This window comes from Rhodococcus sp. 05-339-2 (assembly GCF_002258965.1).
Classification (GTDB): Bacteria; Actinomycetota; Actinomycetes; order Mycobacteriales; family Mycobacteriaceae; genus Rhodococcoides.
In genome coordinates, this window is record NZ_NOYW01000018.1 from 57,672 (window position 1) to 115,342 (window position 57,671).

Sequence of the window (57,671 nt, forward strand, 5' to 3'; positions counted from 1 at the left end):
AACATGAACGCGCAGGTGGCCGCGAGCGCTACCGGGACGGTCAGAACCAGAATGTCGATGTTCATGCCCATCGCGACGCCACCTGCCACCGGAAGGAACGTCGCGGCCGTCGCGGTGTTGCTGGTGATCTCGGTCAGGAAGATGATCGCGGCCGTGGCGACGACGACCAGCAGGACCACCGGAATGGTGTCGAGGCCACCTGCGACGCTGCCGATCCAGTCCGTCAGGCCGCTCGACTCGAACTGGGCCGACAGGGCGAGCCCGCCGCCGAACAGCAGCAACACGCCCCAGGGCAGCTTGACAGCGGTCTCCCAGTCGATCAGGCGGACGCCCTTCTTGCTTCCGCTGGGTAGCAGGAACAGCAGCAGTGCTGCTGTCATGGCGATCCCGGTGTCGGAGATCGGGGCATCGTCGAAGATCAGCGGAACGGCCACCCACGACACTGCCGCCAGGGAGAAGACGATCGCGACCCGGATCTCACCCTGCGACATCCTGCCCAGGGCGTCGAGTTCGCCTCTGATCAGCTGCTTGCCGCCGGGTATGTCGTCGATCTCCGGCTTGAACATCACGTGGGTCAACAGGAACCAGGCGATCACGAGCAGGATCACGGCGAGCGGAACACCGGCGATCATCCATTGCAGGAACCCGATGGTGATTCCCTGCCCCTCCAGGTAACCCACCAGCAGGGTGTTGGGTGGAGTGCCGATGATGGTTCCGAGCGAGCCGATCGAGGCCGCGTAGGCGATGCCGAGCATCAGAGCGGTCCCGAAGTTGCTCTTGATGACGGCCTGGGTGATGGTGTCGTCGTCGGGGGCGGAGTCAGCGCCGGTGCCGGGTACCGCTCCGGACTTCTTGCCGATGTCGAGAACCAGAACCAGCACCGATACACCGATCGGAATCATCATGACGGCGGTGGCCGTGTTGGACACCCACATCGACAGAAAGCCCGTCGCGATCATGAACCCGGCGATCACCATCGTCGGTTTGGTGCCCATCGCGTCGACGGTCAACAGGGCTATGCGTCGGTGCAGGTTCCACCGCTGCATGGCCAGCGCCAGGAGGAATCCGCCCATGAACAGGAAGATGATGTTGTTGCCGTAGGAGGCTCCGACATCGTTGACGGCGACATCGGAATCGAAGACCGGAAAGATGACGAGGGGTAGCAGCGCGGTTGCCGGGATGGGCACCGCCTCCGTCATCCACCAGATACCCATCAAGACGGCGGTGCCTGCGGTCAACCGCGCTGGATGCGCTACGTCATCGGGGAGAATCAGGTACACGAGAATGGCCAACAGGATGCCTGCGCCGAGGCCGACCCATTGACGCTTGCGGCGACCGGGCTGCACTTCGGCTTCTCGTTCTCCGGCCGATCTCTGATCCACCTCGTCGAAGTCGTGGCCTTCGGATGAGCGCCCGGCCTTCTCCTCGTCGCCGACCTGCGTCATGGATCCTCCTCGGTGTGGACGTTCCATCACCCTAACGCGTGAAATGTCCGAAAGGTCCGAGTTGGTTTGGGGCCGGTGTCGACGCTTACTTCGCGACGTCGGGCTTGTTCATCGTCGGGTCGTTGTCGAGCACCGGATCCCACACGTCGCCGGGAAGGTCGCCCGGCAGATGACTGTTGCCGCGTCCGACGAATTTGTCGTCGCGACCCGCGCGCCGCATGGCCTCGAAGTCCGCCAGCGCACCGAAGGCCCATTTACCCTAGGCCGGGCCACCACGAAAGCTGCCATCGGGATTGCGCACCTTGTACATCTGCGCCGGAGTCGCCTCGACGAACGCAGTCGCCATGCCCACCTCCGCGACCAGCCACATCCAGAAGATCGCGCCCGGTCCACCGAGAGTGATGGCGATGGCTACGCCGGCGATGTTTCCCCTACCCACCCGAGATGCCAGACCGACGCAGATTGCCTGGAACGCGGAGATTCCGCCGTCGGCGTTCGATCGAGATCCGCCGATCGACTCGAACATCGACGGCAGCAACCGGACCTGGACGAGCGTGGTGCGGACGGTGAAGTACAGGCCGACGCCGATCAACAGCTATATGAGAAAAACGCTGTAGAGACGGTCTGCCGAGAAATCCAACCGAACTGACGGTATCCACGGTGCCATCCGTCACTCCTCGGTTGCACCCCAGATATCTCGGTAGGGAATCGGACGCCCCAGAATCCGTTCTGCTGCACGATGTCCCGACTTCAACGCCGCGGTGACCGTTGCCGGATCATCGGTCCACGTCGCTTCACCGGCGAGGTGAAGTACATCGCCGATCGGAGTGGCCAGGTCGTCGTGATCGCGCGTACGTGAACCCACCGTCATGTACGAGTACGAACCGTGGGAGAACGGATCGTCCTGCCATCGAGTGACATACACGCTGTCCGGCGTAGCGACACGGTCACCGTACAGGCCACGTAGTGCCTTGAGGACCGAGTCCGCGATGCGCTCGTCCGACCAGTGCCGGATCTGCTGAGCGCAGGCGCCCGCTGCGAACGTCAGAAGCGTCGGACGCCCTGGCGGCATGGTGACGTCGTACCAGGAGTGCCACCAGCGCCCGGCTTCGCCCTGCTGCCGCACGGCGTAGACGTTCTCGTCCCAGAACTTGGTGGGGAACCGGATGAACACCTTCTCGAAGGCATTCATCTCCAATCGTTCCAGGGCACCCGAAACGGATTCCGGCAGAGGAGGTTCCACCGTGAACGCCGGAGACTTCAGTACGCCGATCGGCACCGTCACCACAGCCCGCTCGGCCGAGAACCTCCCGGACCCGGTATCGACCAGAACTCCGTCTCGACCCCACCGGACCTGCGTCACAACATGTTCGAGTCGAACATCGAGCCCCTCGGCCAGCCGAACGGCCAATTCGTCGTAACCATCCGGGAACACGACTTCGTCGCCCTCGATGGCGTCGTCGTCCAAACCGTGCGCGTCGAGGAGATCCTTTCCTACCCCCAACTGTTCCTCGGCTCGATGTCCCAGGAACTCACGAACTCGTTCGAGTCGATCGTCGTCCCAATCCAGTTGCGTCAGAGTTGCTTCCACCGCGTCACCGAACGACGTTCCGGGGGGCGAATTCGCGATGGTCGTCGCGAACAGTTCGTCGAAGTGGTGAACGTCGGCACCGAACTGGGCGGCGGCCGCATCGCTCAACCTGGTCCCGGTAGGGGAGTAGTACGCGATGGGCCTGCCGTCCGGCTGGTAGCTACCGACGGTGAATTCGACGGTCCGCATTCCGAAAGCGTGTACTGCATCGGCGAGGGGGTTGTCGTCTGTTCCGTGAATCCAGGACGCTCCGACGTCGAGGGTGCCTTCGTCGGTGCGCAGTGTCCGGACGCGACCGCCTACGCGATCTCTGGCCTCGAGAACGACGACGCGCTGACCGGCGCGATGCAGGAGTGTCGCAGCGACCAAGCCGGAAATACCTGCTCCCACCACGAGGGTATCGACGTGTGTCACCGTCACTCCTGTCTGTCGACGGCCGCGGGGTCAGTTCCCTCGGCCGGAATTGCCGTTGCCGTTGCCACTGTTTCCGTTGCTGTTCCCGTTCGCGTTGCCGTTTCCCGAATTGCCGGGGCTCTTGTTGCCCTTCTCCGAGTTCCCGCTGCCGTTCCCCGAGCTTCCTTTGTCGTCACCCGGCGGTAGCGGGGCCGGCGCAGCGGGCTCGGTCGGAAGCGAATTCGTCGTGGGTCCGGGAGCAGGCTCAGGTGGGTTCGAGAGCACTGGAATCGGGCTCGCAGGTGCGGGCGCGGGCGTTGTGGGCGCCGCCGCGGGCGACTGCACAAGCGTCGGCGTCGGCGTCGGCGTCGACGGTGACAGGGGCTCCGGCTCCTCGCCCGTGCCGACTGCGACCCAGAGGATTGCTGCGCCCAGCGAGACGAACAGAGCCGCTGCTCCCGGAACGATCCATCGACGGCGTGGAGGTTCCGCTTCGGTCGACGCTGAAACTGCTGGGGGCGCAACCGTGTTCACAGTTTCCATTGGAATCGCGGCGGTGCGGGGAAGAGATGTCGTGCTTCGCGAGAGCCCACGCAACCGGTGGGCGACCGCAGCTGCGGCCGGTCGATCCTCCGGCCGTCTCGATGTCATCTCCGTCAACAACGCGTGCCAGTCCGATCCGAGCCCCTCGGGGACGGCGGGATCGCGGTGTAGACGCGCCACCGCCGCAGCCACCGCGCTTCCCTCGAATGCCATTGTGCCGGTCAGGCATTCGATGAGAACCAGCCCGAGCGTGTAGATGTCCGTCGGGGGACCTGCAGAGGTACCTGTCGCCTGCTCCGGGCTGAGGTAGTGCGCAGTACCGACTGTGGTGCCGTGCTCGGTGAGTCGTTCGGCGTCGACGATACGAGCGATGCCGAAGTCGGCAAGTTTGGCGCACTGTCCCATCGATACGTCCGGAGCATGCGCAAGGAGGATGTTGGCCGGTTTGATGTCGCGATGCACCACACCCTGACCGTGGATGTAGGCGAGAGCCTCCGCCAGCTCGTATCCGATCCGAGCGACGTGGGCGGTGTCCATCGTTCGGCTCCGGCGATACGCACTCAGAGTCGGACCGTCGACCAGCTCCATCACCAGGTACGGCACGGGCACCCCGCTCGGATCGAGCGCAGTGCCCGCGTCGTACAGCGTCACCAGACCCGGGTGCGACAGCGACGCGAGAGTCCGTATTTCTGCATCGATGCGTTGGGCGGTGTCGGGGGGCTCGCCGTGGCGGAATATCTTCACCGCTACGGATCGGCCGAGAACGTGGTCGTCGGCGTGCACGACGTCGGCCATTCCGCCGCGCCCCAGGATCGTGCCCAGTCGGTATCGACCCGCGAAGAGGCGGTCGTGAGGGGTACGAGGACGTGAGTCCGCTCCCACCATCGGTCACCGCCGTTCCTCGAGTCCTCGGAGCACCATATAACCAACGAACAGACGCGCAGACCGCAGTCGGGTGTCGACACCAGGGTGCGGTCGGGCATGATGATGCCCCGGGTGGGGACCGATCGATCAGTATCGAGGGAGGGTCCACCCATGCATCGATCCTCGGCGAGTGCGGAGATTTCGCCGATGTCGGTCCGGATCACGTCGGTCTACCAGCCGATCGTGACGCTGGACGGACGCGCCGTTGTGGGGTACGAAGCCTTGGTGCGGACCTGCGGAGGCGGTGCGCCCATTTCGCCGCCGGAACTGTTGGGCGTGGCGCGGGCACAGGGCGTCACTGCCGATTTCGATTGGCGCTGCCGAATCAGCGCGTTGCGCGGTGCCTTCGAGTCCGGCTATCCCGACCAGCTCGCACTGTTCGTCAATGCCGAACCCATCGCCCTCGATGCACCGCCTCCACGGGACTACCTACCGATTCTCGAGGATGCGTCGCGGCTGTCCATCATCGTCGAAATCACCGAGCGAGACCTGATGGGTGATCCGGCCGGTCTGCTGAGGGCGGCCGAACACGCTCGAAACCTGGGGTGGCGAGTCGCCATCGACGATGTGGGGGCAGATTCTTCCAGCCTCGCCCTGATCCCACTGCTGCGTCCCGACGTGATCAAGCTGGACATGGAACTCGTACAGGGGCGCTCGAGCAACGAGACCGCCGCCATCGTTGCCGCTGTCGCCGCCGAGGCCGAGCGCACCGGTGCCCTGGTTCTGGCCGAAGGGATCGAAACCGAGCATCACGAGAGTTGTGCGCTCGCCATGGGTGCCGTGCTGGGGCAGGGATATCTCTACGGGGCACCGGAGGCTCTTCCGGATTTCGGCGAGGTGCAGGGGCTGGTCCGATCGCTCGATCCGACCGGAACGCTGACCGTGCGTGCCCCCGTTGCGGTCACGCCCTACGGGCTCACCCATGCTCTCGGCGCCCGCAGGCACGCGGATTCGACACTGCTCGACGCCATCGAGAACAGCCTGTTGCACAGTGCGTACGGCACCGGTTCCTCGACCGTCGTACTGGCGACCGTCAGTGCGTCCACCGGTCTGACGCCTGCGCGCGAGGCGATCTTCGAGGACCTCGCCGCACGTACTGCGCTGATGGCCGTCTTCGACTCGAATGCCGCGTCGCCGGAATCAGGTTTCCGGAAAGTGTTCGTGGACGCGGACGAACCGTTGGCACTGGAACGTTCGATCGTGATCGTGGCTCCGATGTCGAGCGTGGCGCTCATCGCGGTCGAGCGAGGAGCGGCCGAGGACGGCACCCCGATGTACGACTACCGCCTCACCTACGACCGTCATGTCGTACTGGATGCTGCAACGGTGCTTCTGAGACGGATACCGGCCAGATCTGCGATGTGAGTCCGCGGGCTCCTCGTCAAGATCAAGTAAATTGTTGCCCGAAATTCGGTAAATCACGTCTTCGGCCGTCCCCGTGCTGTTCACTCGAAGCCATGAGCTCTCACCCCCTCGCAACCGATTTATTGGCCGCGGACGGAGGCACGATCAGCTCCATCGAGACGGCGATCAACAATGCCTTCGATCCGATCTCCGCTGCCGTGTCGAATGTCGTCTTCTTCACCGTCAATATCGGTGGAGCCGCTGTTCCACTGATCGTCCTGTGGCTCATCGTCGGAGCCGTCGTCTTCACGGTGGCGTTCAAGTTCATCCAGGTCCGCGGAATCAAGAGAGCGTTGATTCTGGTCAGCGGCAAGGAGGACGAGGCAGACGCGCCAGGAGAAGTCAGTCACTTCAGAGCCCTCACCGCCGCGGTGTCCGGAACCGTCGGGCTCGGCAACATCGCCGGTGTCGCCGTCGCAGTGACGCTCGGTGGCCCCGGCGCGACTCTGTGGATGATCCTCGCCGGCTTGCTGGGTATGGCATCGAAGTTCGTCGAGTGCACGCTCGGTGTGAAGTACCGAGACATCAACGAGGACGGCACCGTCTCCGGTGGGCCGATGAAATACCTGACCAAGGGTCTCGCGGAGCGGGGACTCGCCAAGGTCGGCAAGGTCATGGCCGTCTTCTACGCCATCGTCATCACGTTCTTCGCGATCAGCGGCGGCAACATGTTCCAGGCCAATCAGACCTACGCGCAGGTCCGTTCGGTCACCGGTGGTGAGGACGGATTCCTCGGCTCCGACGGAGCAAAAGCCGTATTCGGTATCGTCGTCGCACTGATCATCGGACTGGTCATCATCGGCGGCATGAAATCGATCTCGGCGGTGACCGCCAAGCTCGTACCGACCATGGCGCTGATCTACATCGTCGCGTGCGGCGTCGTCATCGCCGTCAACTTCCGTTCGGTCCCCACGGCATTCACCGCGATCTTCGAAGGTGCGTTCTCACCCGAGGGTGTGGCCGGCGGCGTACTCGGCGTCATGATCATCGGATTCCAGCGCGCCGCGTTCTCGAACGAGGCCGGACTGGGTTCGGCGGCCATCGCGCACTCGGCCGTCAAGACCAGGCATCCGGTCACCGAGGGCTTCGTGGCCATGCTCGAGCCCTTCATCGACACGGTCGTCATCTGTACCGCGACGGCATTGACCATCGTGATCGCCAACACCGTCACCTGGCAGGACCAGCGGGCGATCGTCGCCGAGACAGGTGAGCTTCCCGCCGGAGGCGTCACCCTCACCTCCGACGCTTTCGAGACGGTGCTGCCGTGGTTCCCGTACGTGCTGACTGTCGCGGTGGCACTGTTCGCTCTGTCCACCGCAATCACCTGGGCCTACTACGGACTGCAGGCATGGACGTCGTTGTTCGGACGGAGCCGCTTCTCGCGCACCTTCTTCAACGTGATGTTCTGCATGTTCACCGTCATCGGAACCGTGTTGTCCCTCGGTTCCGTGCTCGATTTCGCCGATGCGACGCTGTTCCTGCTGGCGCTGGTCAACATCACGGGCCTGTACCTGCTCTTGCCGGTGGTCAAGCGCGAACTCTCCGAGTACCTGGCGATGCGCCGAGGCGAGCCGGACAAGGTCGACGCCGGGGTGTGACAGATCGGACGAACCGACATCGACGAGACCGGGCGGTATCGGTCTCGTCGATGTCCGTTGTCGGGTATCTCTTGGAGATGTTTCGCAGTATTCGACAGTGGTGGTAACCGGGGGCCGCATGACGAAAGTCGATTTCAAGAAAACGTTCGACGCATACTCTGCGCAGCACAACATCTTTCGTACCCTTGTCGTTCCGCCAATGACGTACCTGATGATCGACGGACACGGCGATCCGAACACCGCTCCGCAGTACACCGAAGCAATCGGGGCGCTCTACCCCGTGGCCTATGCACTGAAGTTCGCCAGCAAGAACACCCTCGACCGCGACTATGTCGTTCCGCCGCTCGAGGCTCTGTGGTGGGCCGAGAACATGGCCTCGTTCACGACCGCCCGCAACAAGGCCGAGTGGAACTGGACGGCCATGATCATGGTGCCCGACTGGATCGACCGTCGGATGTTCGACGTGGCGAAGGCGTCCGCGGAAGCGAAGAGCACCTCGGATGCGTCGAGCAGAATTCGACTGGAGACTCTCGACGAGGGGCTGTGCGTGCAGACGCTGCATGTCGGGTCCTACGACGACGAGACGCCGGTACTCGACGAACTCCATCACCGATACATTCCCAGTTCTGGAATGACGATGACCGGCAAACATCACGAGATCTATCTCAGCGATCCGCGCAGGGTGGAGCCGACGAAGCTGCGCACCATCCTCCGCCAGCCGGTGGCGCGTTCGGCGGAGTCGGCGTCGCTCTGACACGATGACCGGCATGACCAATGCGGTGCGTCCGGCATCGTTCACCGCCGGGACTCTGACTCTCCTGGGTGCGCTCTACTTCGCACAGGGACTGCCGTTCGGATTCTTCACCCAGGCCCTACCTGTCGTCCTCCGGGAGTCGGGCTTCTCATTGGTGAAGATCAGCGCGACCGGTGTGCTGTTTCTCCCGTGGGCGCTGAAATTTCTCTGGGCTCCGTACGTCGATCGGTACGGATCGAGGCGACGGTGGCTGTTGTCGCTGCAGTGTTCGGCCGCGGCGGTGGCACTGGCGTTGTCGTTCCTCGATCTGTCCTCGACACTGCGCTGGCTGTTCGTCGGAATCTTCGTCATGAATGCTCTCTCGGCGACGCAGGACATCGCGACCGACGGTATCGCGGTGCGTACGCTCAGCGCGGCGCAGCGCGGGTTGGGCAACGGTCTGCAGGTCGGTGCCTACCGCATCGGGATGGTGTGCGGCGGCGGACTGCTGTTGTGGCTGTTCACCTTTGCCGGATGGCGGGTGCTGTTCGTCGCGATGGCACTGCTCATCGTGCTGACGACTGTTCCGGTGTGGTGGATGCGGACGCAACTGGACGCTGCAGACGCCGAATCCGACCGAGCGGCCGAGCCGGAAACGCCGGTGCGGCTGGCGGTTGCCTGGTGGTCCCGACTGCGTAGGCCCGGCATGGCTGCGTTCATCCTGCTGATCATCGGCTTCAAGTTCGGTAACTCGATGGGCTCGGCCCTCGTGGGTCCGTTCCTGTCGGACAGTGGACTGTCATTGCCCCAGATAGCGCTGGTCGAGGGCGGTCTGTCGTCGGTGGCTGCGCTCGGGGGAGCCGCACTGGGGGCATGGTTGTCATTTCGACACGGACGGCGTCGGGCGCTGCTGGTCGGCGGGGTGAGTCAAACGCTCAGCCTTGCCCTGTATGTCGTCGCCTCCCTGGGAGTCGGCGGCTTCCCACTTCTGGTCACCGCCAACATCACCGAACACGTCCTCGGTGGTGCGGCCACGGTGGCGGTGTTCGCCCTGATGATGGACGCGTCCGAGAAGCGTTTCGCGGGAAGCGATTACACGCTGATGGCGTGCGCAATCGTCTTCGCGCAGGGCGCAGCCGGGATCGCAGCCGGTGTGGTCGGCGACCTGTTCGGCTACACGGCGATGTTCGGCTCCGCGCTCGTCCTGTCCGGTATCGGCTGTGCATTGTTGTTGACGGCACTCGATCGAGGCTGGGGGCCCGACGGTCTCCGACAGGTGGTCCCGCCGAAGAACCTCGTCCGGTAGCGGCGGAAGCCGTACTCAGCTCTCGCTGGGGGATCCGGCGATGTTGACCATCCACTGCACACCGAACTTGTCGGTCAACATACCGAAGGTGTCGCCCCACGGGGCCTTGTCGAGACCCATCGTGAACTGCGCGTCGACGGCCAACGCGTTCCAGTAGCTCGTCAGTTCGTCCTCCTCGTCGCCGCTGAGCGAGACGCTCATGGTGTTCCCGGGCGTGTGCTCCATCGACGACGGCGTGTCGGCTCCCATCAGAGTGAACCCGTTCGGGGTGGTCAGCTGGCCGTGCATGATCTTGTCCCGGTCAGCGGGATCCTCGCTGGCGTTGGCCTCGCCGAGCGTGGTGACGGTCAGCTCGCCACCGAAGACCGACCGATAGAACTCCATCGCCTCGCGCGCGTTGTCTCGGAACGACAGATAGGGGTTGAGAATGGACATGATCGAAGTCTCCTTCTTCTGATGAACGAGCGGGCTGAACTACGACGGGATCCGTCGAATCAGTAGACCCGCACCGTGAGGGAAAGTCACCGCAGAAGATCAGATGGATGCGTCGGTGTCGGCAACAATGGCGCGCAGTGCGACCACGTGACGTCGATAGGCCGTTCTACCGTCCTTGGTCAACGACAACCACAGTCGCCGCGAGTCCGTCCGTGATCGCTGCTGCTCGACGTATCCCGCATCGACCAGAGCAGCGACCTGTTTGCTCAGCGCCGATGCGCTCAACCCGCTGTGTTCCTTGACGATCGCCAGTTCCACCGTTGTCGCCGCGGCCAGAAGGGCACAGATTCGGAGCCGGTGGGCCGGGTGAATGATCGGATCGAGATCGCTCATCGACGCGTACTGCGGTAGTGCAGAATCGATCCGATCGAGTAGATCGACGCGGCTGCTGCCGCCAGCAGAACAACCGGCCAGGCCGGTCCGCTGGGATCACCGACAGCCTGCGCCAGCGCGACGGAGAGCCCCGACAGCGCGACACAGGTGAGGAAGCCGCGGTCGGTGGGTAGGGCCCACGGCGTCCCCATCCGATATCCGGTGACGACGTTGACCGCGATGATCACCGCGGCGACACCCAGGAACGCGACCCGGCTGTCGAGAAGGGCGGTCAGTGCGAACATCGCGAGCAGCGCGGCGTTGACCGGATACAGCCATACCGGCCACGGAGTGTCTCGTACTGCGCGCTGAATTCGATCGATGTCGTCGAGAGCCGTTCGGGCTTCGGCAGGTGTGGGTTCTCCGATGCTTTCCATGGTGGAAACTGTATTGGATAGTTTCCACTATGGCAACCATCGGGCGGATGTCAGGTGTCGGACGGCCTCGCCACTTCCGATTCCCATCGGGCCCGTCGCTCGTCGTCCGACTGCTCCCACCACGGGGTTCCTCGCTCGCCGAGGGCGACTTTGGTGGCCTGCACGCCTGCGCGAGATTCCGGTGCACCCGACGTGCGTTTGACCTCCCTGCGCCACGCCATCAGAATCGACCGCAATTCGGCATTGCGATCCTCCGGGATATCAGGATCCGTTGCGCGCCAACGGCGACCCTTGATCACGATGTAGTGACCGTCCTCGGTGTGTTCCGGTTCTTCGGCCATGGGTCCACACTGCCATGCGTCAGCTGCTCAGATACTGCGGTACTGGACTTGCGTCGAGCCCGAGCGCCACGGCGGCGCGAGCGGTGACCGGTCCGACCAGATTGCCTGTGCCGTTGTAGCCACCGAATGCGATCACGGTGTCGTCGACCCATGTGCACAGCGGCCGACCGTCGGTGGTGAATCCGACGGACGCGGCCCACCGTGCATCGACCGAGACAGGTTCTCCTGCAAACGATGCCGCGACCGACTCGATGTAGTGCTGAACCTGAGCGGTCGGTTCGCCGGACGGTGTCCACTCGTGCTCGGCGAAGAGGTCACGACCGCCCCCGACATACAGCCGTCCAGACGCGTCCTGTTGCGCGTAGTCGTACCCCCATCGTCCGTACACGGGGCACGGCAGTCGTCCCGGGGTGACGGGCGAGGTCGCGAGCATCTGCAGACGGGCGGTCCGAACCCGTCCGTCGAGCTGGGGGAGTACCTGTTCGAGTCGACCGTCGACGGCTACGAGAACCAGGCCGCATCGAACCACTCCATTCGGCGTCGTGACCGCGCCCGGCTCGATGGCGATTGCGGGCGTGTATTCGTACAGTCGAGCGCGTCCCGCGAGAATCGATGCCAGCCCGAGCGCGCGACGCGCAGGATTCATCACCGCATCGTCCGGTAGGAAGATGCCGTTTCCCAACGCGCCGGAATAGTGCTCGACGGCAACGTCGTTCTCGCGCAAGCACTGTGCCAGCGCGTCGCAGTCCTCCGCATCGGCGAGCTCGCTCGGAGAACCGGGGACTCCCGCGAGCCTGATCGATCCGGTGCGTCGGACGACGTCGGGTCCGAGAAGCCCTTCCAGATTGTCGATCTCCGCCAGAGTCGCTCGATATAGATCCGCCGCGCACGGACCCCATGTCGCGAGTGCCGTGTGCAGAAAGGTCGCAGGACCACCGAGCAGGAAGCCGCCGTTCCGACCCGCAGCGCCGGCTGCGACTCGCCCTGCGTCGATTCCGACCACATCGACACCGCGGTCGAGGAGGTCGGCGACGGCGGCCAGACCCGAGCCTCCCAGGCCGACGACGCAGACGTCGGCGGTGCGGTCATGGTCGAGTGCGGGCAGTCCCGACCAGCCGGACACGATCGGATCGTCGTCCCACGCCGGGCGGGACATGTCGCTGGCGATCATCGGTCGATGGTATCGACGGATTCGGCGCGAGGATGGTTTACGATTCCGGCACCCACCCCAGCACCGGTAAGGACCGTCCATGCGCACTGTGATCGTGACCGCGTTCGTGTCGCTCGACGGCGTGATGGAGGGGCCGGGCGGCGAGGTGGGCTATCGCAACTCCGGGTGGACGTTTCAGGGCATCGACTTCGATCCGGCAGCGTACGAGATCAAAGGACGTGAGCAGGAAGAAGCCACTGCGCTGCTGTTGGGCCGCACCTCCTACGAAGCGTTTGCGCCGATCTGGCCCACCATGGACGATTTCGCGGGGTACAACGCCATGCCGAGGTATGTGGTGTCGACGACGCTCGAGCAGGACGACTCACGCTGGCCTGCAACCGTTCTGCGCAGTATCGACGACGTTGCCGAGCTCAGGAACTCCGAGGGTGGGCCGATCTCGATCCACGGCAGCGCCACCCTCGGCCGAAGTCTCGCCGACGCCGGGCTGGTCGATCGGTACCACCTGCTCGTCTTTCCACTCCTGCTCGGTGCGGGAAAGCGACTGTTCAGCGCGGCCGACAAGGACACCACGCATCTCGAACTGATCGAACACGAGGTCTACGGCAACGGAATTCAGAAGCAGGTGTTCGACGTACGTCGATGACCCGGCGGGGCGAGTGTTCAGATGTCGTCGCTTCGGATGGTGCGCCGCCGAACGGAGACGAGTTGCAGCTCGGGCCGCGAGGCCGCGACGCGCTCGATTCGGTCGAGAACATCGGTGACGTGGTCGCGATCGCCTGCTACGACGGACGCGCCTATACCTGCTCGCCTGTGCAACTCGCGATGATCGGTTTCCGCCGCCGATACCGCGAACTTGCGTTGCATTTCGGAGATCACCGGCCGGATCACGGAGCGCTTCTCTTTGAGTGAGTGAACATCTCCGAGAAGGAAGTCGAATTCTATCCATCCAATCCACATAGGCGTGCCAGTCTAACGCCGGGGTGGGCGAGCGGCCCCCGACTCGGCCCGGCAATACCGTGGATGCACGCCATTCGGCGCGCATGTTCGTACACTGGCGTCATGGCTGCACCGGCGGGACACGGTTCCTTGCCGCCGAGCCTTGTCGAAATGGCGACTCGCCAGGTCCGATCCGAGGTGCTCAGCGGTGCGCTCGAGCCCGGATCGCGCGTGGTCGAGGAAACACTGTGCGCGCGACTCGGGATCAGCCGAGCACCCGTGCGTGAGGCGTTGCGCCTGTTGGCTCAGCAGGGTCTGGTCGAGCATCTCCCACGTCGCGGGTTTCGAGTGACGGTGTGGTCGGCGGAGGACATTCTCGAACTTTTCGAGCTGCGTCAGGTTCTCGAACGACATGCGCTCGAGCGTGCGCTCCCACTCGCGTCGTCTCCCGACAGTGCTTTCGCGCCGGTGAGAGCGGCGCTCGACGAGATGCGCGACGCCGATGCGCGGGGGGACACTCTCGAGAAGGACGACGCTCACCGGCGTTTCCACGAGGCAATCGTGGCGTTGGCCGGAAGCCGCCAGCTCGATGTGGCCTATGCGCCGATCCTGTTGAAGTTACAGCTACCGATGGCCCGCAACCTCAGGGAAGAAGCCCGAGTCGCCAATCCGATCGATGGGATCAGGCGTCACGAGTGGTTGCTCGACGCCATCGAATCGAACGACCTCTCGGTCGCGCTCGCTGCGTTGAAGGAGCATGGCGAGCTGACCTACCTGCATCTCGAGAGTATTTCCTAACAGACTCGAAACAAGGCAACAACCTGCAGTAACAGAAAACTGTCGACAATCGACGGTATGACTTCAGACCTGGGACCGGCACTCGGCCCGACCGTCACCGAGATGCTCGCGTCGTACAGAAACGGCACATCGACTCCCGCTGCAACGGTGGAGGCGTTCTCGACCGCCGTGGCTGCACGCGGCGACGACGGAACATGGATCACCGTTGTCGGCCGTTCGGAATTGCTCGCGGCCGCCGCTGCACTCGAAGCGCGACCCGACGCAGTGTCGCTACCCCTGTACGGAATTCCCTTCGGAGTCAAGGACAGCATCGATGTGGCGGGATACCCGACCACGCTCGCCTGTCCCGACTACGCCTACACGCCGGATTCGACGGCCCCGGCAGTGCAGGCACTGGTCGACGCGGGCGCCATTTTCGTCGGCAAGACCAGCCTCGACCAGTTCGCGACCGGGCTGAACGGAACTCGCACGCCCCATGCGATTCCGCGGAGCGTCTACGGCAACGACATGATCTCCGGTGGCTCCAGTTCCGGATCGGCACTGGCCGTCGCCCTCGGGCAGGTGCCGTTCTGTGTGGCCACCGACACCGCAGGATCGGGTCGAGTGCCTGCCGCGCTCAACGGGATCGTCGGCTACAAGCCGTCGCGCGGCCTGATCAGCACCGTCGGCCTCGTCCCCGCGTGCAAGTCGCTGGACTGCATCACCCTGATGGCGTCCACTGTCGAGGACCTCGAACTCGTCTTCGACATCATGTGCGCCGAGGATCCAGCGGACGGTTGGTCACGTCCGCGCGGAGAAGAGTACGACGGGCGTGACATCACCGTCGGACTACCGGACCTGCAGCAGCTGGACTTCTTCGGCGACGCGGCCATGTTCGATGCGCATTCGGTGGCGCGCCTGTCGCTTCCCGATCATGGGTTACGGACCACCACAGTCGATCTCACACCCTTCCTCGACGCCGGCTCACTGCTGTATCAAGGACCGTGGGTCGCCGAGCGACTGGTCGAATTCGACGAATTCCTGAGCGAGAAGCCCGATTCCATCGTCCCGGTCGTCCGCGAGATCTTTCTGGGAGGGCGGAACTACACCGCTGTCGATGCCTTCCGGGCTCTGCAGAGATTGCAAGACCTTCGCGCTCGTGTCTCTCGGCTCTGGACGTCGATGGACGTGATGATCGTGCCGACCATCGGCACCACCTTCACCGTGCCGGAGGTACTCGCAGACCCCGTCGCGTGCAATACGAAGCTCGGTCACTACACCCACTTCGGAAACCTTCTCGACCTGACGGCCGTAGCGGTTCCCGTCGGGCTCACCCAGGACGGTCGACCGGTCAGCCTCATGGTGATCGGGCCTGCGCTGGCCGACGATACGATCCTCGCGGTCGCGGCCCGGTTGCTCGGAGAACGGCGTGCCGTTCCACCGCATCCCGCAGCAGCCGAAGGGTCGACCCTCGAGACCATCGACATCGTCGTTGCCGGGCACCACCTGTCGGGGGAGCGCGCCAACCCGCAGCTGCTCGAGCTCGGTGGGGCCCTGGTCGAGGCGACGTCCACCGCGCCGACGTACACACTGCTTCGGATCGGAACCACCGACCCGACACCCGGACTGTTGCGAGTTCCTCTCGGCGGCAGCGCAATCGACGTGGAGAGGTGGCGTCTGCCCGCCGCTTCTCTTGCGGTACTCGCGGGCAGAATGCCAGCGGTGCTCGCTCTGGGACGAGTACTGCTGGCCGACGGTTCCGACGTTCTCGGCTACGTCTGCGACGCGACTGTCCAGACCGGCGCGCATCGGCACACCGTCGACGACATCAGCGAGTTCGGTGGCTGGCGGGCATATTCCCGGGCGATCAATTCTGCTCACGATACTTCCATTGCAGCACAGGAGATCTCATGACCTCAGCACAGACACCGGAAACGTCGATACCGTCGGCGTCTCCGTCGGAGTTCACCATCGATCCCACGACGACGGCACTGCTCGTGATCGACATGCAGAGGGATTTTCTGCTCCCCGGAGGGTTCGGGGAGAGCCTCGGCAACGATGTCGGCCTGCTCCGATCCGTGATCGAACCACTCGCAGGTCTCATCGCAGTGGCCAGGGAAGCGGGGATACCCGTGATCCACACCAGGGAGGGGCACCTACCGGACCTGTCGGACTGCCCGCCGGCGAAATTACGCCGCGGCACACCATCGCAGCGCATCGGCGATCCGGGAGCGTTCGGTCGCATCCTCGTTCGCGGTGAGTACGGTCACGACATAGTCGACGAACTGGCACCACTCGAAGGTGAGACCGTCATCGACAAGCCGGGCAAAGGGGCGTTCTACGCCACCGAGCTCTCCGAGATCCTCACGAGCGCCGGAATCACCACCTTGCTCGTCACCGGTGTGACGACCGAGGTGTGCGTGCACACCACGGTTCGCGAGGCCAACGATCGAGGATACGAATGCCTCGTCGTGACGGACTGTGTCGGTTCGTACTTCCCGGAGTTTCAGCGCGTGGGCCTCAAGATGATCTCGGCTCAAGGCGGCATTTTCGGTTGGACCGCGCCGTCGGAGGACGTCGAGGCCGCGTTGGTTGCACTCGTCCCCACCTCGGCAAGTCGATAGGACCGAACATGACCATGGACGTGAAAGACTCACCCGCTGCAGGCTCTTCGTCCTCGTTCACCCTCCCGTGGTGGACGAAGGGCGACACCAACGCATTCTTCGGACTCGGCTTCAACATTCTCGTCAACGTGCTGACCCTGACCACACTGAGCATCGCGGTGGTCGGAATTCCAGGAAGCGACGTCCTCGGGACCCTGCTGCCTGCCCTCGGGATCGCCCTGATCCTGGGGAACCTCTACTACATGGTTCTCGCTCGTCGGCTCGCCAAGCGCGAGAACCGAACCGATGTGACGGCGCTTCCGTACGGTCCGAGCGTTCCGCACATGTTCATCGTCGTGTTCGTGGTCATGCTCCCGGTCTACCTGGCGACGGGTGACGCGGTGCAGGCGTGGGCGGCGGGGCTCGCCTGGGCCTTCATGATCGGCATCATCGTCATGATCGGAGCGTTCGTCGGACCCTACATTCGCAGGATCACCCCCCGCGCGGCGATGCTCGGCACACTGGCCGGCATCTCGATCACGTTCATCGCGATGCGCCCGGCCGCGCAGATGTGGGAGGCCGCCTGGATCGGGTTGCCCGTTCTCGCAATCATTCTCATCGGCTTCTTCACGGATGTGAAGCTGCCCGGCAACATTCCGGTCGGTCTCGCCGCGCTTCTGGTAGGCACGGCTATCGGCTGGATCGGCGGATACATGTCGGTTCCGGACGTGACCGAGGCTGCCGGCAATATCGCCCTCGGGCTTCCCGACCTGCGCCTCGATCTGCTTCTCGACGGTCTCGGCAACCTGGCACCGCTGCTCGCGACCGCAATTCCTCTGGGTGTCTACAACTTCACCGAGGCAATGAGCAACGTCGAGAGCGCGTCCGCTGCGGGAGACAACTACAACCTCCGCAGTGTGCTGCTCGCAGACGGATTCGGAGCGGTCGTCGGATCTGCCTTCGGATCGCCGTTCCCTCCCGCTGTCTACATCGGCCATCCGGGCTGGAAAGACGCAGGCGGACGGACCGGCTACTCGCTCGCGTCGGGCATCGCGATCGGCCTGATGTGTTTTCTCGGGCTCTTCGGTCTACTGGCCACGCTGCTTCCGATACCCGCGATCGTCCCGATTCTGCTGTACATCGGCCTGCTGATCGGCGCCCAGGCATTTCAGTCGGTGCCGAAGCTGCACGCCATCGCGGTGGTGGTGGCACTGCTACCCAACCTCGCGGAGTGGGCGGTGGGCCTGATCGACAACGCGCTCAGCGCGGCAGGTACATCGGCGACGGAAGTAGGGAGCGAGGCACTGGGTCAGGCGGGTGTCGTGTACGACGGGCTGAAGACGTTCGGATCCGGCGCGGTACTCGCCGGACTGATGCTGGGCACCATCGTCACCTTCGTTCTCGACAAACGGTTTCTCGCTGCCGCCGCAGCAGGTGGGGTGGCCGCGGCACTGTCGTGGGTCGGTCTGATTCATTCACACGAGGTGGGGTGGGCAGCCAATCCCCAAGTCGCCCTAGGCTATCTGTTCTTCGGACTGGTGTGTCTGGCGTACTCGCGGCTGACTCCGGCTTCGAAGCCGGCGGGCGAGCCGCAACCGGTCGGCGAGTAGTGCTTCCCGATGCGGGCCGTACGGCCCGCATCGGGAACTGCTCTAGCGTGTGCTCACGAGCTCGAGCGCCACCAGATCGGAGAGATATTTCTCGATCAGTTCGCGTCCGAGGTGCGGAATGTCCCCGACGGCGGAGGCGAACTCGTCGGCAGGCAGGATCGCTCCGGACGACGGGTGTTGCGGACGTGCGTACGAGTCGATCAACGGGAGCAGCGAGTGCGAACGCTGCTTCTCCGGCAGAGCCTCGACTGCAGCGTTGAAACGCTCGAACCATTCGTCGTAGTTCTCGACGATCTCGATGTCGCGACCTGCATCCCGGATCCAGTCGACGAACGTATCGAGTGAGATGTCGTCGTCGTGTGGGTTGAGGATGTCGAAGGTTCGGTAGCCCGAGGTATCACCACCTGCGATCGACGTGATGGCCGACGCACTGAAATCGGCCGGCAGTCCGTCGTAGTGGGCCAGCGGGCGCCCCTTCTCGTCGGTGGGCGCGCCGGTGTCGGTGGCGTAGAACGTGTGCGGAGCCAGACCGGTTGCAACGACCGACAGGATCAGACGCGTGAACACGTCCGGCACGTTGAGCTGGCCCGTCCATGTGCTGTGCGCCAGAATCATGTCCGAGCGGAAGACCGAGACGGGCAGTCCGAATTCGTCGAACGCATTGCGCAACAGCACTTCACCGGCCCACTTGGAGTTGCCGTAGCCGTTGGCGTACGAATCGTCCACCGCCCGCGATGGGCTGTCGACGCGGATGTCGCCGTTCTCTCGGAATTCCTCGACGCCCGCTGCGACGGCCACCGTCGACAGATAGGTCACGGGCTTGACATGGTCGGTCAGCGCCAGCCGGATGATCTCGGCCGTGCCGACGACGTTGGGTCCGAAGAGGTGCTCGTACGGCAGGGCATGGTTGACGAGCGCGGCCGGGTGGACGATGCGATCCGCCCGTTCGGCCAGTGTCTCGAAACTGTCGCGGTCCAGGCCGAAGTGAGGTGTCCCGAGATCGCCCGCCACGACCTCGAGTGCGGCGTCGGCCAAGGTTCGATAGCGCTCCGACAGTTGTGCGTCTCCGCTGTCGAACGCTGCATCGAGTCGAGCTCGCGCGTCGGAATCGGTGCGCCCGCGCACCAGACAGATCACCTTTCCGCCGGTCTCGGCCATGCGCCCCAACCATTCCAGGCAGAGGAAACGACCGAGGTATCCGTTGGCGCCGGTGAGCAAGACCGTGCCGGTCTGTTCTCGCGGGCCGGCAATTCGGTGTGCGGCGTCGAGAAGGGCGTCGTCGAGAAAAGCTGACAGACGCAGGTCGGAGGCTCGTGCCACAGCGGCACCGCGGCCGTGCACCGAGGCGAACGTCGCTGTGTCGGAATCGTTGTCCCGGGCCGAGGAGATGTACTCGGCCAGCGCTGCCAGGTCCATGGCGGGCCCGGTGATCACCCCGACCGGAACATCGACATCGTAGATCTCACGGAGAAGCGTGGAGAACGTCAACGCCGACAACGAATCTCCGCCCAAGTCGCTGAAGTGCGCGTCGGGACGAATATCGGACCCGGCGCATCCCAGCAGGGCCTGGGCCGCGTCGCCGACGGTGGTCAGAACGGGGGCATCGGCACCGGTACGCCTGAGTTCGCGTAGGCGATCGTTCTGACCGGTTTCGAGTTCCGCGTAGCGACGTTCGAGTTCTTTTCCGTAGCGCTCGACGAGTTTGGGTCGCAGTTGCTTACCTGCCCCGGACAAGAGTCCGTTCTCCTGCGTGAACGGGTCGTGTTCGATGACTACTTCACGTGGAATCTCGTACGAATTCAGCGCTTCCGTGCGTGCGATCTGCTGCAACGATTCGATGACCGAACCCGCAGTCGTGTCCGGGTCGGCCGGTACTACAACTGCCAGAAGGTATGCCCGCTGGCTGTTGCCGTACACGAATATCTGATTCACCAGCTCGCTGGTGCCGAACAGGGCTTCCAGGCGCGCCAGCGCGACGAACTCGCCCTGAGCCAGTTTCAGAACGTTCTTGCGTCGGTCGACGTAGGCGAGTCGGTCCGGCTCGATCTCGGCGACGACGTCGCCGGTGCGATAGAAGCCCTCGGAGTCGAAGACGTCGGCCGTGACGTCCGGGCGCTTGTAGTAACCGGGAATGATGGAGGTCGTCTTGAGCAGGAGCTCACCGCGCGGATGCGGTGTGTCGGTGGAGAAGTAGCCGAGTTCGGGTACGTCGTCGAGCTTGTATTCGATCACCGGCGGCCGCTGAACGACGCCGTCGTGCAACACCATTCCGGCTTCTGTGGAGCCGTAGTTGTCGCGCACCCGAATATCGAGCAGCTCGGAGACGAAGTCCTTCACCTCGTCGGCAATCGGCGCGGTACCGACCATCGCTGCGAGGACGCGACCGCCGAACTGTTCGATCCTGTTGCGCTCCAGCACTTCTCGTCGCGTCCTGTCGGCGTCGCCACCGGCAGTGCGTTCGGTTTCCCGGTCGATCTCGGCGAGAACGTTGTGCCGAATCATCTCGCAGACCCGCGGGATCAACAGTGCCATCGTGGGCCGAGCGAGCGCGAAATCCTCGAAAAGGGTGGACAGGTCGCTCGCCCCGGCGAAGTGGACGGTGCCGCCTGCTGCAAGAGTCGAGAAGACGAGGCCACGGCCGGCCAGGTGACTCATCGGAAGATAGTCGAGAGTGATGACCGGGAAGGCAGGCCCGTCCGTGGACTCGGAGGAAGCTCCGGTGTGGTGCCAGGCGCCGGTCCAGGCTCCGCACACGATTCGCTCGGTGTGCATCGCTCCCTTGGGGGTCCCGGTGCTGCCGGAGGTGTAGATCAGTGTCGCGAGTCGGTCGGGATCCTCGGCATCGGGTAGGGGAACCGACGGTAGTTGCGCCCCGTCGCGAACCAACTCGGTAAGCGGACGAACGAAGACTCCCGCCTGTTCGGCATCGCTGCGCGCGGTCTCCATGATCTGTGTGTGTGCGTCGATCGCACCGTCGTAATCGAGGACGACGATTCGTCGGATGGATCGACAATGAGTGGCAACCTGGACCGCGACGGACAGATTGTCGACATCGGCTGCCAGGACGACGGGCTCGACTTCCGCGGCGATGGCCGAGAGTTGGCCCGCGCTGGCACCGGCCTGCAGAGGAACGGCGATAGCGCCGAGCCGAATCGTGGCCAATTCCGCGACGACGTAGTCGGCACTCGCGAATCCCAGGGTTGCGAAGAAGTCTCCCGAAGCGATGCCGAATGCATCGTGCGTCAATGCCGATGCCAGTGCACCTGCGTCGTTCCAGGCTCGGCCGTAGGTGACGGTTTCGAAGCGCGGGAGCAGGCGGAGAGTGTTCGTGTCGTCGACTCGTGCGATCTCCCGGGCCCGGCGGCCGAGTGCCGGCCGATCGGAGTAGCGCGTCATGATCTCGGCAACCACGCGGGCCAGGTTGGGCGACAACTCCTGGGCGGCGTCGGCCACTGCGCTGTCCGGTTCGGCGGCTCGGAACTCGTCATCGATCCGGTGGAGCTCGGTGAAGCGATCGCGCCCTCTGATCTCTCGGTCACGTTCGCTGTCGACGGCCAGTGTGTGCGTCATGCTCGACTCCCCTCCGACGATGCGCACCGGAACAGCCGGGCGCTGTCGATTGCTCGATCTAATATCGTTATCAAAGGTAAGCATATGCCGATGTGGCTTTTTTGAATCGTGATGCTGCTCATAGTCCGATTCGCCGTAATTGTCTGCCCGGCTGCGGCTTTCGACATTGCCCCGGTCGACCGCCCGCAGCCAGGACCGTTTGTCGCGACGCTCGGCGTGGCCGTCGCAACGCGACTTGTATGGTGAGGAAAGTAGTCACGTGCGTCACAGCGCTCACGCAGGAGTGGAACCTTCGGAACGACCCATGCGGTGGCGGTGCCCCCTCTCGATCGGAGAAGTGAATGTCGGACGTCCTCTCGCGACGCGACCTGGATTTTCTGCTGTACGAATGGTTGGACGTGGCGGCACTGACTGCTCGACCTCGGTTCGCAGAGCACTCGAAGGAGACCTTCGACGCGGTCCTCGATCTCAGCGCGGATATCGCCCGCAAGCACTTCGCGCCGCACAACAAGAAGGCGGACGCGCAGGAGCCGACGATGAACGCGGACGGTTCGGTGGAGCTGATACCGGAAGTGAAGGCAGCGCTCGATGTCTATGCGTCGGCGGGTTTGATCGCCGGGCAGTTCGACGAGTCGATCGGCGGCATGCAACTGCCAGCGACCGTCTCCCGGGCAGCGATGGCGTTCTTTCAGGCCGCCAACGCCGGGACCTCCTCGTACCCGTTTCTCACCATGGCCAACGCCAACCTGATCGCGGCGTACGGCACGCCGGATCAGGTGCGAGATTACGTCCGGCCGATGCTGGACGGGCGCTGGTTCGGCACCATGTGTCTGTCGGAACCGCAGGCCGGCTCGTCACTGGCCGACATCACGACCAAAGCAGTACCGCAGGACGACGGTAGCTTCCGAATCACCGGCACCAAGATGTGGATTTCGGGTGGAGATCACGAACTGACCGAGAACATCGTTCACCTGGTGCTCGCCAAGACGCCGGGCGGACCGCCGGGGGTCAAGGGAATCTCTCTGTTCATCGTTCCCAAATTCCTTCCCGATGGCAGCGGGGGTACGGGCGAGCGCAACGACATCGTGCTCACCGGCCTCAATCACAAGATGGGCAACCGCGGCACCACGAACACGCTGCTGGCGTTCGGCGACGGAACCCACTCTCCCGGTGGGCAACCCGGAGCGGTCGGCTTCCTCGTCGCCGAGGAGAACCGCGGATTGTCGTACATGTTCCACATGATGAACGAGGCGCGGATCGGCGTCGGATTCCTTGCGATAGCCCTCGGCTACGTCGGCTACCTGAAGTCGGTGGAGTATGCGAAGACCCGTACGCAGGGCCGACCACTCGGCGCCAAGGATCCGGCTGCACCTGCGGTCGCGCTGATCGAACACGCCGACGTTCGGCGAATGTTGTTGGCGCAGAAGTCCTACGTCGAAGGGGCGCTGGCGCTCGGACTCTACTGTTCGCGCCTGGTCGATCATCAGGACTCTGCGTCCGACGATGCCGAAGCAGCACGATCGACGTTGCTGCTCGACGTACTGACGCCGATCGCCAAGAGCTGGCCGTCGCAGTGGTGCCTCGAAGCCAACAGTCTGGCCATTCAGGTGCACGGCGGCTACGGATACACCCGCGACTACGACGTCGAACAGCACTACCGCGACAATCGACTCAACCCGATTCACGAAGGCACACACGGTATTCAAGGTCTGGATCTGCTCGGGCGGAAGGTGATCATGCAGGGCGGCGCTGGATTGGCTCTGCTGGCCGAACACATCGGGCAGACAGTCGATCGGGCGCACTCGGGAGGCGGTGACGCTGCTCGTTACGCGGACGAACTGCACGCACGCGTCGGCAGAATCGTCGAGGTCACCGCTGCGGTGTGGGGCACGGGCGATGCCGCTGTGGCACTGGCGAACTCCACGGCGTACCTGGAGGCGATGGGGCACACGGTCATCGCCTGGATGTGGCTCGAGCAGTTGCTGGCCGTCGGCACGAAGACCGGAGACTTCTACGACGGAAAGCGTTCCGCAGCAAAATACTTCTACGTCTACGAATTGCCGAAGGTGGACGTCCAACTCGACCTGTTGGCGAAGCTGGACCGCACCACCCTCGATATGTCACCCGCTTGGTTCTGATCAACAGTCACAAGGAGATTCACACATATGTCGATCTTGGACAAATTCCGCCTGGACGGTCGCGTCGTCATCGTCACCGGTGCATCCTCCGGACTGGGCGTGGCCTTCGCCAAAGCAGCCGCCGAGGCGGGAGCGGATGTGGTGCTCGCCGCACGGAGAGTGGACAAGTTGGCGCAGACCGCCGAGTTGATCGACAGCGTCGGAGGGCGCTCGATCACGGTCGCCACCGACGTGGTCGACCCGGATCAGTGCACCGCGATGGTCGAGTCCGCGATGGCGGAGTTCGGGAAGGTGGACGTGCTGATCAACAACGCCGGAGTCGGCACGGCCTATCCGGCAACTCGTGAGACGCCCGAGCAGTTCCGCTCGGTGATCGACATCAATCTGAACGGTTCGTACTGGGCAGCTCAGGCTTGTGGACGGGTGATGGCACCCGGCAGTTCGATCGTGAACATCTCGAGCATTCTGGGGCTGACGACGGCGGGCCTACCGCAGGCGGCCTACAGCGCCAGCAAAGCGGCCATCGTCGGCCTCACCCGCGATCTCGCTCAGCAGTGGGGCGCACGTAAAGGCATCAGGGTCAACGCGATTGCGCCAGGATTCTTCCAGAGCGAGATGACGGACTCGTACCGGCCTGGATACCTCGACTCGATGGCTCCGCGAATGATCCTCGGACGCAAGGGTGATCCGGAGGAGCTGGCCGCAACCGCGATCTGGCTCGCCTCGGACGCCGGGGGATACGTGACGGGTCAGACCATCGCGGTCGACGGCGGGATCACGATCACCTGACCGCTGCTACGACGTTGCCGTCACCGCGATCCCTTCGCGGATCAGTCTGCGCGCAACCACGCATGCGTCCTCGGTGTCGAGGCCCGGCATCGAATCGAGGCGGCACGGAGCGCCCTTCATCAGGCTCTCGATCGCGTCGGCGCACTGAGACGGCAGCGTGACCGTTTTGTTCCTGAGCACCATCGATACGCCGTCGTTCGTGTGCGAGATCCGCGCGAAGATGCCGGGCCGCAATCGAATCGAGTTGTCGCCCCGCAGCGCACCCATCGCTGCGACGCTCGCCAGTGGACGGACCGGTTCCGGTCTGACGAGGTCGTCGTGACGATCTGCGACGCGTTCGGCGAGACGACGTACCGCGTCGGGGTCTCGGTCGATCTCGTCGAGCGCGGCGCGCATGGCGTCCACAACTCGGTGTACATGTGGGACGATGGACTCAGGGTCGGAGTGGTCGAGGCCGGCAGGGAGGGGAGCACGCAGACTCTCGACGTCGCCGAGCGCCTTCAGCACGTGGTGGGCGAGGTCGTAGTCGTTGTACGACGCGACGCCGATGGTCAAGTGCACGGTGGTGTCGCCGAGCGCTTGCGCAGAATGGATCCATCCGCGCGGCAGATAGAGCACGTCGCCGGGCTCCAGGACGACGTCCAGTTCGGGAGTGTTCGATGCATGGTCTTCGACGGCCGACCGTCGATCCGACCACGGTTGATTGTTGAGCGGATGCACGTGCACCGGCGAGTGAATGCTCCACCGCTTGGTCCCCGCGATCTGGACGACGAACACATCGTGCACGTCGTAGTGCGGTGAGAAGCCCTGGGACGCAGCCGGTGTGACGTACGAGTTCACCTGCACCGGATGACCCAGCTCGCGAACGAGATCGCCGACGAAATGAATCAGCGGTGGCCACAGCCGGTGGAGGCCCTGCAGAACCAGCGTGTTCCCGGCAGCGAACGCAGCCAGCACCGCACCCGAATCCACCTGATCGGTCACCTCTGCTCCGAACCCGCCGGAGGCCGTGAACTGCGTTTTGTCCAGCAGACGGCCGTCCTTGGCCATCCGCACGAACGGGGTACGCACACCGCGTTCGGCTATCAGCTCGTCCACTGCGTCGAGTGTCATCAGATCGTCGAACGACCCCGGCAGTTCGGCGGATCGGGTGAGTTTGGGTGCGACTCCCCAGAACCGGTCTGCGAACTCCCCGAAGTCGGTACCGGTGAGACGACCGAGCGCGGACCGGTTTCCCGATCCGCGCTCGCCGCTCGGCTCAGTGCTCAAGCGGTGCCGTCCGCACCGCCGTCGTGCCCATTGGGGTTGGATCCGCCGTCGGCCGGGCCCTCGCCCGCACCGGCGGGGCCGTCTGCTCCGCCGTCGTGTCCGTCAGGATTGGATCCACCGTCGGCCGGCCCTTCACCGGCTCCGGCGGGGCCGTCTGCTCCGCCGTCATGACCACCGGGGTTCGATCCGCCGTCTGCGGGTCCTTCGCCTGCGGCTCCGCCCGTGGTGGTGATGTCGTCGTCGTTGATGCTCATCGAAGTCCTTCCGGTCGTAACGGTTCGTGTACCCGCGCAGCGCGAGAACACCGGGGGTATTGACGCAAACTCTGCTTCTCAAACAGCGGTCGCGCCGTGAATCTCAGGCAGAGTCGTCGGCGATCTCGGGCGCGTTCTCCCGCGTCGCCATCCCGCCTCCGCCGCCGCCGTCCACGGGCCCTGGTCGGCCGCCCTTCGGCGTGTCCGAGGCCTTCTCGGACTCGGTCGGGTTCTCGTTGTCGGTGTTCTCGTCGCGTCCCATGGTTCGACAGTAGACCGCCGCGAAGGCCGTGGGACCATGGAACGATGGATCGATCCCGAGCGCAGCACGTGGTGCTGCTCGACGACGAAGGCCGTGCCGTCGGCACACACGACAAGACCACCGTTCACACGCTGGACACGCCACTTCACCTGGCATTTTCCAGCTACGTGGTGAGAGCGGACGGCGCTGTTCTTCTCACGCGTAGGGCGTCGAGCAAGACGACGTGGCCCGGGGTGCTGACCAATACGTGTTGTGGCCACCCGGCTCCGGGAGAGAAGCTCGACGATGCCGTACTGCGCCGGATCGGTGAAGAACTCGGCCTTCGTGCGGAATCCGCCGAGTTGGTACTGCCGCACTTCCGGTACCGGGCCGTCATGGACAACGGAATAGTCGAGAACGAGATATGTCCGGTGTACCGAGTGCAAGTCGACGAGCACGCGACACTCGATCCGGATCCGGCCGAGGTGGACGAGACTCGGTGGGTGTCGTGGCGTGAGTTCTCCGCAGGGGTGCTCGGCGGCACGATCGATGTATCACCTTGGTGCCGAACGCAGGTGGAGCAGTTGGCCGCTCTGGCCGACGAGCCACTCGGCTGGCCTGCGTCGCCGGACGACCTGCTACCACCCGCCGCCCGGCCCGCCGATACCCGCTGATCTCGTCGGGCCTCTAGGGTTCGTACTGTGACTGACGACGATTCGGGTAGGCCGAACGAGGACCTGCTCGATCGAGCGTCCATCGCGCGCGAACTCGGCCGTTTCTCCCATCGCACCGCCGAATCCGGCGGACTGCGCGCCGCTGCCGTCGCCGTTGCGGTCGGTGGACCGCCGGGGGACAGGCGCATGCTCTTGACGAGGCGGCCGGATCGGTTGCGCGCGCATCCGGGCCAGTACGCGTTGCCCGGCGGCGGGGTGGACCCGGGCGAATCCACGATGCAGGCCTGTTTGCGGGAACTGGCCGAGGAGTTGGGGATTCGAGCCGAGGAGACCGACGTTCTCGGAAGGTTGGACGACTACGTCACTCGATCCGGGTATGTCATCACTCCGTTCGTGGTGTGGGTCGGCGATTACTCGTCCACGTTGTTGCCCAGTGAGGACGAGGTGGCCGAAGTGTTCGAGGTGACGGTCGACGAACTCGACGTCGACGCCCAGTTCGTGTCGATTCCGGAATCGACACGTCCGGTCATTCGCTGGCCGTACCGAACCGGGGCCATCCACGCTCCGACCGGTGCGATCGTCCACCAGTTTCGTGAGGTGGCGCTGCACGGTCGACACACCCGAGTCGCGGACTTCGAGCAGCCGGTGTTCGCGTGGCGCTAACGTGGCCGCAGGCCCGGTGCGCACACCGCGGCGAGCAGGACGACAAGGAGGTGATCGCCGATGACGAACGACCGTGAGCTCGAGGTATCGGATCGCATCGCGACCATTCCCAACCTGCTCAGCGCAATCCGTCTGTTGGGCGTTCCGCTGTTCCTCTACCTGATGCTTGGCCCCGAGGCCGATGGGTGGGCGTTGGTGATACTGCTCGTCAGCGGTGGAACCGATTGGCTCGACGGCAAATTGGCTCGCATGCTCGGCCAGGCATCGAAGCTGGGTGCCATTCTCGATCCGCTGGTCGATCGGCTCTACGTCGTCAGCACTCTGGTGGCGTTCGTTCTGCGCGGCATCATTCCCTGGTGGGTTGCGGCCATACTCATCGGGCGCGACGCCGTGCTCGGATTGACGATGTTCGTCTACCGCCGCCGGTCTCTTCCGCCTCCGGACGTCATCTATCTCGGTAAGGCCGCCACGTTCGTGGTGATGATCGCGCTGCCGGTCCTGCTGGTATCGGCCGGCAGCAATTCGGTGGCGGAGGCCGCGGGACCGCTCGGATACGCGTTGCTGATCTGGGGCACGGCGCTGTACACCTGGACCGGTCTGCTGTATCTCGGCAAAGCGATCGCCGTCGCCAGGGCAATCGATCCGACTGTTGCCGGCACCTGACGGTGGAGCCCGCGGAACGACCAGGGCGGTCGAGTTCACAGGTCAGGAGGAATCCGGTCCCGTCGTTGTTGACGTCGTTGCTGACCGACCATCTGGACCCGGGATACGACGCCGCGGCCGCCGAACGTAGTGCGCAGCACACCCGCAAGCCGCGGGTTCCTGCGGCGTTCTGGTTGTTGGGGGGTGCCGTCGTCGTCGGGGTGATCTTCGGCATCGCGTTCTCGCAACTGGCGTCCGGAGCAGCCGATGTCGACCGTGCGGGTGCCGATGCGTCGGCTGCTGTTCGAGCCGCGCAGGATCGCAGCGCCGATTTGGAAGTGACGCAGCAGGCACTGGCCGAAGAAGTGTCCTCGGAGCGTGAGAGAGCCCTTCGGTCCGATGTCTCGGGCAGTGCGCTGCTGGAACGGTTGAGTGCTGTCGAGTCCGCTGCTGGCATCGATCGGGTGTCCGGACCTGGGCTCTCGGTCGTCGTCACCGAACCGGTTGTCGAGGACGACACGTCGGATCGGTCGGTTCGCCGGGGTTCGGGCGCAGCCGTGCTCGATCGGGACATCGCTGCGATAGTCAATTCGTTGTGGGCGAGCGGGGCGGAGGCGGTATCGGTGGACGGTGTTCGAGTCGGACCGAACGTCACCATCCGGCAGGCGGGTGGGGCGATGCTGCTGGACAATCGCCCGATCGACTCACCGTACGAGATCGACGCGATCGGGCCGCCGCAGCGTATTCAGGTCCAGTTCGTCGTCAGCGACGCCTATCTGCGGATGAGTACGGTGGCGCAGTTGTACGGCGTCGGATTCACGGTGCGCCCGGCAACCGATCTCGAACTCGGTCCCGCTGCTGTGAGAGAGTCGTTCGAGGCAGAGGAGGCAGGCCCACGATGACGGAGCACGATCCACCGAATGCCGTACCGGCCGAGTCCGAGGTGCAGGTGTCGTCGGATGCGCCGATCACTCCGACCCACGGTATCTATGCCCTCGCAGCGATCGCCGCACTGGTGGTCGGCGTCGTCATCGGGACGGTCGCGGGTCCTCAGGTTCCCGCTGTGGTTGCGCCGTATCTGCCGATCGCCGTCGTCCCGGCGATCGATGCAGTGTTCGGTGGTGTACGGGCTTTCCTCGACGGAATCTTCGACGCCAAGGTGTTCGTGATTTCGTTCGTGTTCAACGTACTGGTCGCGGCCTTGATCGTGTGGCTCGGTGACCAGCTCGGGGTGGGAACTCAGCTGTCCACGGCAATCGTCGTAGTCCTCGGAATTCGTATCTTCGGCAATGCTGCCGCCCTACGCCGACGTCTGTTCGGTGCCTAGACCATGACGGCAGGCGGCAGTCGACACGGATGGCGTGCGCGGCGTCCCGAGGCAGAAGGGCGAAGGCGCGGAGCGGTATTCGGCTTTCTGGCGCTCGCGCTGCTGTGCGTCCTCGGAATCGGCCTCGCAACGCAGGTACGAGAGACGAGCACGACCGATGGCCTGGAGAACTCCCGGCCCGAGGACCTTCTGGTCGTCCTGGACACCCTGACCCGACGCGAGGCGTCCATCCGGGACGAGATCGGCACCCTGCAGGCCACCCTGGCGACACTGCGTCAGTCCGGTTCGGGATCGGAGGCAGCAGTGGCCGAAGCGCAGGAGCGACTGTCCGCGTTGTCGATTCAAGTCGGCACCGTCGCGGCCCAGGGGCCGGGGGTGACACTGGTGATCGAGGACCCGAATTCGGGCGTCGGATCGGACATGCTGCTCGACGCGATGCAGGAGTTGCGCGCGGCCGGTGCCGAAGCACTCCAGCTCGAGGGCGGCGGAAGTGCCGTGCGCATCGGTGTCGACTCGTGGATCGCCGGTTCTGCGGGTCGGGTGGTGGTCGACGGGCGAGAACTGCGTGCCCCGTACACCTTCACTGCCATCGGAGACCCGCCGACTCTCGCATCGGCACTGAACATTCCCGGAGGGGTCGTGGACACGGTGACTCGCAACGGTGCAACGTCGAACATCGCGCAGTCGGACCAGGTCACGGTGTCCGCCTTGCGGGACCCGCGCCCGCGTCAATACGCTCAGCCCGGAAACTGACCGCCTGATTGCCCCGGGCCACGATCGAAGGGAATGCCGCGTTGAGCGACATCGACACACCAGCTGATCTGTACTACACCCCCGAGCACGAGTGGGTGCAGCGCACGGGGCCTGCAACGGTGCGGATCGGTATCACCGATTTCGCGCAGTCGCAGTTGGGCGACGTGGTGTTCGTTCAGCTTCCCTCCATCGGCGACGCCGTCACCGCGGGCGAGTCTCTCGGCGAGGTCGAATCCACCAAGAGTGTCTCCGACGTGTTCAGCCCTCTGACCGCGAAAGTGGTTGCCGTGAACCAGGATCTGGACGGCGAACCGGAGAAGGTGAATTCGGGCCCCTACACCGGAGGCTGGCTGATCGACCTCGAGGTTTCGACACCGGAGGAGTTGGACGCGGCACTGGCGCAGATGCTCGATGCCGCCGGATATGCTCTCATCACGGCCGAGTGATCGGCCGGCTGTCGACACCGGCCAACAGGCCACACGGCCCCCGCCGCGCAGGGTACGGTCGACACCGAGCGAATACCCTGTCGGGGCGAAGGTCCAGCAAGCTGTACGACGCTACGCACCACCGAACGCCAAGCAACACCCGATGTGAAGACCATGTACTGCGTTACCCGCGGCGATTGCTGCCTCGGGTGAACGGACTGAGAAGGAGTAACGGTGAGCCAGAACGACAACGACAGCAACTACGGGGAGTCACCGGCAGAGACCACCTCGGTCTTCCGCGCAGATTTCCTGCAGGAGCTGGACAACTCCGCGGCCACCCAGAGCACCGAAGCTCCGGTATCGGGTGTCGAGGGGTTGCCTGTCGGTGCCGCGCTGCTCGTCGTCAAGCGGGGACCCAACGCCGGGTCACGGTTCCTGCTCGACCAGCCGACCACTTCGGCCGGTCGGCACCCCGACAGTGACATCTTCCTCGACGATGTCACCGTCAGCCGTCGGCACGCCGAGTTCCGGCAGGACGAGGACGACTTCCAGGTCGTGGACGTCGGCAGCCTCAACGGCACGTACGTCAACCGGGAGCCGGTCGACTCGGCCGTGCTGGCAAACGGTGACGAGGTCCAGATCGGCAAGTTCCGGCTGGTGTTCCTCACCGGACCGCGCGGTGGCAACGGATCTCAGGTCGGCGACACGTCTGCGGGTGCAGGAAGCCAGTGACCGCCGTCGGGCAGCAGTCCAACGGGGGGATGTCGATTGGCTCCGTCCTCGATCGACTTCGGCCCGACTTTCCTGATGTCACCATCTCGAAGATCAGATTCCTCGAAGCCGAGGGTCTGATTTCGCCCGAGCGCACACCCTCGGGGTACCGACGGTTCTCCATCGCGGACTGCGAGCGTCTGCGCTTCGTACTGACCGCGCAGCGCGATCAGTACCTGCCGCTCAAGGTCATCAAGGAACAGCTCGAAGCCATCGACCACGGGGTCGCCACCGTGGAACGGGCCGACGCGACGGTAAAGCGTCCGCGGTCGCTCACGGTCGCTGCCGGTGAGGTGTCGCCCGAGGAGTTCCTGCCCGATCGAGAGGTTCGTATCGCCAAGGCAGACCTACTCGCTCAGGCGGGGATCGACGATGCGTTTCTGACCGAGCTGCTGCGAGCCGGTTTGATCACTCCCGGGCAGGCCGGTTTCTACGACGACGGAGCGGTGACGCTCGCCCGAACCGCACACGCGATGTTGCAGTTCGGTCTCGAAGTGCGCCACCTTCGAGCGTTCAAGCTCGCGGCGGACCGCGAAGCCGGGTTGGTTGCGCAGATCGCCGGACCCGTTGCCAAGGGCCGAGACGCCGGTGCGCGCGATCGCGCGGAGGAAATGATCCGTGAGTTGGCCGCACTGTCCTTGACCTTGCACACCTGTCTTGTCAAAGCGGCGGTGCGCGGTGCGCTCGACCGGTGACGCGCTCTCGTGTCGTTTCGAATTCCAATAGACTGGGCTGAGCCGGTCTTCAGCGCAGTCCGGATTTCTCGAGTTGAGAGGCAGACACGATGAGTGAGATGCGTGTGGTCGGTATTCGTGTCGAACAACCGCAGAACCAGCCCGTGTTGCTGTTGCGTGAGGCCGACGGCGACCGGTACCTCCCGATCTGGATCGGTCAAACAGAGGCTGCTGCAATCGCTTTGGAGCAGCAGGGCGTCCAACCTGCTCGGCCCCTCACCCACGATCTCGTCAAGGACTTGATCTCGGCACTGGGGCACCGGCTCAAGGAGGTGCGCATCGTCGATCTGCAGGAGGGCACCTTCTACGCCGATCTGGTGTTCGACAAGGACATCAGAGTCTCCGCTCGGCCGTCGGATTCGGTTGCCATCGCACTTCGGGCCGGGGTGCCGATCTTCGCCGAGGAGCCCGTGTTGGCCGAAGCCGGGTTGATCATGCCCGACGAGCGCGAGGACGAGGTCGAGAAGTTCAAGGAGTTCCTCGAATCCGTGTCTCCCGACGACTTCAAAGCCACCGACGGGTAACAGAAGAGTCTCAACCTCAACTTTAGGTTCAGGTTTACGGCGCGTTGCGTTGAATCTGCACGATCGTCCCCATAACGTTCGTGCCAGTGAAGTTCATCGCCGCTGATGGTCCGATCCGGTGCAGTTCACGCCTCTTCGACAGCTGCCGAGGCGTACTCTGGCCTGGTACACGGTATGACTTCACGCGAGTACACCGAGACATCTCCAGTGTCTCGGACGGATCGCAGTACTGACTCGATCCGAACGCAGTGAGACATCCGAGAGGGAGCAGTCAGTGGGAGATCAGCCGCAGCAGCATCACGGCAGTCGAGAGTCCGCAGCCGCAGGCCGGACCGAGGACACGCTCGTCGGTGCCGATGCTCGGGTCGACACCTCCGACCAGGCGTCGAACGCCCGAATCGAAGCGCCCCAGGACATTCAACCGGGATTGTTTCCCGACGACTCCGTGCCCGACGAACTCGTGGGCTACCGCGTGCCGAGTGCCTGCCAGATCGCCGGCATCACGTACCGCCAGCTCGATTACTGGGCCCGCACCGGGCTGGTCGTGCCATCCATCCGCGGCGCAGCGGGGTCGGGAAGCCAGCGGCTGTACTCGTTCAAGGACATGCTCGTCCTCAAGATCGTCAAGCGCCTGCTCGATACCGGCATCTCGCTGCAGAACATCCGCGTCGCCGTCGACCACCTTCGCCAGCGCGGTGTGGGCGACCTCGCCAACATCACGCTGTTCTCGGACGGCACCACCGTGTACGAGTGCACGTCGGCAGAAGAAGTGGTCGACCTCCTCCAAGGCGGGCAGGGCGTGTTCGGTATCGCCGTGAACGGCGCGATGCGCGAGCTCACCGGCACCATCGCCGACTTCCCGGCCGAACGAGCCGACGGCGGTGAAAGCCAGTCGAGCCCCGAGGACGAGCTGGCGTCGCGCCGCAAGAATCGCGCGAGCCGCAAGACCGGCTAGACTTTCCTCGTCGCGCCCGCGCGGGAGAGTTCCGAGGCACCCAGTCTCGGACGCCGAAGGAGCAACACCTCCCCGTCAATCTCTCAGGCACACGGACCGTGTGGGCTTCGACAACTCTGGAAAGTGGTGGGAGCACCCACCCGCCCAAGGGGAAAGGTGCCGGCGCGCTTGTCTGGCGCGCCGTGTCCGACCGAATCTCTCAGGCGCGCGCGTCAGCGGGCACACGACAGAGGGGGAGGAGCGGCCGGAGCGCATGCCTCGGTCGTCCGACGCCTCGTCTTTCCGGCACCTGGGAGCACATCGTGACCGACCGAACCGCCTCGTCCGCACACACTTTCGTCGACCGCCACATCGGCCCCGACGCCACCGAGTTGGTCCGCATCCTCGACACGATCGGCGTCGACAGTCTCGACGAGCTGGCCCGCAAGGCCGTTCCGTCGTCCATCCTCGACACCGTGGTCGACGGCGTTCCCGAGGGCATGGCAACACTGCCGCCTGCCCTGAGCGAGCACGAGGTACTCGCCGCACTGGCCGAGCTCGCCGGGCAGAACACCGTGGCGACGTCGATGATCGGCCTCGGGTACTACGACACGTTGACCCCGCCGGTGCTGACCCGGGGAATTCTGGAGAATCCGGCCTGGTACACCGCGTACACGCCGTATCAGCCCGAAATCAGCCAGGGGCGGCTGGAAGCACTGCTGAACTTCCAGACCATGGTCGCCGACCTCACCGGCATGGACGTGGCGAATGCCTCGATGCTCGACGAGTCGACGGCGGCCGCCGAATCCATGACCTTGATGCGGCGCGCGAACAGGGCTTCCAAGTCCCCTCGGCTACTGGTCGATTCCGACATCTTTCCGCAGACCGAGGCCGTATTGGCCACTCGCGCCGAGCCGTTGGGGATCGAACTGGTCTACGCCGATCTGGCCGACGGCCTGCCCGACGGGGAATTCTTCGGTGTGCTGGCGCAGCTGCCGGGAGCATCGGGCCGTCTGGTCGATCACACGGCGACGATCGAGGCCGCGCACGAACGTGGCGCGTTGGTTGCCGTGGGAGTGGACCTGCTGGCCGCCACCGTGGTGACTCCGCCCGGTGAGATCGGCGCGGACGTCTGCTTCGGAACCACCCAGCGGTTCGGTGTCCCGATGGGCTACGGCGGACCGCACGCCGGCTACCTCGCAGTGCGGTCAGGTCATTCCCGTCAGCTACCCGGCCGACTGGTCGGGGTCTCGCTCGACGCGGACGGCCACCGCGCCTACCGTCTGGCGCTGCAGACCCGCGAGCAGCACATCCGCCGCGAGAAGGCGACCTCCAACATCTGTACCGCTCAGGTCCTGCTGGCCATCGTCGCCGCGATGTACGCCAGCTACCACGGCGCAGACGGATTGCGGGCCATAGCGACTCGGGTGAATGTGCATGCTCGAAACGTGGCCGCAGGTCTGCGAGAGGCAGGCATCGACGTGGTGCACTCGGAATTCTTCGACACCGTCCTCGCGTCGATCCCGGGCAGGGCCGAGGCCGTCGTCGACGATGCCAAGCAACGCGGCATCAATCTGCGGTTGGTCGACGCCGACCACGTCGCCGTAGCGTGCGACGAGGCGACGACACCCGAGCACATCGCGAACGCACTCGCAGCGTTCGGTGCAGAAACCGCCGGTGCCGGAGCCGAGTCGTTGCCGGCGAACATGACGCGCACCTCGGAATACCTCACGCACCCGGCATTCACCCGGTACCGGACCGAGACGGCCATGCTGCGCTACCTGCGCGCGTTGTCCGACAAGGACATCGCTCTCGATCGCAGCATGATTCCGCTCGGTTCGTGCACGATGAAGCTGAACGCAACCGCGGAGATGGAGTCCATCACCTGGCCGCAGTTCGCCCGTCAGCACCCCTTCGCTCCGTCCTCGGACGTGCCCGGTCTGCTGAGGGTGATCGCCGACCTGGAACGGTGGCTGGTGGACATCACCGGCTACGACGCGGTCAGCCTGCAGCCGAATGCAGGCAGCCAAGGCGAATACGCGGGACTGCTCGCCATACGTCGCTACCACCTCGGCAACGGCGACGCCGAACGCACCGTCTGCCTGATCCCGTCGAGTGCCCACGGCACCAACGCAGCCTCGGCGGTGATGGTGGGTATGCGCGTCGTCGTCGTGGCCTGCCGTCCCAACGGTGACGTCGACGTCGACGACCTGCGCGCCAAGATCGCCGAGCACGCCGACACCCTCGCCGCCATCATGATCACCTATCCCTCGACCCACGGCGTGTACGAGCACGAGATCTCCGAGATCTGTGCAGCGGTCCACGACGCAGGCGGTCAGGTGTACGTCGACGGTGCCAACCTCAACGCCCTCGTCGGTCTGGCGCGCCCCGGCCGATTCGGCGGCGACGTCAGCCACCTGAACCTGCACAAGACATTCTGCATCCCACACGGAGGCGGCGGGCCCGGTGTGGGACCGATCGGTGTGCGGTCGCATCTGCAGCCGTACCTGCCGGGGCATCCACTGGCCCCACAGCTCGGTTCGGGACCGACGGTGTCCGGTGCCCCGTACGGCAGTGCCTCGATCCTGACGATCACCTGGGCCTACATCGCGATGATGGGTGCGACGGGACTTCGGCAGGCGACGTTGACTGCCATCGCGTCGGCCAACTACATCGCCCGCCGCCTCGACGAGTACTTCCCGGTTCTGTACACCGGCGACAACGGCATGGTCGCCCACGAGTGCATTCTCGATCTGCGAGGGTTGACCAAGGACACCGGAGTCACTGTCGACGACGTTGCGAAAAGATTGGCGGACTACGGTTTCCACGCGCCCACGATGAGCTTCCCGGTGCCCGGAACTCTGATGGTCGAGCCGACCGAGAGCGAGAACCTCGAGGAGATCGACGCGTTCTGCGATGCGATGATCGCCATCAGGGGAGAGATCGATCGCGTCGGATCGGGCGAATGGACCGTCGAGGACAACCCACTTCGAGGCGCACCGCACACCGCTCGGAGCCTGGCCGCCGAATGGGATCACCCGTATTCACGGGAACTCGCTGCTTACCCCTCGGGCTACGACCGTCCGAAGGTATGGCCCGCGGTGCGACGCATCGACGGTGCACACGGTGATCGCAACCTGGTGTGCTCGTGCCCACCGATCGAGGCGTTCGCCTGAGCCTGGAACAGAGCCCGCCACGTCGACGTGGCGGGCTCTGCTCTACTCGTGTCGCAGGCTTCAGCCCCGGGTGAGTTCGAGCATCGCGATCTCGGGCGGAGCGGCGACGCGAACCGGTGGACCCCACGCGCCCGCACCCCTGGTGGTGTACAGCGTGGTGTTGCCGATCGTGTCCAGCCCTTCGACACTCGGCTGCTGGAGCGGCACCAGGTACCGAATCGGCCAGATCTGACCCCCATGAGTGTGCCCGGATACCTGCATGTCGACTCCGAAGTCGGACGCCTCCACCGCCTGCAACGGCTGATGCGCCATCAACAATACGAATCGATCCGGGTCGATCCCGTCCAATGCCGCGGCGAGATCGGGTTCGTACGGTGCCGGTGCGGTGGCGTCGTTGATGCCGGCGATATCGATCGCGGCGTCACCACGAGTGATCGTCGTGCGCTCGTTGCGTAGAACGTCGATGCCGAGCGTGGACCAGAAGTCGAGCCATTCGCCGCCGTCACCCGCATAGAACTCGTGGTTGCCGCTGACGGCGAACACACCGAGCGGGGCGTCGAGGTCGCGGAGCGGCTCCAGGTCTTCTCCCACCAGAGCAACCGTGCCGTCGATGAGATCGCCGTCGAGCAGCACGACATCAGGATTTCGAGCGTTGATCGAATCGACGACCTTCCGTACGAACCCCGCACCGCGGGAGGGGCCGGCGTGCAGGTCCGATACCAATGCCACTCGGACGCCGTCGAATTCGGCCGGTAGCCTGTCGAGCGCAACGGCGGTGTTCGTCACCCGCGGAGTTGCCGCCTCGACGAGTCCGTACCCCACTGCGACCACGCTGACGAGTGACACCGCCGCTGAGCCGATCCTCGACACACGCAGTCGAGCCGCGGACGAATCGCGATGCCGCGCCGCGAAAACCACTCTCACGACGGTGCAGATCACGGCCACCAGTACGGTTCCCAGGAACAGGTACAGCACCACGGCGAGCCACGTGAGCCCGACGAACGCGGGGCCCCGTGCCCAGGATGGATCGAATGCGACGCCGCTGCCGAAGCCGATCACCGCACACAGCCACAACAGCGCCAGCACAGCATCGACAGCCCTCTTGGGACGTGTCGGCATTCCGGTGACGGAAAGGTATCGCCAGTGTAGGAACAGGGTGACGAGGAGCAAGAAGACACCGACGAAAATTACGCGAGACATGTTCTAGTACAACAACTTTCCGAGTAGATCGAAGAAATCCGGAGAATCCGAAGTCGGCACGGTCGTCGCGGTGCCGCCCGTCCGGGCCGAGATGTCGGTAAACGCGGTCGCGTCGGTGTTGTCGCCGATCATCACCACGTTCACTGCGACCGGACGTTCGGCATCGGATGCCGAGTTCAGGTCGGTGAGCAGGTCTTGGGTGGACAGCGATGGGTCGTCGTTGGGACCGTCGGTGATCAGCACCACGGAATTGACGCGTCCGGGGACGAACCCGGCCACGGCATCGCGATAGGCGGCCAGCAACGACCGGGCGGAATGCGACGCGGATTCCGGTGTCAACGCCGCTGCACCGGAATTCAGCGCGTCGCGCCTGGAAGCCGCTGCGACCTGAGCCGCCATCGGGCCGGTCGGAACGTCGACGCGATAGGGGAGCGAGTCGTCCAGATCCTCGCTGAAGCTCCACAGGCCCAGCTCGGTGGAGTCGGGTACTCGCTGGAACTGCTCGCCGAGGGCGCGAACCGTGTTCTGCAGCCGAGTCGCACTGCCCTCGCTCGTGCCCATCGACTCGGACACGTCGAGCAATACGGTGGCTCGACGCGGCAGGACCGGATTTCGCAGTACGTCCAGCAGCGCGTCGGCAACCGGTCCGGAGGGAGCAGCGACGGTGCCGGAGTTCTGTGTTTCGCCGACGCCGAAGCCCGCATCCGTGAGCAGCTGCGCGCCGTCCGGCTGGCGGACGAAATCGACGAATGCGGCGGCCGCCCTGGTCGAGGTCTCGTCGCCGGAGAGTACGGCCGCGGGATGATCGGCAACGGGAGTGAAGCCCTGAGGTCGAACGGCAGTCAACGTCGACGAATCGGTCGACGCCAGTTGCTGTTCGGTGACCGGAACAGCGTGGACGGGGGCGTCGGGGCCGGGCGAACTCTCCAGGGCGGCGAGTGAGTCGTAGGTTGTGGATGCAGACGTTGCGGAGGCTCCGGTGTCGGTGACGGCAAGCTCCGACACGGCCGAGACCAGTTCTCTCGACGAGACCTGGTCGAGGGTCAGTGCGGTGGCCGGATCGCCGCGTACCCCGGCAGCGATGGCGCCGAGCGCGAGTGTGGTTGCGCCGGCATCGGATCCGGTCGGCAGTGCGAGACGGAGTGCGCCCCACTCGCCGAGGCCGAGTGCCTGTGGGTCGCGTTGCAGGCGGACCAGGTCGGCCCAACTCACCGACGTGAGAGAGTCGGCCACGGCGGACGGCACCGCGAGTACCACCGGACTCGCCGCGAGTGGCCGCGGGGTGCCGTCGAGGGCTCCTCGGTCGGTCACGGCCGCGACGTCGCCCGACGATTGAGGTATCCACAGGCCCGGCCGAGCGCCGAGTGCTCCGACGTCCCAGTTGTCGATACCGGCGTTCAAGGCCATCCGGACGGCATCGGAGGCCGTGGCTCGAACCTGCACCGTCACACAGTGATCACGGACCACCGGTGCGGTGTCGTTGAACCGAGCAGCCAATTGTTCGACCGGCCCGGAGATGTCGGGATCGGCGGCGACAGTGAGCACCGCCGATCCCTCCACACAGGTGTCGGCAGCTTCGACCCCTTGATCGAGGATTCGATCCCGCAGTTGAAACCATCCGAACACGGCCGCAGCGAGCACCGCGATCGTGATCACGACGATCACGGGTCCGGCGGCTATCGAACGCCCGCGCCCTGTGTTCCGATGTTCACCCACGTGATCGACAAGTCCGTCAGGCGTTGACGGCCTTGTACTCCCGTCGGCGACGATGCAGGATCGGCTCGGTGTAGCCGTTGGGCTGGCTGGTGCCCTGGAAGATCAGGTCACTGGCAGCCTGGAAAGCGATGTTGGTGTCGAAATCGGGAGCCAACGGCTTGTACGTCGGATCGGATTCGTTCTGACGGTCCACCACCGGGGCCATCCGCTTCAGCGACTCGCGCACCTGATCTTCGGTGACGATGCCGTGGCGCAGCCAGTTCGCGATGAACTGACTCGAAATGCGCAGCGTCGCACGGTCTTCCATGAGTGCGATGTCGTTGATGTCGGGAACCTTCGAGCACCCGACGCCGTGGTCGATCCACCGCACGACGTAACCCAGGATCGACTGCGAGTTGTTGTCGAGTTCGTTCTGCTTCTCCTCGTCGGTCCAGTCGGTGGACGGTGCGAGAGGAATTTCGAGAATGTCGTCGACGGTGGCGCGCTTGGCCTGTGCGATTTCGTGCTGACGGGCGAAGACATCGACCTTGTGGTAGTGCAGGGCGTGCAAGGTCGCAGCGGTGGGGGAAGGAACCCACGCTGTGTTGGCCCCGGCCTTGGGGTGGCCGATCTTCTGCTCGAGCATGTCGTGCATCAGATCGGGCATGGCCCACATACCCTTACCGATCTGTGCCTTGCCCTCGAGGCCGGCAGCGAGACCGATGTCGACGTTGAAGTCCTCGTAGGCGGCGATCCACTTCTCGCCCTTCATCGCTCCCTTGCGTACGACGGGACCTGCCTCCATCGAGGTGTGGATCTCGTCGCCGGTGCGGTCGAGGAAGCCGGTGTTGATGAACACGACGCGTTCGGACGCAGCCTGGATGCACGCCTTGAGGTTGACCGTCGTGCGGCGTTCCTCGTCCATGATGCCGACCTTGAGCGTGTTGGCCGGCAGGGAGAGAACCTGCTCGACACGGCCGAACAGCTCCGCGGTGAACGCGACCTCGTCCGGTCCGTGCATCTTGGGCTTGACGATGTACAGCGAACCGGTGCGCGAGTTCGACAACACATTGTCCGAGGTCAGCGAGTGCATGCCGGCGAGCGAGGTGAACAGAGCATCGAGAATTCCCTCGGGCACCTCGTTGCCGTCGGCATCGAGGATCGCATCCGAGGTCATCAGGTGACCGACGTTGCGGACGAACAGCAGCGAGCGACCGTGCAGCGTCAGTTCCGAACCGTCGACCGAGGTGTACGTGCGGTCCTTGTTCATCGCACGGGTGAAAGTCTTGCCTCCCTTGGAGACTTCCTCGGTCAGATCGCCCTTCATCAGACCGAGCCAGTTGCGATACCCTAGAACCTTGTCGTCTGCGTCGACGGCCGCGACGGAGTCCTCGAAGTCCATGATGGTGGTGACAGCGGACTCGAGCAGGACGTCCTTGACGCCTGCCCCGTCGGTCTCGCCGATCGGGCTCTCGGGATCGATCTGGATCTCGAAGTGCAAGCCGTTGTGCACGAACAGGATTGCCGACGGTGCGTCCGGGGTGCCCTGGTAGCCGAGCAGCTGTGCCGGATCTTTCAGCCCGACCGTGCTGCCGTCGGCGAGGGTCACCGTGAGCGAGGCGGCATCGACGACGTATCCGGTGGTACCGACGTGCGAGCCGGAGCTCAGGGGCAGCGCCTCGTCCAGGAAGTTCCGCGCGAAGGCGATGACCTTGTCGCCACGGACCCTGTTGTAGCTGGTGCCCTTTTCGGCACCGTCGGTCTCGGGGATGGCGTCGGTTCCGTAGAGAGCGTCGTACAGCGAGCCCCACCGTGCGTTGGACGCGTTGATCGCGAACCTGGCATTGAGGACCGGCACCACCAGCTGCGGGCCTGCGGTCGTGGTGATCTCGGTGTCCACACCGGACGTGCTGATCTGGAAGTCTGCCGGCTCGTCCAGCAGGTAGCCGATCTCCTTCAGGAATGCCTTGTAGGCGGCGCGATCGTAGTTCGGGCCCGCGTGTTCGCCGTGCCAGGCGTCGACCTTGCCCTGGATCTCGTCGCGGACCGCCAGCAGTGCCTTGTTCTTGGGAGCGAGATCGGCGATCACCGACGCGGCACCGGCCCAGAAGGCATCGGACTCTACGTCGGTACCCGGCAGCGCCTCCTTCTCGACGAAATCGAATAGGACCTTGGCGACCTGAAGTCCACCAGCCTGCACACGATCGGTCATGAATTCCTCACTCTTTCCGGTCACGGACACCGGTGACCGGTGTCCCCACGACAACGCTGTCGATGTTACTCGGCGGTAGGTCCGACGCCGAACTCGCCGCCGACCAGTAAATTCTGGCATCGAGCGATCAACGCCGAGCGCAGAGGTGCCGCTTCGCTCGACAGTTCTCCCTGCGCGCGCACGTATTCGGCTCGTCCGGCCGGTGTCTCGATCCGAATGGGTTCGAGATCGAAGCCGCTCAGGTCGTACGGACTCGCGCGCATGTCGATCGTTCGCGCGTGCAGGGCCAGCTCGAAGCAATCGGTGAGAAACTCGGAATCGATCAGTGGCCCCAGCTTGTAGCACCACTTGTAGAGATCCATCGAGGCATGAATACAACCGGGTTGCTCGGATGTCAGACGCGACTCCGGTGACAGCGGAAGAGCGTTGCGCGGCGCTGCATCGGGGGTGAAGAACCGGAAGGCGTCGTAGTGTGTGCAGCGCAACGTCATCGAATCGACCACGGCGTCGGTTCCCTCGTGCCCCAGGCGCAGTGGCACCTGCTCGTGCCGCTGTGCCGAGGTGCCCCCGCGGTAGACCATCGCCCACTCGTGCAGTCCGAAACAGCCGAGCACCGGTTGCCTGTCTCGGGTTGCGGCGAGCAGGCCGAGGGTGAATTCGATGCTCGATCGTCGACGCTCCACCAGATCCGACCGCACCCGAAAGCCCGGTCCGTCGTCGGTGTCGACCTGCTCGTAGGACGCGAACGCCGCGAAATCCTGCGCGCGATCACCGGTGAGGACGACGCCGTGACCTGGATTCCATCGACGCAGCTGACCCGGGCGGTGGCTGTAGTAGGTGAACAGGAAGTCGAGTACCGGATGCACGCCGCCGTGGCCCCGGTCCGTCAGATAGTCACCGACGAGGTCCTCCACCCGTGCCGCGTGCGCGGCACGGCGGGAGGTCCACTGTCCTTCGCTCAACGTCGAGTCGGGCATTCACACGTTCCGTGGGGGAGCGGCCGCAGACTTGAAGCTGGACGACGATTGACCCGGACGCGGACCGGCCACCCGGTGCGTGCCGTCCCGAACCGTACCGACGAACTCCTCGACCAGGTCCTCGAGCGCGACGATGCCGACCGTGGCACCCGTCGCGTCGTGCACGGCACCGAGATGGCTGCTGGCCCGACGCAACTTGGTCAGTGCGTCGTCGAGCACGGTGTCGATGGAGACCACCGGTAGTACTCGCACGTCGCTGCGCGGAATGACCGTGTCCGGTCCTGCCGATTCGTCGGCCATGGCTTCGAGTACGTCCTTCAGATGCAGGTAGCCCACGAGTGCCCCCGAGGCGTCGCGGACCGGATAACGAGAGAATCCCGTTTCGATGACGGCGCGTTCGACGGAGCCCAGTGTGGGTCCGAGGGTGTGGTCGGGTCCGGACAACTCGATGCTGCGAACCTGGTGAGAGGGAATCAGGACCTCGGCCACGGTCCGTCCGGACGTCTCGAGGGCTTGCCTCAGTCGTCGATGCTCCTCGGCATCGATCAGTCCCTCGGATCGTGATTCGCCGATCATCTGCGACAACTCGACCGCAGACACCGAGGAACTCAGCTCGTCCTTGGGTTCGATCCGCAGCAGCCGAAGGGTCAGGTTGGCGCACATGTTGTAGAACGAGATCAGCGGCAGTGCCACCTTGATGAACAGCAGATGGATGGGCACCAGAACCATGGCAGTGCTCTCCGGACCCGCGATGGCGATGTTCTTGGGCACCATCTCGCCGATGAGAATGTGCAGAACGACCACGAGCGTCAACGCGATGGCGAAGGCGATCGGGTGCAGGAAGGACTCGGGAATACCGACTGCCTCGAGCGGCACCTCGATCAAGTGTGCCACCGCAGGCTCCGCCACGCGTCCGAGAAGAATCGAGCAGATCGTGATGCCGAGCTGGGCCGCCGCAAGCATCTGCGACAGGTTCTGACCGGCCTCGATGACGCTCTGCGCACGCTTCTTGCCTTGCGCGAGTAAGGCTTCGAGGCGGTCCCGCCGGGCCGAGATCAGGGCGAACTCGGCCCCGACGAAGAATGCGTTGCCTGCGAGCAACAGGACGGCTAGACCGACGCCGAGGAAATCACCCATCGATCTCACCCTCCGACCTCATCCGAGCCACCGCAGCCGCGTCGACGGGCAGAAGAACCACCCGGTCGATGCGGCGGCCGTCCATCCGAAGCACCCGGGCCACCCAGCCGCCGTCTCGTTCGAGAGGATCCTCGTTCGCCGGGGAAGGCAACAGAACTGCATCCCCCTCGGTCGGAATACGCCCCAACTCCGTCAGCACGAGACCGCCGATGGTTTCGTACTCGCCCTCGGGTGCCGAATACCCCGTGGCCGACGCGACCTCGTCGATACGCAGCAGCCCTGCACAGTCCCATCCGTCGCCCGATCTGGAGACATCGAGTTCCGGCTCGTCGTGTTCGTCGCGCACGTCACCGACGATCTCCTCGATGAGATCCTCCATGGTGACCATGCCCGCGGTGCCGCCGTACTCGTCGACGACGAGCGCGACCTGCATACCGTCGGCGCGTACCCGCTCCATCACTGCGTCGCCGTCGAGACTGGACGGTACGACGGGAACGTCGCGGGCCAGGGATTCGACCGTCGTCGACCGTCGGTGCGCCCCGGCGACGGTGAACGCGTGCTTGATGTGAACGACGCCGACGGTGTCGTCCAGGTCGCCGTCGACCACCGGAAAACGTGAGAAGCCGGTCCGCGCAGCCGTTTCGATCAGATCGGCCACGGTCGCGTCGGTGGCGAGTGTTTCGATCTTCACTCGCGGCGTCATCAGTTCCTCGGCCGTGCGATCGCCGAACTGCAACGACCGGTCCACCAGTCGGGCGGTGTTCTCGTCGATCGACCCCTGCCGCGCCGACGTGCGGACCAGCGAACCCAGCTCCTGCGGCGACCGAGCGGATCTCAGTTCCTCCGCCGGTTCGATTCCGAGCCGGCGCACCAGCCAGTTCGCCGAGCCGTTGAGTCCGTTGATGGCCCACTTGAAGACCAGTGAGAACCCGGCCATCGCACCGGCGGTGACGCGAGCGGTCGACATCGGTTTCGCGATGGCGATGTTCTTGGGAACCAGCTCACCGAAGATCATCGAGAACGAGGTCGCCAGGATCAGCGCCACTGCGAGCGAGATGCCGGCGGCGAGGGTCTCGGATGCGCCCAGTGCGTCGGCCACCGGCCGAATGAAACCGGCCAGCACCGGTTCGGCGAGATAACCGGTGATCAGCGTGGTGATGGTGATGCCGAGTTGGGCACCGGACAGCTGAAACGACAGTGTCTTGTGGGCGTGCAGAACTTGGCGTGACCGGAGGTCACCGTTGTCGGCCTGTGACTCGACCGCACTGCGTTCGAGGGCAGTGAGGGAGAACTCGGCCGCGACGAACAGCGCGGTGCCGGCCGTCAAGGCCACGAAACCGAGCAGGCTGGCGATGGTGATGAGAAGTTCCACGCGTCAACTCCGCCTGAGCCGAGGCCGTCGAAGCTGGGACAGGAGCATTGCGCCGCCGGAGTGCACGTGGCTGCCGAAATCGTGTTCGCCGGGTTTCTCTCCCGGCTCGATAGAGGATCCCTCCGAAGTGGAACCGTCGTCGTGTTGTTCTGCGGTTGCCGTGACGGCAACCGAGATAGTGGGTGCCTCGGGCACCTGATTCCCTTCTGTCGGTTCGCGTTGCGGTCCATGTTCATGGGGAGCCGACGTCAGGCCACACGCCGAGAATCGATTGCTCGAATTGTCGACGAGTGACGAGCGCGAACAACTGTGTCTGCTGTAGGCGAGAGTCTAACCGTGTCCGATCGTCACCACCCGGAGGGCAGGGGCCGCCCCTCGGCGAATCCGGCGGCGGACTGGACTCCCAGAACGGCTCGTTCGGCCAACTCCGGCAGCGAACGGGCTCCCGCGTACGTACAGGTACTGCGAACTCCGGCGCAGATGTGATCGATCAGATCCTCGACACCCGGCCGATCGGGATCGAGGCGCATCCGCGAACTGGAAATGCCCTCCTCGAACAAGGCTTTCCGGGCCCGGTCGAACGCGCCGTCGGTGGCGGTGCGGGCGGCAACGGCTCGCTTGGACGCCATGCCGAAGCTCTCCTTGTACCGATTGCCGGATGCGTCGACTCGCAGGTCGCCGGGCGACTCGTAGGTGCCGGCGAACCACGAGCCGATCATGACGTTCGCAGCACCGGCGGCCAGCGCGAGAGCAACGTCACGGGGATGGCGCACACCGCCGTCGGCCCACACCGAAGCTCCGAGTTCGGCTGCCGCAGCCGAACAATCGGCCACAGCCGAGAACTGGGGGCGTCCGACGCCGGTCATCATTCGCGTCGTGCACATCGCGCCCGGTCCTACGCCGACCTTGACGATGTCCGCGCCGGCCTGCACCAGATCGCGCGTCCCCTGGGCGGACACCACGTTGCCGGCCGCCAGGGGAACGCCGAGATCGAGAGAGCGCACCGCAGCGAGGGCTTCGAGCATCTTCTGCTGATGGCCGTGCGCGGTGTCCATGACGAGCACATCGGCACCGGCCTCGACCAGTGCGGTCGCCTTCTCCGCCACATTGCCGTTGATACCGACGGCGGCAGCGATGCGCAGGCGTCCCGACGCGTCGACCGCGGGCGCGTAGATACCGGTCCGAACGGCACCGGTCCTGGTCACGACACCGGCCAGGGAGCCGTCGTTCTCGACGACAACGGCGAGATGGGCATGTGCCGCTTCCATCAGCTCGAAGACTTCCTGGGGCGACGCATGGCGCGGAGCGCGCACGAAATCGGCCGACGCCACGGAACTGAGTCGAGCGAATCGGTCGACGTCGGCACAGGCGCTCTCGGTCACCACTCCGATCGGCTTGCCGTGTTCGACGATCACGACCGACCCGTGTGCGCGCTTGTGCACCAGCGCCAAGGCGTCGGACACGGACGCATTGGGGCCGAGGACGACAGGTGTGTCCGCGATCAGGTCACGGCTCTTGACGAATGCGACGGTCTCGGCAACGGCCTCGGTGGGCAGGTCCTGCGGGATCACGGCGATCGCTCCGCGACGTGCGACGGTTTCTGCCATCCGCCGTCCCGACACCGCGGTCATGTTCGACACGACGATCGGGATGGTGGTGCCCGAACCGTCGACCGTGCTCAGGTCGACGTCGAACCTGGACGTGACGTCGGTTCGGTTGGGGACGAGGAAGACGTCGTCGTAGGTGAGATCGTAGGGCGGAAGGTGACCATCGAGGAACTGCACGTTGATCGAGACTACCGGTCGGGCGCATTCGGGGCCGAAGCCACGTCCCCTGTCTCCGTTTCGATGCGGGTCGACGCCTGGGTCCGAGACAGTCGAATCGTCGTCACCACCATGACGAACACCGCTACGGCGATGACGGCGAGGGACGTCCCGTCGGTTCTGATTCGCTCGTCCAGGACCGTGATGCCGATGAACGCAGCGCCGAGTGGTTCGCCGATCGTGACCGCCGGTAGTGACGCGGACAGCGGACCGACCTGGAAGGCTCGCTGCTGCAGATAGAACCCGAGAACTCCGGATCCCACCAGCGCGTAGGTCTGCCAGGCTGCCAGGGCCCCGAGCAGGTCGCTCTCCACCAGATCGGTGACGAACTTCGTCAGAGCCGCAGCCAGACCGAACAGCAGCCCTCCCGCGGCTCCGAGCAACAGAGCCCGCGCGCCGGGCGCTCTCAGTACGAGCCCGCCCACCGCGGCGCCACCGATCACGACCGCGGCGATGATCAGCGGAATGATCCAATCGGCCAGCGGGGCGTCGGTATTGCCTTCACTGGGATCGCCGACCACGATGAACACCGCAAGAGCGGTGGCCAGGAGAACGGCGAGTGCCCACGTCGAAACCGGGAGTGCCCGGCCCGCCAATTTCGCCGACATCGGGAGTGCGAACAGCAAGGCGGTGACGAGCAAGGGTTGCACGACCAGCACCGAACCGACCCACAGTGCAGCGATCTGAACCGCGTAGCCGCCGCCGTCCCCGAGTACGCCCACCCACCACCTCGGGCTTCGGATCAGAGCCGAGAGCAGCGATGTTCCCTCCGGAACCGACGCGGCGGCGCTCTGCTGTGCCACCGACGCAGAGGCGAACAGGAATGCCGACACCAGCGCGAGCAGGATCGACAACCAGGAGGCGGTCACCCGCGTCGTCCTCGGGTGCCGCCTCGCCTGCCTCCGGAACGCCCGGGTCGCTCGTGTCGGGCGGGTGCGGCACCGCGCCGCGAACTACGAGGGGCGGGTGATTCCGTCGCCTCGGCCGGGAGCGGTCGGCCGATGGGGGTACGCGCCCCCGTCAACCGACGCCACGAGGTGGGATCGGTCTCGGTGTCGATCACCGTCGCCGAGACACCGGCGTCGCCGGCCATCGCACGCACGTGATCGAGCTGATCGGCGGTGGCCAACGTCACGACGGTTCCGCTGGCTCCGGCGCGCGCAGTGCGGCCCGCGCGGTGCACGTAGTCCTTGGAGTCCAACGGTGGGTCGACGTGAACCACGAGGGTGACGTCGTCGACGTGAACCCCCCGTGCTGCGACATCGGTGGCGATCAGCGCGGTCGACTCGCCGTCGCCGAAAGCGGCCAGCGAGCGTGTGCGGTGAGCCTGAGTCTTGTTGCCGTGCAACGACGATACCGATACACCCAGACGGCGACAGTCGTCGGTGAGTCGGTCGACCGCGTGAGTGGTCCGGACGAACAGCAGCGTGCGACCGTCCCTGTTGGCAAGTGCGGCAGCTACTTCGGTCTTGCGGGCAGCGTCGACCCTGAACACGTAGTGCGCGATGTCGGGCTCGCCGACCGACTCCGCCGTCGAATGTTCGGCCGGATCGTTCAAGAACTTCTCGACCAGGCGGTCGACGTCCTCGTCCAGGGTCGCCGAGAACAGCAGTCGCTGCCCGCCGGCCGGTGTCGCGGCGAGGAGCGAATCGACCTGGGGCAGAAATCCCATGTCCACCATGCGATCCGCCTCGTCGATCACGGTCACCTCCACGCGATTCAACGTGATCGAGCGTCGGGCGAGCAGGTCGTTGAGGCGACCGGGGGTGGCAACCACGATGTCGATTCCGCGCTGGATCTCTCGGACATTGCGCTCGAGCGGGACGCCGCCGACCACACCGACGCTGCGTAGGCCGAACGTCGCACCGTGGATGTCGAGGACTTCCTGGATCTGGAGCGCGAGTTCGCGAGTAGGAGCAAGCACGAGTCCACGCGGAGCACCGGGCTCACTGCGACGACCGGCAAGCCGCACGAGCAACGGAAGCCCGAACGCGAGAGTCTTTCCCGATCCGGTCGGAGCACGGCCGAGTACATCGCGGCCCTCGAGCGCATCGGGCAGGGCCGCGGACTGGATCGGAAACGGCTCCGAGACACCCGCTTTCCTGAGCGAGTGGACGAGAACCACGGGCAGTCCCAGTTCTGCGAACGATCGAACGGATTGACCCGGCATGGCTGTGACCCTACCGCTGCGTCGACCACCCGTCGGAATCTTCTTGTCGGTGCCCCGCGCAATACTTCGAGTAGAACGCACGTTCGATCGGCGTTCGGCACCGTGATCGCCGAGGGGGCGATCGCACGCAGAGTGTGGGGGAGCTATGTGCAAGATGTGTCAGGGCTACAGCGTCGACGAGTACATCGAAGGTGTGAAACGCACCATCGACAGGTGTGGGTGGGCCTTGCAGTACGTGGAATCGGAAATCGATCTCGACGGTATCCATCCGGCGTTCTGCTATACGGTCGGTCTGACGAATTTCGGCAGCCCGGAGATCGTCATGACCGGACGCGGGCCACATGAGTCCTCGCGAATTCTCAATTCGCTGGGCGCCTCGGTGGCCTCGGGAATACTCGAGCTCGAATCCGGAATCGGTTGCACTGCAGCAGGATTCGAGCTTTTCACCATCGACGTACCGGACTGTGCGGAAATTCTGTACGCAGCCTCCGACGTCGACGGCCAGGGGTGCTTCAGTGCGGTGCAGGCGGTGTGGAAGGACCTGGAAGGTGCACTGCCGTGGGAAGGGATCCCGTCGACGGTGGTCCAACCGATTCTCGGGCCGGTACCCGGCTGACCGGTTCCCGTGCTGTACCGGTGGCGCTGCATGGTGAACGCAGCGCCACCGGCGGAAGCTTCTCGGTCAGGCTTCGATCTCGGAACGATCGCCGCTCCACAGAGTGTGGAACTTTCCTTCCGAGTCGGTTCGCTCGTAGGTGTGCGCCCCGAAGAAGTCCCGCTGACCCTGTGTCAGAGCGGCAGGTAGACGCTCTGCCCGCAACGCGTCGTAGTAGGAGAGCGAGGACGCGAACGCGGGGACCGGAATGCCCAGTGAAGCCGCGGTGACGACCACTCGACGCCAGCTGTCGATGGCGTTCTCGATGGCATCACGGAAGTACGGGGCCAGGATCAAACTGGGCAGTTCGGCGTCGTCGTCGTACGCGTCCTTGATGCGATCGAGGAACCGAGCGCGAATGATGCAGCCACCACGCCAGATCGTGGCGAGGTCACCGGGATGCAGATTCCAGTCGTATTCGGTGCTGCCCGCGGCGATCTGATCGAAGCCCTGTGCGTAGGCGACGATCTTGGACGCGTACAGAGCCCGACTGATGTCGTGCGTGAACTGCTCTGCGTCGGTCGGCTTGTCGGCGAGTGTTCCGGAGGCGAGTCCGACGGCTGCCTTGCGCTGAGCGCGTGACCCCGACAGAGCCCGAGCGAACACGGCCTCGGCGATACCGGTGACGGGAACGCCGAGGTCCAGAGCCGCCTTGACGGTCCAGCGACCGGTGCCCTTCTGCTCCGCAGCGTCGACGATCACGTCGACGAGAGGCTGACCGGTCTTGGCGTCGACCTGGCGGAGAACCTCGGCGGTGATCTCGACGAGGTAGCTCTCGAGGTCTCCGTTGTTCCACTCGGTGAACACGTCCGCTACCTGAGCGGGCGTGTATCCGAGCGCGTCACGGAACAGGTTGTAGGCCTCACCGATGAGTTGCATATCGGCATATTCGATGCCGTTGTGGACCATCTTGACGAAGTGGCCGGAGCCGTCGGGCCCGATGTGGGTGCAGCACGGCGTGCCGTCGACCTGCGCTGCGATGGATTCCAACAGCGGTCCGAGGGCCTTGTAGGACTCCGCGGGTCCGCCCGGCATGATCGACGGTCCGTTGAGCGCGCCTTCTTCGCCGCCGGAGATACCGGCACCGACGAAGAGCAGTCCGCGCTCCTTCATGGCGGCCTCGCGCCGGATGGTGTCGGTGTAGAGGGCATTGCCACCGTCGATGATGATGTCGCCCTCCTCCATCGCGCCTGCAAGTTCCTCGATCACGGCGTCGGTCGGGTCGCCTGCCTTGACCATGATGAGCACTCGGCGCGGCTTCGCGAGGGCGGCGACGAACTCCTCGATGGTCTCGGTGCGGATGAAGTTGCCCTCGGTGCCGTGCTCGGCGATCAGGGCATCGGTCTTGGCCACGCTGCGGTTGTGCAATGCGACGGTGTGACCGTGATGGGCGAAGTTACGGGCGATGTTGGAGCCCATGACGGCGAGTCCGGTGACTCCGATCTGAGCCAGTTCTGTCGGTTCTGCTGCTGAGGTCATACAGACAGCTTTCCTTGCCGCGAGATTTCGCGCGAGCCAACCCCCCGGCCGGTGTCGAAGCCGGCCACCGCCAACGACGAAGGGTGCCGCATTCGCGAAGAATGCGGCACCCGTTCGTGCATTTCGGGTCGGATCACGACCTCACGGTGACGAACCGATCAGTGGCTGCGAGCCGGACCGTCGAAACCGTCGTACGAACGCCGTTCCGTGCGACTGCGGAAGCCACCGGACCGGTGCTCGTCCTGGCGGGGACCGGATGCCGGACGGCGATTGTCGGAGCCACGGCCTTCGTATCCACGACCCTCGGAGCCGCGGTACGAGCTCGAATCGGAGCGACGCGGACGATCGCCCTGGTAGCCCTCGCTGCTGCGGGGGTTGGAGCCCTGGTATCCGCCGCCGCTGCGCGGGTTGGAGCCCTGGTAGCCGGTGCGGGGACGGTCGCCCTGGTAGCCCTCGCTGCTGCGGGGGTTCGAGCCCTGGTATCCGCCACCGCTGCGGGGGTTGGAGCCCTGGTATCCGCCACCGCTGCGGGGGTTGGAGCCCTGGTATCCGCCACCGCTGCGCGGGTTGGAGCCCTGGTAGCCGGGACGGCTGTTCCGGTCGCGGGGAGCGGACTCGGCGCGCAGGGGCTCACCGGTCGGCTTCTTCGCTCCGGTGATGCTGTTCAGCTCGGCCGAACCGGGCGAGACGTTGACGGCGGTGGCCTTGACGCCGGCCATCCCGGTCAGACGCAGAACCTGACGACGCTGGTTGGGCAGCACGATCGCGACAACGGTGCCCTTCTCTCCCGCGCGTGCCGTACGTCCTGCGCGGTGCAGGTAGTCCTTGTGGTCTGCGGGCGGATCGACGTGGACGACCAGGTCGATACCGTCGACGTGGATTCCACGAGCAGCAACGTCGGTGGCGACGAGGACGGGTGTACGGCCGTTCTTGAAGCGCTCGAGAACGCGGGTGCGCTGATTCTGAGCCTTGCCACCGTGCAGTGACTCCGCGGCGATACCGAGCGCACGCAGGCGGTCGGTGATTCCGTCGCAGCCCAGCTTGGTACGCGCGAACATGATGGTGCGACCGCCTTCGCGGGCACCGATCTCGGACAGAACGAGATCCTTCTGACCCCGGTCGACCATGAGCACGTAGTGATCCATGGTGCGGACGCTGGCTTTGCCGTCCTGGGTGGAGTGCTCGACGTGATCGGGCAGGAACTGGCGTACCAGCGACTGAACCTCACGGTCGAGGGTGGCCGAGAACAGCATGCGCTGTCCGTCTGCCGGAGTGTCGGCGAGGACGGCACGAACCTCGGGCAGGAAGCCCATGTCGGCCATCTGATCTGCCTCGTCGAGCGCGGTGATCTCGATGGAGTCCAGGATGCAGGTGCCCTGACGCAGATGGTCGGCGAGGCGACCCGGGGTGGCGACGAGGACGTCGACTCCACGTCGGAGCTGCTCGACCTGCTTGTTGAACGGGGTGCCGCCGACGGCGGGCATGACGCGCAGGCCCTGCGCATTGGCGTAGGGAGCGAGGGATTCGACAACCTGGAAAGCGAGCTCGCGGGTGGGGACCAGCACGAGCGAACGGGGGCGCTTGGCCGCCGGGCGGTCGGTGTGCAACGACAGGCGCTGCAGGATCGGCAGGCCGAAGGCGAGGGTCTTGCCCGAGCCGGTCTGCGCACGGCCTAGGACGTTCTTACCGGCGATGGCGTCGGGGAGTGCCTTCTCCTGGATGGGGGAGGGCACGGTGATCGAGTTGCGCGCCAATGCGGCGACGACTGCCTCGGGCAGTCCGAGATCGGCGAACGTGAATGCCGGTGCCGCTGCGGGCGTCGGGACTGCCGTGGTGTCGGAAGCGGTGGAAACGGGTGTGTTGGAAACAGCGTGGGTCACGCAGTAAAGCCTCTCCGGATTGCGGGCACGCCAATAAGCCCGAAGCTGAGAGCACCCGAAGAACCGGGAAACACGAAAAACAGCCAGAACACATTGATACGAGCCAGGGCACTGTCACCTGGCCATCAGAATGCAGACGAGAACTGCATAAAGTGGGGCTGTTTGTGCCATTTCGATTGCTAGGCCGCGATGGCGACCGGTCTCTACTGTACGGGACGTACCGCCGATTGTTCGACTCGAGTCGATGTGACCTGTGCGACCCCGATCGCCCGAGGGACTCACCCGACGAGCTTGCTCAATTCCTCCAGCCACGGCATGGCGACGTAGATCGTGGGAAGAACGAGGATCACCACGGCCGCAGCGTAGGCAGCCACAGCGATGCGCACATCGGCACCCGGGCCGCTCAAGCGCTGGACACGGATGAGGGTGTGCGGCCCTCCGGCCGCCATCGCACCACGCGGTGCAGTTGACCCGGCACAGGTGACCAGGGCCCTGGCCAACGGCGTGGGTCCGGTGACCTTGACCGCCGAGTCGTCGGCGAGCAGCTCGACCAGTAGCTGCACGCTGCCGAGCGCCGACTTGCTGCGGACGATCCGAGGGAACGCTTCGTTCACGGCGGTGAATGCTTCGAGGACCAGGTCGTGGCGGGCGCGCAGGTGTGAGCGCTCGTGACTGAGGATGGCAGTGACCTCCGCCTCGGAAAGACTGGCCAACGTTCCACGGCTGAGCACCACCCGCTGACGCAGACCCGGTAGGCAGTACGCGATCGGTTCCGCCGCGTCGAGCACGCGGATGTCTGCATCGCGGAGACCACGGAAAGGGTTCTCGCCCCGATCGCTTCGATCCAGCAGATCGACGAGCACGCGATGCCTGGAACGTCGACGACGGGTTCTGACCGCTACCTGAACGACGGAGAACATGAGCTTGGCACCGATGCCGAGCGTGATGGCGAGGACGACGACGTAGAGGATCCACAGGGGCAGGCCGAGAGCGTCGATCTCGTCGGTCGGTGCCGTCGTGGGCCGACCGTCCGGACCGGGGACCAGCAGCAGTCCGCCGATCGCGAGGCCCGAGCTGAAGGCCGAGAGCACAGCAGCGAGGGCAATTGCCTGCCAGAGCACCAGAGCCGCGCGTGGTGACCGGTACGGCCAGCTCGCGCGGGCGAGCACTGCCGGAACCGGCCCAGCCAGGATCAGCGCGAGTACTGCGAATACCAGCGCAGTCGTCGAGTTCATGTCCTCACTTACTGCCGCGAGCGTCAGTCCGTCGGACGGCCATCTCCAGCCGAAGGGGACTTCGATGTCGATTGTGCCACTTCCAGAGCGGCGAGCGCCTCACGGAGGGCGGCGGCTTCGTCGGCCCCGACCTGTCCGACGAAGTGGACGAGTGCCGCTGCGCGTCCACCCGATGCCGGTGCCTGCGACAGCGCGTCGACCATCAGGCTCGCGACCAGCTCGTCGCGGCCGTGCAACGGGGCATAGCGATGCGCTCTGTCGTCGCGTTGCTGCACGACCAACTTCTTCTTCGCCAGCCGCTGCAGCACCGTCATCACTGTCGTGTACGCGAGTTCGCGATGCGTCGCCAGCGCCTCGTGCACCTGTCGAACGGTCTGGGGATCCGACGACTCCCACAGATGGTCCATCACTGCACGCTCTAGTTCACCAAGACCAGCCATTCGTCCGAGTCTACGGCTACTCCGACGCGGATGCGTACTACTCGTGGTAGTACCGACCTGTCGGCAGGTGTGGGATCGGTCATAGGCGGTGTCGCGACGAATCGGCGGGTCTCGACCGCGGGAATCCCGCGGCGAATATTCTGTGCTGTGATCGTGCCGCCCCTCGGCCCGACTTTCGAGAAGTGAGCGGAGACGAAGGCGTGGACTGGTTCGATTCCCTGTCGTTGATCGACGGCCCGGTACCGGTGATCGTGTCCGTTCTCGGTGCCCTCGGTGGTCTGTGGCTGCTCTTGTCGAGATCGCGGCGATACGCCACGCGTGCGCTGCCGATCGCCGCGACGGCATCGATCGTTGCCACGACGATCGGCTACGTGGTGGTCGAGAAGGTGTGGCGACCGTTCCCGGACCCGATAGAGACCGCAATCTACGTGTGGATCGGCGTCGGTCTCGCTGCGTTGTTCACGATGGTTCCCAGGTCGTTGGCCGCTCGAGGGGTGCTGGGCACCTCGGCGTCCGTGCTGGCGACGGTGTTCGTGGTGGCGGCGTCGGCCCTGCACGTCAATCTCGAGTTCGACGCCTACCCCACCGTGGGCAACGCTCTCGGGGCCGAGTCCGCGGCGCGCATTCAGTTCTCGGACGTGCCCGCTGCGGTGGCACAGACCGTCACCGGCACGCCGCTCGACTCGGTCTGGACCGCGCCCGCCGACCTGGCGTCCGCCGGGAGAATCACCTCCGCCTCCATTCCGGCCACTGCGTCGAACTTCTCCGCACGAGATGCGCAGATCTACCTGCCGCCCGCCTACTTCGCCGATCCTCGTCCGCTCCTTCCGGTCCTCGTGCTGCTCGCCGGTCAGCCGGGAGCACCCGAGGATTGGCTCAACGGTGGAAAGCTCGCCGAGACCATGGACAACTTCGCTCGCGATCACGCGGGTCTCGCGCCGGTCGTCGTCGCCGCGGACGGAACCGGGTCGTCGATGGCCAACCCGCTCTGTGTCGACTCACCCCTGGGCAACGTGGACACGTATCTCTCCCGCGACGTTCCCGACTGGATCGACACTGCACTGCAGGTCGATCCGAACCGCGCGCACTGGGCGATCGGTGGATTGTCCTACGGCGGTACGTGTTCGATACAGATGGCGACCAATCATCCCGATGTCTATCCCACGTTTCTCGACCTGTCCGGTCAGCGCGAGCCGACTCTCGGCGATCGATACCGAACGGTGCAGCAGGCCTTCGGAGGAAACTCCGCGGCGTTCACTGCCGTCAATCCGCTCGACCTGCTGAAATCACGTCGGTACCCCGACTCGGCCGGTATTTTCGTCGTGGGGTCGGACGACAACGACTACAAACCGGGCCAACAGGAAATGTACGACGCGGCGAAGGCCGCCGGAATGGATGTGCAGTACGTGGAGGTACCGGGCGGACACAGCTTCGCTGTGTGGTCGGAGGGCCTCCGACGTGAGCTCCCATGGTTGGCGACGAGGACAGGGTTGATTTCGTGAACGTGACCGATCCGGAACGACCGTCCGCGGCCGACGCCGAGGCACCGACTTCGGGTGTGGCAGGCGCGCACGATCCCGTCGAACCGTCCTGGATACGCACGCGCACCGAGTCTCTGAGGTCGGGTGCGTCTGCGGTGATGCGCCAGCTTCGCCGGCTGTGGTCGCTCATCGTGTTCGGTGCCGTGGGAGCACCGGTCAGTTTCGCGTTGCTCGCCGTCGTCTGGGTGATGGGCATCGTCGCCGCTGTCGTGGACGACCGGGGCGAGATGGACAGGTACTTCGCCGTGGGCATCATGCCCTTCGAGCACTGGCACCTGTGGACCCCGCTCACCTCGGGTCTGGCGGCACCCAACATCGCGGGGTGCGTGGTGGCGACGATCGGGGTGTTGGT

General features: G+C 65.0%; 53 protein-coding genes, 1 pseudogene and 1 riboswitch (2 of these 55 cut by a window edge). Of the genes and pseudogenes, 26 read left to right on the plus strand and 28 right to left on the minus strand.

From position 1 onward, the window contains the following. The 5 genes and pseudogenes from CH273_RS18125 to CH273_RS18140 all read right to left on the minus strand — a co-directional run. A protein-coding gene (locus tag CH273_RS18125) for an SLC13 family permease (protein ID WP_032398499.1) crosses the window boundary here: on the minus strand, positions 1-1,445 show its 5' portion. 160 nt of this gene lie to the left of the window's left edge; the window shows 1,445 of its 1,605 coding nt (coding positions 1-1,445); the start codon lies at positions 1,443-1,445; the stop codon falls past the left edge of the window. An 85-nt stretch (positions 1,446-1,530) separates the two neighbouring features. After that, complete coding sequence (locus CH273_RS28225) at positions 1,531-1,665, minus strand: hypothetical protein (protein WP_256991338.1); 135 nt, start codon at positions 1,663-1,665, stop codon at positions 1,531-1,533. 42 nt (positions 1,666-1,707) lie between these two features. Further along, positions 1,708-2,040 (minus strand): annotated as a pseudogene (locus CH273_RS18130) (alanine:cation symporter family protein); the annotation flags it as partial. A gap of 75 nt (positions 2,041-2,115) precedes the next feature. Beyond that, complete coding sequence (locus CH273_RS18135; protein WP_032398498.1) at positions 2,116-3,450, minus strand: flavin monoamine oxidase family protein; 1,335 nt, start codon at positions 3,448-3,450, stop codon at positions 2,116-2,118. Positions 3,451-3,480: 30 nt separating this feature from the next. Further along, positions 3,481-4,857: a serine/threonine-protein kinase gene (locus tag CH273_RS18140; RefSeq protein ID WP_032398160.1), complete on the minus strand. Its 1,377-nt coding sequence runs from the start codon at positions 4,855-4,857 to the stop codon at positions 3,481-3,483. 150 nt (positions 4,858-5,007) lie between these two features. Between CH273_RS18140 and CH273_RS18145 the strand changes: the two genes are divergently transcribed. From CH273_RS18145 to CH273_RS18160, 4 genes are all read left to right on the plus strand, one after another. Next, positions 5,008-6,261, plus strand: coding sequence for an EAL domain-containing protein (locus tag CH273_RS18145; RefSeq protein WP_032398159.1), 1,254 nt, complete (start codon positions 5,008-5,010; stop codon positions 6,259-6,261). A gap of 92 nt (positions 6,262-6,353) precedes the next feature. Next, entirely contained in the window at positions 6,354-7,898 is a 1,545-nt protein-coding gene (locus CH273_RS18150) for an alanine/glycine:cation symporter family protein (RefSeq protein WP_032398158.1), read from the plus strand. Positions 7,899-8,016: 118 nt separating this feature from the next. Beyond that, complete coding sequence (locus tag CH273_RS18155; RefSeq protein ID WP_032398157.1) at positions 8,017-8,652, plus strand: GyrI-like domain-containing protein; 636 nt, start codon at positions 8,017-8,019, stop codon at positions 8,650-8,652. A gap of 13 nt (positions 8,653-8,665) precedes the next feature. After that, entirely contained in the window at positions 8,666-9,937 is a 1,272-nt protein-coding gene (locus CH273_RS18160; RefSeq protein WP_032398497.1) for an MFS transporter, read from the plus strand. A 15-nt stretch (positions 9,938-9,952) separates the two neighbouring features. On the opposite strand, the gene CH273_RS18165 is transcribed toward CH273_RS18160, so the two are convergent. The 5 genes from CH273_RS18165 to CH273_RS18185 form a co-directional block, all read right to left on the minus strand. Continuing rightward, entirely contained in the window at positions 9,953-10,375 is a 423-nt protein-coding gene (locus CH273_RS18165; protein ID WP_032398156.1) for a VOC family protein, read from the minus strand. 96 nt (positions 10,376-10,471) lie between these two features. Beyond that, on the minus strand, positions 10,472-10,765 hold the full coding sequence (locus CH273_RS18170) for a transcriptional regulator (protein ID WP_032398155.1): 294 nt from the start codon (positions 10,763-10,765) through the stop codon (positions 10,472-10,474). After that, positions 10,762-11,181 (minus strand): hypothetical protein, encoded by a 420-nt coding sequence (locus tag CH273_RS18175; protein ID WP_032398154.1) that lies wholly within the window; start codon positions 11,179-11,181, stop codon positions 10,762-10,764. Before CH273_RS18175 ends, CH273_RS18170 begins: the two co-directional genes overlap by 4 nt. 50 nt (positions 11,182-11,231) lie before the next feature. Next, positions 11,232-11,522, minus strand: a complete 291-nt coding sequence (locus CH273_RS18180) for a hypothetical protein (protein ID WP_032398153.1) — start codon at positions 11,520-11,522, stop codon at positions 11,232-11,234. 19 nt (positions 11,523-11,541) lie between these two features. After that, on the minus strand, positions 11,542-12,693 hold the full coding sequence (locus CH273_RS18185; protein WP_052050383.1) for an NAD(P)/FAD-dependent oxidoreductase: 1,152 nt from the start codon (positions 12,691-12,693) through the stop codon (positions 11,542-11,544). Between the two features lie 79 nt (positions 12,694-12,772). On the opposite strand from CH273_RS18185, the gene CH273_RS18190 reads away from it, so the two are divergent. Continuing rightward, positions 12,773-13,336 (plus strand): dihydrofolate reductase family protein, encoded by a 564-nt coding sequence (locus CH273_RS18190; RefSeq protein ID WP_032398152.1) that lies wholly within the window; start codon positions 12,773-12,775, stop codon positions 13,334-13,336. Between the two features lie 17 nt (positions 13,337-13,353). Here the strand turns inward: CH273_RS18190 and CH273_RS18195 are convergent, their stop codons facing one another. Beyond that, a complete protein-coding gene (locus tag CH273_RS18195; protein ID WP_032398151.1) occupies positions 13,354-13,650 on the minus strand; it encodes a DUF503 domain-containing protein in 297 nt (98 codons plus the stop codon). 102 nt (positions 13,651-13,752) lie between these two features. Between CH273_RS18195 and CH273_RS18200 the strand changes: the two genes are divergently transcribed. From CH273_RS18200 to CH273_RS18215, 4 genes are read left to right on the plus strand one after another with little or no spacing between them, the layout of a single operon-like run. Beyond that, positions 13,753-14,427 (plus strand): GntR family transcriptional regulator, encoded by a 675-nt coding sequence (locus CH273_RS18200; protein ID WP_032398150.1) that lies wholly within the window; start codon positions 13,753-13,755, stop codon positions 14,425-14,427. A 57-nt stretch (positions 14,428-14,484) separates the two neighbouring features. Continuing rightward, positions 14,485-16,320: an allophanate hydrolase gene (atzF, locus tag CH273_RS18205; protein WP_082322666.1), complete on the plus strand. Its 1,836-nt coding sequence runs from the start codon at positions 14,485-14,487 to the stop codon at positions 16,318-16,320. Beyond that, positions 16,317-17,030 (plus strand): cysteine hydrolase family protein, encoded by a 714-nt coding sequence (locus CH273_RS18210; protein WP_052050378.1) that lies wholly within the window; start codon positions 16,317-16,319, stop codon positions 17,028-17,030. The genes atzF and CH273_RS18210 overlap by 4 nt, the downstream gene beginning before the upstream one ends. 8 nt (positions 17,031-17,038) lie before the next feature. Further along, entirely contained in the window at positions 17,039-18,619 is a 1,581-nt protein-coding gene (locus CH273_RS18215; RefSeq protein ID WP_032398149.1) for a hypothetical protein, read from the plus strand. Between the two features lie 42 nt (positions 18,620-18,661). Here the strand turns inward: CH273_RS18215 and car are convergent, their stop codons facing one another. Further along, positions 18,662-22,189 (minus strand): carboxylic acid reductase, encoded by a 3,528-nt coding sequence (gene car, locus CH273_RS18220; protein ID WP_052050519.1) that lies wholly within the window; start codon positions 22,187-22,189, stop codon positions 18,662-18,664. Between the two features lie 341 nt (positions 22,190-22,530). Here car and CH273_RS18225 point away from each other — a divergent pair, with 341 nt between their 5' ends. After that, positions 22,531-24,327 carry an acyl-CoA dehydrogenase gene (locus tag CH273_RS18225; RefSeq protein ID WP_032398147.1) on the plus strand — a complete coding sequence of 599 codons (1,797 nt, stop codon included), beginning with the start codon at positions 22,531-22,533 and terminating at the stop codon, positions 24,325-24,327. Positions 24,328-24,354: 27 nt separating this feature from the next. After that, positions 24,355-25,116: an SDR family NAD(P)-dependent oxidoreductase gene (locus CH273_RS18230; RefSeq protein WP_032398146.1), complete on the plus strand. Its 762-nt coding sequence runs from the start codon at positions 24,355-24,357 to the stop codon at positions 25,114-25,116. 6 nt (positions 25,117-25,122) lie between these two features. Here CH273_RS18230 and CH273_RS18235 read toward each other — a convergent pair whose 3' ends face one another. The 3 genes from CH273_RS18235 to CH273_RS27785 all read right to left on the minus strand — a co-directional run bounded on the left by CH273_RS18235 (position 25,123) and on the right by CH273_RS27785 (position 26,901). Continuing rightward, positions 25,123-26,385: a cupin domain-containing protein gene (locus tag CH273_RS18235; protein WP_032398145.1), complete on the minus strand. Its 1,263-nt coding sequence runs from the start codon at positions 26,383-26,385 to the stop codon at positions 25,123-25,125. Then, positions 26,382-26,639, minus strand: coding sequence for a hypothetical protein (locus CH273_RS18240; RefSeq protein ID WP_032398144.1), 258 nt, complete (start codon positions 26,637-26,639; stop codon positions 26,382-26,384). Before CH273_RS18240 ends, CH273_RS18235 begins: the two co-directional genes overlap by 4 nt. 103 nt (positions 26,640-26,742) lie before the next feature. Then, on the minus strand, positions 26,743-26,901 hold the full coding sequence (locus CH273_RS27785) for a hypothetical protein (protein WP_179275515.1): 159 nt from the start codon (positions 26,899-26,901) through the stop codon (positions 26,743-26,745). Positions 26,902-26,945: 44 nt separating this feature from the next. Here CH273_RS27785 and idi point away from each other — a divergent pair, with 44 nt between their 5' ends. From idi to gcvP, 12 genes are all read left to right on the plus strand, one after another. Beyond that, a complete protein-coding gene (idi, locus tag CH273_RS18245; protein ID WP_032398143.1) occupies positions 26,946-27,554 on the plus strand; it encodes an isopentenyl-diphosphate Delta-isomerase in 609 nt (202 codons plus the stop codon). A gap of 27 nt (positions 27,555-27,581) precedes the next feature. Beyond that, positions 27,582-28,217, plus strand: coding sequence for an NUDIX hydrolase (locus CH273_RS18250; protein WP_094638040.1), 636 nt, complete (start codon positions 27,582-27,584; stop codon positions 28,215-28,217). Positions 28,218-28,277: 60 nt separating this feature from the next. Continuing rightward, positions 28,278-28,880: a CDP-alcohol phosphatidyltransferase family protein gene (locus CH273_RS18255; protein WP_032398142.1), complete on the plus strand. Its 603-nt coding sequence runs from the start codon at positions 28,278-28,280 to the stop codon at positions 28,878-28,880. A 65-nt stretch (positions 28,881-28,945) separates the two neighbouring features. After that, complete coding sequence (locus tag CH273_RS18260) at positions 28,946-29,761, plus strand: DUF881 domain-containing protein (protein ID WP_230597023.1); 816 nt, start codon at positions 28,946-28,948, stop codon at positions 29,759-29,761. Beyond that, a complete protein-coding gene (locus tag CH273_RS18265; RefSeq protein ID WP_082322665.1) occupies positions 29,758-30,186 on the plus strand; it encodes a small basic family protein in 429 nt (142 codons plus the stop codon). The genes CH273_RS18260 and CH273_RS18265 overlap by 4 nt, the downstream gene beginning before the upstream one ends. Positions 30,187-30,189: 3 nt before the next feature. Further along, positions 30,190-30,939, plus strand: coding sequence for a DUF881 domain-containing protein (locus CH273_RS18270; protein ID WP_032398140.1), 750 nt, complete (start codon positions 30,190-30,192; stop codon positions 30,937-30,939). A 41-nt stretch (positions 30,940-30,980) separates the two neighbouring features. After that, entirely contained in the window at positions 30,981-31,385 is a 405-nt protein-coding gene (gene gcvH, locus CH273_RS18275) for a glycine cleavage system protein GcvH (protein WP_032398139.1), read from the plus strand. 213 nt (positions 31,386-31,598) lie between these two features. Beyond that, positions 31,599-32,096, plus strand: a complete 498-nt coding sequence (odhI, locus tag CH273_RS18280) for an oxoglutarate dehydrogenase inhibitor Odhl (protein WP_032398138.1) — start codon at positions 31,599-31,601, stop codon at positions 32,094-32,096. Then, complete coding sequence (gene ftsR, locus CH273_RS18285) at positions 32,093-32,830, plus strand: transcriptional regulator FtsR (RefSeq protein WP_032398137.1); 738 nt, start codon at positions 32,093-32,095, stop codon at positions 32,828-32,830. Before odhI ends, ftsR begins: the two co-directional genes overlap by 4 nt. Positions 32,831-32,919: 89 nt before the next feature. Next, positions 32,920-33,393, plus strand: coding sequence for a bifunctional nuclease family protein (locus tag CH273_RS18290; protein WP_032398136.1), 474 nt, complete (start codon positions 32,920-32,922; stop codon positions 33,391-33,393). Positions 33,394-33,790: 397 nt separating this feature from the next. Then, on the plus strand, positions 33,791-34,348 hold the full coding sequence (locus tag CH273_RS18295; RefSeq protein WP_052050517.1) for a MerR family transcriptional regulator: 558 nt from the start codon (positions 33,791-33,793) through the stop codon (positions 34,346-34,348). A gap of 11 nt (positions 34,349-34,359) precedes the next feature. Further along, positions 34,360-34,457: riboswitch (glycine riboswitch) on the plus strand. Between the two features lie 193 nt (positions 34,458-34,650). Next, positions 34,651-37,503 (plus strand): aminomethyl-transferring glycine dehydrogenase, encoded by a 2,853-nt coding sequence (gcvP, locus tag CH273_RS18300; protein ID WP_032398134.1) that lies wholly within the window; start codon positions 34,651-34,653, stop codon positions 37,501-37,503. A gap of 60 nt (positions 37,504-37,563) precedes the next feature. Here the strand turns inward: gcvP and CH273_RS18305 are convergent, their stop codons facing one another. From CH273_RS18305 to CH273_RS18350, 9 genes are all read right to left on the minus strand, one after another. Further along, the gene (locus CH273_RS18305) at positions 37,564-38,703 is read right to left on the minus strand and encodes a metallophosphoesterase (protein WP_032398133.1); all 1,140 of its coding nucleotides are present in this window, start codon (positions 38,701-38,703) and stop codon (positions 37,564-37,566) included. Positions 38,704-38,706: 3 nt separating this feature from the next. Next, entirely contained in the window at positions 38,707-40,368 is a 1,662-nt protein-coding gene (locus CH273_RS18310) for a substrate-binding and VWA domain-containing protein (protein ID WP_052050374.1), read from the minus strand. 67 nt (positions 40,369-40,435) lie between these two features. Continuing rightward, a complete protein-coding gene (locus tag CH273_RS18315) occupies positions 40,436-42,610 on the minus strand; it encodes a malate synthase G (RefSeq protein ID WP_032398490.1) in 2,175 nt (724 codons plus the stop codon). A gap of 65 nt (positions 42,611-42,675) precedes the next feature. Beyond that, positions 42,676-43,587 carry a hypothetical protein gene (locus CH273_RS18320; protein WP_032398132.1) on the minus strand — a complete coding sequence of 304 codons (912 nt, stop codon included), beginning with the start codon at positions 43,585-43,587 and terminating at the stop codon, positions 42,676-42,678. After that, the gene (locus CH273_RS18325) at positions 43,588-44,724 is read right to left on the minus strand and encodes a hemolysin family protein (RefSeq protein ID WP_032398131.1); all 1,137 of its coding nucleotides are present in this window, start codon (positions 44,722-44,724) and stop codon (positions 43,588-43,590) included. Continuing rightward, entirely contained in the window at positions 44,717-46,096 is a 1,380-nt protein-coding gene (locus CH273_RS18330) for a hemolysin family protein (RefSeq protein ID WP_032398130.1), read from the minus strand. Before CH273_RS18330 ends, CH273_RS18325 begins: the two co-directional genes overlap by 8 nt. Before the next feature lie 347 nt (positions 46,097-46,443). After that, positions 46,444-47,880 (minus strand): GMP reductase, encoded by a 1,437-nt coding sequence (guaB1, locus tag CH273_RS18340; RefSeq protein WP_032398129.1) that lies wholly within the window; start codon positions 47,878-47,880, stop codon positions 46,444-46,446. A gap of 11 nt (positions 47,881-47,891) precedes the next feature. Beyond that, positions 47,892-48,788: a DMT family transporter gene (locus CH273_RS18345; protein ID WP_032398128.1), complete on the minus strand. Its 897-nt coding sequence runs from the start codon at positions 48,786-48,788 to the stop codon at positions 47,892-47,894. Then, complete coding sequence (locus tag CH273_RS18350) at positions 48,785-50,089, minus strand: DEAD/DEAH box helicase (RefSeq protein WP_032398127.1); 1,305 nt, start codon at positions 50,087-50,089, stop codon at positions 48,785-48,787. The genes CH273_RS18345 and CH273_RS18350 overlap by 4 nt, the downstream gene beginning before the upstream one ends. Before the next feature lie 145 nt (positions 50,090-50,234). Between CH273_RS18350 and CH273_RS18355 the strand changes: the two genes are divergently transcribed. Then, positions 50,235-50,705 carry a DUF4262 domain-containing protein gene (locus CH273_RS18355; protein ID WP_032398126.1) on the plus strand — a complete coding sequence of 157 codons (471 nt, stop codon included), beginning with the start codon at positions 50,235-50,237 and terminating at the stop codon, positions 50,703-50,705. Between the two features lie 66 nt (positions 50,706-50,771). On the opposite strand, the gene gndA is transcribed toward CH273_RS18355, so the two are convergent. From gndA to CH273_RS18375, 4 genes are all read right to left on the minus strand, one after another. Then, a complete protein-coding gene (gene gndA / locus CH273_RS18360; protein WP_032398125.1) occupies positions 50,772-52,223 on the minus strand; it encodes an NADP-dependent phosphogluconate dehydrogenase in 1,452 nt (483 codons plus the stop codon). A 158-nt stretch (positions 52,224-52,381) separates the two neighbouring features. Then, the gene (locus CH273_RS18365) at positions 52,382-54,103 is read right to left on the minus strand and encodes a DEAD/DEAH box helicase (protein WP_032398124.1); all 1,722 of its coding nucleotides are present in this window, start codon (positions 54,101-54,103) and stop codon (positions 52,382-52,384) included. A 278-nt stretch (positions 54,104-54,381) separates the two neighbouring features. After that, positions 54,382-55,338 carry a M56 family metallopeptidase gene (locus CH273_RS18370; protein ID WP_032398123.1) on the minus strand — a complete coding sequence of 319 codons (957 nt, stop codon included), beginning with the start codon at positions 55,336-55,338 and terminating at the stop codon, positions 54,382-54,384. Positions 55,339-55,361: 23 nt separating this feature from the next. Continuing rightward, positions 55,362-55,778 (minus strand): BlaI/MecI/CopY family transcriptional regulator, encoded by a 417-nt coding sequence (locus tag CH273_RS18375; RefSeq protein WP_032398122.1) that lies wholly within the window; start codon positions 55,776-55,778, stop codon positions 55,362-55,364. Between the two features lie 200 nt (positions 55,779-55,978). Between CH273_RS18375 and CH273_RS18380 the strand changes: the two genes are divergently transcribed. Next, positions 55,979-57,280 carry an alpha/beta hydrolase gene (locus CH273_RS18380; RefSeq protein ID WP_032398489.1) on the plus strand — a complete coding sequence of 434 codons (1,302 nt, stop codon included), beginning with the start codon at positions 55,979-55,981 and terminating at the stop codon, positions 57,278-57,280. Between the two features lie 137 nt (positions 57,281-57,417). Next, a protein-coding gene (locus CH273_RS18385; protein WP_032398488.1) for a bifunctional lysylphosphatidylglycerol flippase/synthetase MprF crosses the window boundary here: on the plus strand, positions 57,418-57,671 show its beginning. Its footprint extends 2,269 nt past the window's final position; 254 of the gene's 2,523 nt are visible here — the first part of the coding sequence; it begins with the start codon at positions 57,418-57,420; its stop codon lies beyond the right edge, outside the window.

What these genes read in the sequence shown, in the direction of transcription:
- CH273_RS18230 (WP_032398146.1), top strand. Translation starts at nt 24,355, where the DNA reads ATGTCGATCTTGGACAAATTCCGCCTGGACGGTCGCGTCGTCATCGTC.
- CH273_RS18270 (WP_032398140.1), top strand. Translation starts at nt 30,190, where the DNA reads ATGACGGCAGGCGGCAGTCGACACGGATGGCGTGCGCGGCGTCCCGAG.
- CH273_RS18320 (WP_032398132.1), bottom strand. Translation starts at nt 43,587, where the DNA reads ATGCCCGACTCGACGTTGAGCGAAGGACAGTGGACCTCCCGCCGTGCC.
- CH273_RS18145 (WP_032398159.1), top strand. Translation starts at nt 5,008, where the DNA reads ATGCATCGATCCTCGGCGAGTGCGGAGATTTCGCCGATGTCGGTCCGG.
- CH273_RS18315 (WP_032398490.1), bottom strand. Translation starts at nt 42,610, where the DNA reads ATGACCGATCGTGTGCAGGCTGGTGGACTTCAGGTCGCCAAGGTCCTA.
- CH273_RS18305 (WP_032398133.1), bottom strand. Translation starts at nt 38,703, where the DNA reads ATGTCTCGCGTAATTTTCGTCGGTGTCTTCTTGCTCCTCGTCACCCTG.
- atzF (WP_082322666.1), top strand. Translation starts at nt 14,485, where the DNA reads ATGACTTCAGACCTGGGACCGGCACTCGGCCCGACCGTCACCGAGATG.
- CH273_RS28225 (WP_256991338.1), bottom strand. Translation starts at nt 1,665, where the DNA reads ATGCGGCGCGCGGGTCGCGACGACAAATTCGTCGGACGCGGCAACAGT.
- CH273_RS18170 (WP_032398155.1), bottom strand. Translation starts at nt 10,765, where the DNA reads ATGAGCGATCTCGATCCGATCATTCACCCGGCCCACCGGCTCCGAATC.
- CH273_RS18180 (WP_032398153.1), bottom strand. Translation starts at nt 11,522, where the DNA reads ATGGCCGAAGAACCGGAACACACCGAGGACGGTCACTACATCGTGATC.
- CH273_RS18290 (WP_032398136.1), top strand. Translation starts at nt 32,920, where the DNA reads ATGAGTGAGATGCGTGTGGTCGGTATTCGTGTCGAACAACCGCAGAAC.
- CH273_RS18370 (WP_032398123.1), bottom strand. Translation starts at nt 55,338, where the DNA reads ATGAACTCGACGACTGCGCTGGTATTCGCAGTACTCGCGCTGATCCTG.
- CH273_RS18265 (WP_082322665.1), top strand. Translation starts at nt 29,758, where the DNA reads ATGACGGAGCACGATCCACCGAATGCCGTACCGGCCGAGTCCGAGGTG.
- gndA (WP_032398125.1), bottom strand. Translation starts at nt 52,223, where the DNA reads ATGACCTCAGCAGCAGAACCGACAGAACTGGCTCAGATCGGAGTCACC.
- CH273_RS18175 (WP_032398154.1), bottom strand. Translation starts at nt 11,181, where the DNA reads ATGGAAAGCATCGGAGAACCCACACCTGCCGAAGCCCGAACGGCTCTC.
- CH273_RS18190 (WP_032398152.1), top strand. Translation starts at nt 12,773, where the DNA reads ATGCGCACTGTGATCGTGACCGCGTTCGTGTCGCTCGACGGCGTGATG.
- CH273_RS18155 (WP_032398157.1), top strand. Translation starts at nt 8,017, where the DNA reads ATGACGAAAGTCGATTTCAAGAAAACGTTCGACGCATACTCTGCGCAG.
- CH273_RS18210 (WP_052050378.1), top strand. Translation starts at nt 16,317, where the DNA reads ATGACCTCAGCACAGACACCGGAAACGTCGATACCGTCGGCGTCTCCG.
- CH273_RS18350 (WP_032398127.1), bottom strand. Translation starts at nt 50,089, where the DNA reads ATGCCGGGTCAATCCGTTCGATCGTTCGCAGAACTGGGACTGCCCGTG.
- CH273_RS18200 (WP_032398150.1), top strand. Translation starts at nt 13,753, where the DNA reads ATGGCTGCACCGGCGGGACACGGTTCCTTGCCGCCGAGCCTTGTCGAA.
- CH273_RS18240 (WP_032398144.1), bottom strand. Translation starts at nt 26,639, where the DNA reads ATGAGCATCAACGACGACGACATCACCACCACGGGCGGAGCCGCAGGC.
- CH273_RS18160 (WP_032398497.1), top strand. Translation starts at nt 8,666, where the DNA reads ATGACCAATGCGGTGCGTCCGGCATCGTTCACCGCCGGGACTCTGACT.
- CH273_RS18185 (WP_052050383.1), bottom strand. Translation starts at nt 12,693, where the DNA reads ATGATCGCCAGCGACATGTCCCGCCCGGCGTGGGACGACGATCCGATC.
- CH273_RS18140 (WP_032398160.1), bottom strand. Translation starts at nt 4,857, where the DNA reads ATGGTGGGAGCGGACTCACGTCCTCGTACCCCTCACGACCGCCTCTTC.
- CH273_RS18375 (WP_032398122.1), bottom strand. Translation starts at nt 55,778, where the DNA reads ATGGCTGGTCTTGGTGAACTAGAGCGTGCAGTGATGGACCATCTGTGG.
- CH273_RS18195 (WP_032398151.1), bottom strand. Translation starts at nt 13,650, where the DNA reads ATGTGGATTGGATGGATAGAATTCGACTTCCTTCTCGGAGATGTTCAC.
- CH273_RS18325 (WP_032398131.1), bottom strand. Translation starts at nt 44,724, where the DNA reads ATGGGTGATTTCCTCGGCGTCGGTCTAGCCGTCCTGTTGCTCGCAGGC.
- CH273_RS18150 (WP_032398158.1), top strand. Translation starts at nt 6,354, where the DNA reads ATGAGCTCTCACCCCCTCGCAACCGATTTATTGGCCGCGGACGGAGGC.
- CH273_RS18255 (WP_032398142.1), top strand. Translation starts at nt 28,278, where the DNA reads ATGACGAACGACCGTGAGCTCGAGGTATCGGATCGCATCGCGACCATT.
- CH273_RS27785 (WP_179275515.1), bottom strand. Translation starts at nt 26,901, where the DNA reads ATGGGACGCGACGAGAACACCGACAACGAGAACCCGACCGAGTCCGAG.
- CH273_RS18215 (WP_032398149.1), top strand. Translation starts at nt 17,039, where the DNA reads ATGACCATGGACGTGAAAGACTCACCCGCTGCAGGCTCTTCGTCCTCG.
- CH273_RS18355 (WP_032398126.1), top strand. Translation starts at nt 50,235, where the DNA reads ATGTGCAAGATGTGTCAGGGCTACAGCGTCGACGAGTACATCGAAGGT.
- CH273_RS18225 (WP_032398147.1), top strand. Translation starts at nt 22,531, where the DNA reads ATGTCGGACGTCCTCTCGCGACGCGACCTGGATTTTCTGCTGTACGAA.
- idi (WP_032398143.1), top strand. Translation starts at nt 26,946, where the DNA reads ATGGATCGATCCCGAGCGCAGCACGTGGTGCTGCTCGACGACGAAGGC.
- car (WP_052050519.1), bottom strand. Translation starts at nt 22,189, where the DNA reads ATGACGCACACACTGGCCGTCGACAGCGAACGTGACCGAGAGATCAGA.